The 57,671-nt window shown below is 34.9% G+C and carries 50 protein-coding genes and 3 pseudogenes (2 of these 53 cut by a window edge); 36 read left to right on the top strand and 17 right to left on the bottom strand.

The annotated features are described in order from the left end of the window. The 6 genes from BAU28_RS01785 to BAU28_RS01810 all read left to right on the top strand — a co-directional run. Positions 1-1,451: the 3' portion of a glycerophosphoryl diester phosphodiesterase membrane domain-containing protein gene (locus BAU28_RS01785; RefSeq protein ID WP_071717537.1), read on the top strand. It extends 421 nt beyond the left edge of the window; the window shows 1,451 of its 1,872 coding nt (coding positions 422-1,872); its start codon lies off the left edge, out of view; the stop codon is at positions 1,449-1,451. 369 nt (positions 1,452-1,820) lie between these two features. Next, positions 1,821-2,954, top strand: a complete 1,134-nt coding sequence (ald, locus tag BAU28_RS01790; protein WP_048370673.1) for an alanine dehydrogenase — start codon at positions 1,821-1,823, stop codon at positions 2,952-2,954. Between the two features lie 103 nt (positions 2,955-3,057). After that, entirely contained in the window at positions 3,058-4,473 is a 1,416-nt protein-coding gene (locus BAU28_RS01795) for an amino acid permease (RefSeq protein WP_048370675.1), read from the top strand. A gap of 124 nt (positions 4,474-4,597) precedes the next feature. Continuing rightward, entirely contained in the window at positions 4,598-5,149 is a 552-nt protein-coding gene (locus BAU28_RS01800) for a class I SAM-dependent methyltransferase (RefSeq protein WP_048370677.1), read from the top strand. 408 nt (positions 5,150-5,557) lie between these two features. Further along, positions 5,558-5,935 (top strand): ArsR/SmtB family transcription factor, encoded by a 378-nt coding sequence (locus tag BAU28_RS01805; protein ID WP_002174816.1) that lies wholly within the window; start codon positions 5,558-5,560, stop codon positions 5,933-5,935. A gap of 20 nt (positions 5,936-5,955) precedes the next feature. Next, positions 5,956-8,316 carry a heavy metal translocating P-type ATPase gene (locus tag BAU28_RS01810; RefSeq protein WP_071717538.1) on the top strand — a complete coding sequence of 787 codons (2,361 nt, stop codon included), beginning with the start codon at positions 5,956-5,958 and terminating at the stop codon, positions 8,314-8,316. A 146-nt stretch (positions 8,317-8,462) separates the two neighbouring features. On the opposite strand, the gene BAU28_RS01815 is transcribed toward BAU28_RS01810, so the two are convergent. Then, complete coding sequence (locus tag BAU28_RS01815) at positions 8,463-9,926, bottom strand: nicotinate phosphoribosyltransferase (protein WP_071717539.1); 1,464 nt, start codon at positions 9,924-9,926, stop codon at positions 8,463-8,465. Between the two features lie 199 nt (positions 9,927-10,125). Between BAU28_RS01815 and BAU28_RS01820 the strand changes: the two genes are divergently transcribed. From BAU28_RS01820 to BAU28_RS01825, 3 genes are all read left to right on the top strand, one after another. Next, positions 10,126-11,385, top strand: coding sequence for a tetratricopeptide repeat protein (locus BAU28_RS01820; protein WP_071717540.1), 1,260 nt, complete (start codon positions 10,126-10,128; stop codon positions 11,383-11,385). Between the two features lie 14 nt (positions 11,386-11,399). After that, positions 11,400-11,528 (top strand): NprX family peptide pheromone, encoded by a 129-nt coding sequence (locus tag BAU28_RS30200; RefSeq protein WP_131801197.1) that lies wholly within the window; start codon positions 11,400-11,402, stop codon positions 11,526-11,528. A 168-nt stretch (positions 11,529-11,696) separates the two neighbouring features. After that, the gene (locus BAU28_RS01825) at positions 11,697-13,397 is read left to right on the top strand and encodes a M4 family metallopeptidase (protein ID WP_071717541.1); all 1,701 of its coding nucleotides are present in this window, start codon (positions 11,697-11,699) and stop codon (positions 13,395-13,397) included. Positions 13,398-13,472: 75 nt separating this feature from the next. On the opposite strand, the gene BAU28_RS01830 is transcribed toward BAU28_RS01825, so the two are convergent. Next, a complete protein-coding gene (locus BAU28_RS01830) occupies positions 13,473-14,021 on the bottom strand; it encodes a TVP38/TMEM64 family protein (protein WP_025149772.1) in 549 nt (182 codons plus the stop codon). Between the two features lie 462 nt (positions 14,022-14,483). On the opposite strand from BAU28_RS01830, the gene BAU28_RS01835 reads away from it, so the two are divergent. Together BAU28_RS01835 and BAU28_RS01840 are read left to right on the top strand one after the other, a co-directional pair. After that, positions 14,484-15,002 carry an RNase A-like domain-containing lipoprotein gene (locus tag BAU28_RS01835; RefSeq protein WP_048370687.1) on the top strand — a complete coding sequence of 173 codons (519 nt, stop codon included), beginning with the start codon at positions 14,484-14,486 and terminating at the stop codon, positions 15,000-15,002. Between the two features lie 16 nt (positions 15,003-15,018). Continuing rightward, on the top strand, positions 15,019-15,291 hold the full coding sequence (locus BAU28_RS01840; RefSeq protein WP_025149774.1) for a hypothetical protein: 273 nt from the start codon (positions 15,019-15,021) through the stop codon (positions 15,289-15,291). A 4-nt stretch (positions 15,292-15,295) separates the two neighbouring features. Here BAU28_RS01840 and BAU28_RS01845 read toward each other — a convergent pair whose 3' ends face one another. The 3 genes from BAU28_RS01845 to BAU28_RS01855 form a co-directional block, all read right to left on the bottom strand. Continuing rightward, positions 15,296-16,549 carry a VanW family protein gene (locus BAU28_RS01845; protein ID WP_071717542.1) on the bottom strand — a complete coding sequence of 418 codons (1,254 nt, stop codon included), beginning with the start codon at positions 16,547-16,549 and terminating at the stop codon, positions 15,296-15,298. Positions 16,550-16,783: 234 nt separating this feature from the next. Beyond that, on the bottom strand, positions 16,784-17,800 hold the full coding sequence (locus BAU28_RS01850; protein ID WP_071717543.1) for an LCP family glycopolymer transferase: 1,017 nt from the start codon (positions 17,798-17,800) through the stop codon (positions 16,784-16,786). A gap of 187 nt (positions 17,801-17,987) precedes the next feature. Continuing rightward, entirely contained in the window at positions 17,988-19,166 is a 1,179-nt protein-coding gene (locus BAU28_RS01855) for a NupC/NupG family nucleoside CNT transporter (RefSeq protein WP_048370693.1), read from the bottom strand. Between the two features lie 91 nt (positions 19,167-19,257). On the opposite strand from BAU28_RS01855, the gene gloA2 reads away from it, so the two are divergent. The 3 genes from gloA2 (at position 19,258) to aspA (ending at position 22,669) form a co-directional block, all read left to right on the top strand. Beyond that, positions 19,258-19,644 carry an SMU1112c/YaeR family gloxylase I-like metalloprotein gene (gloA2, locus tag BAU28_RS01860; RefSeq protein ID WP_025149778.1) on the top strand — a complete coding sequence of 129 codons (387 nt, stop codon included), beginning with the start codon at positions 19,258-19,260 and terminating at the stop codon, positions 19,642-19,644. A 108-nt stretch (positions 19,645-19,752) separates the two neighbouring features. Then, positions 19,753-21,051, top strand: coding sequence for a hemolysin family protein (locus BAU28_RS01865; RefSeq protein WP_048370695.1), 1,299 nt, complete (start codon positions 19,753-19,755; stop codon positions 21,049-21,051). A gap of 181 nt (positions 21,052-21,232) precedes the next feature. After that, on the top strand, positions 21,233-22,669 hold the full coding sequence (gene aspA / locus BAU28_RS01870; RefSeq protein ID WP_071717544.1) for an aspartate ammonia-lyase: 1,437 nt from the start codon (positions 21,233-21,235) through the stop codon (positions 22,667-22,669). A gap of 188 nt (positions 22,670-22,857) precedes the next feature. Here the strand turns inward: aspA and BAU28_RS01875 are convergent, their stop codons facing one another. After that, positions 22,858-24,477: a lactate permease LctP family transporter gene (locus BAU28_RS01875; RefSeq protein ID WP_071717545.1), complete on the bottom strand. Its 1,620-nt coding sequence runs from the start codon at positions 24,475-24,477 to the stop codon at positions 22,858-22,860. A gap of 203 nt (positions 24,478-24,680) precedes the next feature. Further along, positions 24,681-25,220, bottom strand: coding sequence for a TlpA disulfide reductase family protein (locus BAU28_RS01880; RefSeq protein WP_331457078.1), 540 nt, complete (start codon positions 25,218-25,220; stop codon positions 24,681-24,683). 386 nt (positions 25,221-25,606) lie between these two features. Here BAU28_RS01880 and BAU28_RS01890 point away from each other — a divergent pair, with 386 nt between their 5' ends. Then, positions 25,607-25,894 (top strand): ArsR/SmtB family transcription factor, encoded by a 288-nt coding sequence (locus BAU28_RS01890; RefSeq protein ID WP_001075217.1) that lies wholly within the window; start codon positions 25,607-25,609, stop codon positions 25,892-25,894. A gap of 202 nt (positions 25,895-26,096) precedes the next feature. Next, positions 26,097-26,276, top strand: coding sequence for an acid-soluble spore protein H (locus BAU28_RS01895; protein WP_071717547.1), 180 nt, complete (start codon positions 26,097-26,099; stop codon positions 26,274-26,276). Between the two features lie 40 nt (positions 26,277-26,316). Here the strand turns inward: BAU28_RS01895 and BAU28_RS01900 are convergent, their stop codons facing one another. Next, the gene (locus BAU28_RS01900; RefSeq protein WP_071717548.1) at positions 26,317-27,702 is read right to left on the bottom strand and encodes a peptide MFS transporter; all 1,386 of its coding nucleotides are present in this window, start codon (positions 27,700-27,702) and stop codon (positions 26,317-26,319) included. Positions 27,703-28,528: 826 nt separating this feature from the next. Between BAU28_RS01900 and BAU28_RS01905 the strand changes: the two genes are divergently transcribed. Then, positions 28,529-29,350, top strand: a complete 822-nt coding sequence (locus BAU28_RS01905) for an ABC transporter ATP-binding protein (protein ID WP_071717549.1) — start codon at positions 28,529-28,531, stop codon at positions 29,348-29,350. 20 nt (positions 29,351-29,370) lie between these two features. Here the strand turns inward: BAU28_RS01905 and BAU28_RS01910 are convergent, their stop codons facing one another. Further along, positions 29,371-30,114, bottom strand: a complete 744-nt coding sequence (locus tag BAU28_RS01910) for a class I SAM-dependent methyltransferase (RefSeq protein ID WP_071717550.1) — start codon at positions 30,112-30,114, stop codon at positions 29,371-29,373. A gap of 213 nt (positions 30,115-30,327) precedes the next feature. Here BAU28_RS01910 and BAU28_RS01915 point away from each other — a divergent pair, with 213 nt between their 5' ends. The 3 genes from BAU28_RS01915 to BAU28_RS01925 all read left to right on the top strand — a co-directional run bounded on the left by BAU28_RS01915 (position 30,328) and on the right by BAU28_RS01925 (position 33,014). After that, on the top strand, positions 30,328-31,518 hold the full coding sequence (locus tag BAU28_RS01915) for a glycine C-acetyltransferase (RefSeq protein ID WP_002174837.1): 1,191 nt from the start codon (positions 30,328-30,330) through the stop codon (positions 31,516-31,518). Between the two features lie 44 nt (positions 31,519-31,562). Next, entirely contained in the window at positions 31,563-32,528 is a 966-nt protein-coding gene (locus BAU28_RS01920; RefSeq protein ID WP_071717551.1) for an L-threonine 3-dehydrogenase, read from the top strand. Positions 32,529-32,591: 63 nt separating this feature from the next. Continuing rightward, positions 32,592-33,014, top strand: a complete 423-nt coding sequence (locus BAU28_RS01925) for an NUDIX hydrolase (RefSeq protein WP_071717552.1) — start codon at positions 32,592-32,594, stop codon at positions 33,012-33,014. A 38-nt stretch (positions 33,015-33,052) separates the two neighbouring features. Here BAU28_RS01925 and BAU28_RS01930 read toward each other — a convergent pair whose 3' ends face one another. The 3 genes from BAU28_RS01930 to BAU28_RS01940 form a co-directional block, all read right to left on the bottom strand. Further along, positions 33,053-34,936 (bottom strand): vWA domain-containing protein, encoded by a 1,884-nt coding sequence (locus tag BAU28_RS01930; RefSeq protein ID WP_071717553.1) that lies wholly within the window; start codon positions 34,934-34,936, stop codon positions 33,053-33,055. Positions 34,937-34,939: 3 nt separating this feature from the next. Further along, positions 34,940-35,833, bottom strand: coding sequence for an ATP-binding protein (locus tag BAU28_RS01935; protein WP_071717554.1), 894 nt, complete (start codon positions 35,831-35,833; stop codon positions 34,940-34,942). Positions 35,834-35,960: 127 nt separating this feature from the next. Beyond that, complete coding sequence (locus BAU28_RS01940; RefSeq protein ID WP_025149793.1) at positions 35,961-37,490, bottom strand: cardiolipin synthase; 1,530 nt, start codon at positions 37,488-37,490, stop codon at positions 35,961-35,963. A 63-nt stretch (positions 37,491-37,553) separates the two neighbouring features. Here BAU28_RS01940 and BAU28_RS31510 point away from each other — a divergent pair. The 3 genes and pseudogenes from BAU28_RS31510 to BAU28_RS01950 all read left to right on the top strand — a co-directional run bounded on the left by BAU28_RS31510 (position 37,554) and on the right by BAU28_RS01950 (position 40,375). Continuing rightward, positions 37,554-37,793, top strand: a pseudogene (locus BAU28_RS31510) (hypothetical protein). A 31-nt stretch (positions 37,794-37,824) separates the two neighbouring features. After that, positions 37,825-38,160, top strand: a complete 336-nt coding sequence (locus tag BAU28_RS01945; protein ID WP_071717555.1) for a hypothetical protein — start codon at positions 37,825-37,827, stop codon at positions 38,158-38,160. Positions 38,161-38,671: 511 nt separating this feature from the next. Next, on the top strand, positions 38,672-40,375 hold the full coding sequence (locus BAU28_RS01950; protein WP_048370718.1) for a putative bifunctional diguanylate cyclase/phosphodiesterase: 1,704 nt from the start codon (positions 38,672-38,674) through the stop codon (positions 40,373-40,375). Positions 40,376-40,409: 34 nt separating this feature from the next. On the opposite strand, the gene BAU28_RS01955 is transcribed toward BAU28_RS01950, so the two are convergent. Next, a complete protein-coding gene (locus tag BAU28_RS01955; protein WP_071717556.1) occupies positions 40,410-41,804 on the bottom strand; it encodes an amino acid permease in 1,395 nt (464 codons plus the stop codon). Positions 41,805-42,252: 448 nt separating this feature from the next. On the opposite strand from BAU28_RS01955, the gene treR reads away from it, so the two are divergent. From treR to treC, 3 genes are all read left to right on the top strand, one after another. Then, a complete protein-coding gene (gene treR, locus BAU28_RS01960; RefSeq protein ID WP_071717557.1) occupies positions 42,253-42,963 on the top strand; it encodes a trehalose operon repressor in 711 nt (236 codons plus the stop codon). 139 nt (positions 42,964-43,102) lie between these two features. Beyond that, positions 43,103-44,530, top strand: a complete 1,428-nt coding sequence (gene treP, locus BAU28_RS01965; protein ID WP_071717558.1) for a PTS system trehalose-specific EIIBC component — start codon at positions 43,103-43,105, stop codon at positions 44,528-44,530. 13 nt (positions 44,531-44,543) lie between these two features. Continuing rightward, on the top strand, positions 44,544-46,205 hold the full coding sequence (treC, locus tag BAU28_RS01970) for an alpha,alpha-phosphotrehalase (protein WP_071717559.1): 1,662 nt from the start codon (positions 44,544-44,546) through the stop codon (positions 46,203-46,205). Positions 46,206-46,470: 265 nt separating this feature from the next. Here treC and BAU28_RS01975 read toward each other — a convergent pair. Next, positions 46,471-46,743, bottom strand: a pseudogene (locus tag BAU28_RS01975) (GerAB/ArcD/ProY family transporter); the annotation flags it as partial. After that, positions 46,740-46,997, bottom strand: a pseudogene (locus BAU28_RS01980) (spore germination protein); the annotation flags it as partial. The pseudogenes BAU28_RS01980 and BAU28_RS01975, both read right to left, overlap by 4 nt. 149 nt (positions 46,998-47,146) lie before the next feature. On the opposite strand from BAU28_RS01980, the gene BAU28_RS01985 reads away from it, so the two are divergent. From BAU28_RS01985 to BAU28_RS02025, 9 genes are all read left to right on the top strand, one after another. Next, positions 47,147-47,833, top strand: coding sequence for a CPBP family intramembrane glutamic endopeptidase (locus tag BAU28_RS01985; protein WP_071717560.1), 687 nt, complete (start codon positions 47,147-47,149; stop codon positions 47,831-47,833). Positions 47,834-47,856: 23 nt separating this feature from the next. Beyond that, on the top strand, positions 47,857-48,828 hold the full coding sequence (locus tag BAU28_RS01990; protein WP_071717561.1) for a phosphotransferase enzyme family protein: 972 nt from the start codon (positions 47,857-47,859) through the stop codon (positions 48,826-48,828). 157 nt (positions 48,829-48,985) lie between these two features. Next, positions 48,986-50,446 carry an alanine/glycine:cation symporter family protein gene (locus BAU28_RS01995; RefSeq protein ID WP_071717562.1) on the top strand — a complete coding sequence of 487 codons (1,461 nt, stop codon included), beginning with the start codon at positions 48,986-48,988 and terminating at the stop codon, positions 50,444-50,446. Then, a complete protein-coding gene (locus BAU28_RS02000; RefSeq protein WP_116500268.1) occupies positions 50,391-51,311 on the top strand; it encodes an amino acid ABC transporter ATP-binding protein in 921 nt (306 codons plus the stop codon). The genes BAU28_RS01995 and BAU28_RS02000 overlap by 56 nt, the downstream gene beginning before the upstream one ends. A 12-nt stretch (positions 51,312-51,323) precedes the next feature. Then, positions 51,324-52,154: a glutamine ABC transporter substrate-binding protein GlnH gene (gene glnH, locus BAU28_RS02005; protein ID WP_048370736.1), complete on the top strand. Its 831-nt coding sequence runs from the start codon at positions 51,324-51,326 to the stop codon at positions 52,152-52,154. 131 nt (positions 52,155-52,285) lie between these two features. Beyond that, on the top strand, positions 52,286-52,942 hold the full coding sequence (locus BAU28_RS02010) for an amino acid ABC transporter permease (RefSeq protein WP_071717564.1): 657 nt from the start codon (positions 52,286-52,288) through the stop codon (positions 52,940-52,942). Further along, a complete protein-coding gene (locus BAU28_RS02015; RefSeq protein ID WP_025149806.1) occupies positions 52,943-53,587 on the top strand; it encodes an amino acid ABC transporter permease in 645 nt (214 codons plus the stop codon). 202 nt (positions 53,588-53,789) lie between these two features. Beyond that, positions 53,790-55,214, top strand: coding sequence for an amino acid permease (locus BAU28_RS02020; RefSeq protein ID WP_071717565.1), 1,425 nt, complete (start codon positions 53,790-53,792; stop codon positions 55,212-55,214). Beyond that, entirely contained in the window at positions 55,192-55,569 is a 378-nt protein-coding gene (locus BAU28_RS02025) for an OsmC family protein (protein WP_071717566.1), read from the top strand. The genes BAU28_RS02020 and BAU28_RS02025 overlap by 23 nt, the downstream gene beginning before the upstream one ends. A gap of 217 nt (positions 55,570-55,786) precedes the next feature. Here BAU28_RS02025 and BAU28_RS02030 read toward each other — a convergent pair whose 3' ends face one another. Further along, a complete protein-coding gene (locus BAU28_RS02030; protein ID WP_071717567.1) occupies positions 55,787-56,728 on the bottom strand; it encodes a helix-turn-helix transcriptional regulator in 942 nt (313 codons plus the stop codon). A gap of 107 nt (positions 56,729-56,835) precedes the next feature. Here BAU28_RS02030 and BAU28_RS02035 point away from each other — a divergent pair, with 107 nt between their 5' ends. Next, positions 56,836-57,360 carry a dihydrofolate reductase family protein gene (locus BAU28_RS02035; protein WP_071717568.1) on the top strand — a complete coding sequence of 175 codons (525 nt, stop codon included), beginning with the start codon at positions 56,836-56,838 and terminating at the stop codon, positions 57,358-57,360. Positions 57,361-57,401: 41 nt separating this feature from the next. Here BAU28_RS02035 and BAU28_RS02040 read toward each other — a convergent pair whose 3' ends face one another. Then, positions 57,402-57,671, bottom strand: the end of a protein-coding gene (locus tag BAU28_RS02040; RefSeq protein WP_116500270.1) for a sensor histidine kinase. Its footprint extends 1,101 nt past the window's final position; the window shows 270 of its 1,371 coding nt (coding positions 1,102-1,371); the start codon falls outside the window, past its right edge — the gene reads right to left on this strand; it ends in the stop codon at positions 57,402-57,404.

Here is a 57,671-nt window from a genome sequence, read left to right on the forward strand (position 1 = left end):
TATTGTTACCTCTTTTAAATATGGGATATGAAACGGCATTAATCCCTCAAATTCAAATTCCTAACTTCATTACAGGAGAACTGTTTAAGACAACGATGGGACAAGTTGGTTATTACACGTTCTTTGCTGTAGTTGCGTATTTGAACCTTCGCTGGATTTTTGTTTTACCTATTGTTGTTTTAGAGCAAAAGCCATTTCGCGTGGCAGCACGTAAAAGTGCAACGTTAGTAAAAGAAAGCTTTTTTAAAGTACTATTCTTTTTAGTAGGTTTTTTCATTTCAATAGGAATTGTGTATGTTGTATTTTTAGGAATATATTTATTGTGTCTATGGGGTGTTTATGAATTTACAAATCCGAAAGGAACATTTGCATTATTAGCTGAATCAACAATGTCTGTATTTTTAACGAGTACATTGTATTTATTTAGTTTTATCGTGACGCCATTTTATATTATGGCGATTACGCGATTGTATTTGCAAAAGGTTCCGGTTGAAGATGTTTTACTAGAAGAAGGATTAGATTATTCAAAAACGAAAGCAGATAAATGTTTCTTCCAAAAACATCGTTGGAAATTTATTGGCGTATATATTGTGGGGATTATTACTGCTGGAATGGTCGTTGCCTTCATTGTAACGTTTATTTCAAATTCGTATAAAGAACCTATTATTATGGCGCACCGTGGATATATATCAAAAGGTGTAGAAAATACGAAAGAAGCTGTGCAGGGTGCAATTGATGCAAAAGCAGACTACGCTGAAATAGATGTATTACAAACAAAAGACGGTGAACTAGCGGTTATACATGATTTGAAGTTAAAACGTCTTGCCAATGCGAATGTGCATGTGTCAGATTTAACGATGGATGAGTTAAGGCAGCTTACTCTTAGTCAAGACGGATTTTCAGGGCAAATAAGTACACTTGATGAGATCATTAAGCTGGCAAAGGGAAAAATTAAACTCAATATTGAAGTGAAGCTTCATGGGGGCGAGAAAGATTTTGTAAACAAAGTATTAAAAACGATTAAAGATAATGACTTTGAGAAGCAGTGTGTAATTCAAACGTTACATTACCCGCTTATTAAAGAGTTTAAGCGTGCAAATCCAGATATAAAAGTAGGATATATACTTTATGCAAGTAGAGCTAACTTAAAGAATGTGAAGGCTGATTTTTATGTAGCAGAAGAATATATGTTAAATAAGAAATTAGTAAAAGAAGCAAGGAAGTTAAATAAGCCAATTTACGTATGGACAGTGAACGATATGGAAAGTTTAAAGACATATTATAAGTTAAACGTAGATGGCATCATTACCGATTATCCTAAAGACGCACGTGAAACAATTAAGATGTTAAAAGAACAAGAAGCGGAAGAAAGTGATTTGTTTGATAAAATTACAGAAACGACAGAAGATTTATTTTCAAAGTTATTTATAAGTTATCCAGCTGCTGGCTAAATGCTAGTAGCTGTTTTTTTGTGAAAAGAATATATTTCTAAAGTATTGTACAAAGTAATAAGTGTATATGTATACGTCATTGCTTAGTTTTTTTACATCGTTAAATTATTGTCAAATAATAAATAATTACTATGCATTTTAAGTAGGTATAATAAAAATAGAGTGATAGATAATGAAATGGTACGAAAGACCCAATAGAATCAATGTTTTATATATTTACACTATTCTAAATATATAAACTTTAAAAAAATGATATGTTAGCGTTTTCATAACTTTTAAGTTATGCTAGAATAAGGACATAAGTTATTAATTATTAAAAAAAGAAAAAAGAATTCCTTTTTTCTGTTAATTATAAGGGGGCATTTCATTATGCGTATTGGGGTACCAGCAGAAATTAAAAACAACGAAAACCGTGTGGCAATGACACCAGCAGGTGTTGTACATTTAATTCGTAACAATCACGAAGTATTCATTCAAAAGGGTGCAGGTTTAGGATCTGGTTTCACAGATGCAGAGTATGTTGAAGCGGGAGCAAAAATTGTTGATACAGCTGAAGAAGCTTGGAACATGGATATGGTTATGAAAGTTAAGGAACCAATTGAAAGCGAATACAAACACTTCAGCGAAGGTTTAATCTTATTCACATACTTACACTTAGCTCCAGAACCAGAATTAACAAAAGCGTTAATCGAAAAGAAAGTCGTTGCTATCGCATACGAAACAGTACAATTAGAAAACCGTTCTCTACCATTACTTGCACCAATGAGTGAAGTAGCTGGTCGTATGGCTGCACAAATCGGTGCGCAATTCCTTGAGAAGAACAAAGGCGGTAAAGGTATCTTACTTGCAGGTGTTCCAGGGGTTAAACGTGGTAAAGTAACAATTATCGGTGGTGGACAAGCTGGTACAAATGCTGCTAAAATTGCAGTTGGACTAGGTGCGGATGTAACAATCATCGACTTAAGTGCAGAACGTCTTCGTCAATTAGATGACATTTTCGGAAACCAAGTAAAAACTTTAATGTCTAATCCTTACAATATTGCAGAAGCTGTAAAAGAGTCTGATCTTGTAATCGGTGCAGTATTAATCCCAGGTGCAAAAGCGCCAAAACTTGTAACAGAAGAAATGATTAAATCAATGGAACCAGGTTCTGTTGTTGTAGATATCGCGATTGACCAAGGTGGTATTTTCGAAACAACTGACCGTATTACAACTCATGATAACCCAACTTACGAAAAACACGGCGTTGTTCATTATGCAGTTGCAAACATGCCAGGTGCGGTTCCACGTACATCAACTCTTGCATTAACAAACGTAACAGTACCATATGCAGTACAAATTGCTAACAAAGGCTACAAAGAAGCTTGCCTGGGCAACTCTGCATTACTAAAAGGTATTAATACATTAGATGGCTTTGTAACATTCGAAGCAGTTGCAGAAGCTCATGGTGTAGAGTACAAAGGTGCTAAAGAATTATTAGAAGCAGAAACAGTATCTTGCTAATAGAAGCATTATACAAAACAAAATCGAACAATATATAATACAACATGATAAGAGCTAAGAGATAATACCTCTTAGCTCTTCTTAGTAAAAGGGGGCATACATCGTGGCCAACCTATTTAAAAAGAAATCCGTTACGCAATTGTTAGGGGAAAGTAAAAGTAAAACTTTAACGAAAACGCTAGGGGCATTTGACCTAACAATGCTAGGGATTGGTGCGATAATCGGTACAGGAGTTCTAGTATTAACGGGATTAGTAGCAGCAAGAGATGCTGGTCCGGCGGTTATTTTTTCATTCATGATTGCAGCAATTGTTTGTGGATTTGCAGCTTTATGTTATGCAGAGGTTGCATCTACACTTCCTGTTTCAGGTAGTGTGTACACATATTCCTATGCGACAATTGGCGAGTTTGTAGCTCATTTAATGGGATGGACATTATTGTCAGTATACGTTGTAACGACTGCCGCAGTAGCTGGTGGATGGACAGGTTACTTCCATAACTTAATAAGTGGATTGGGACTTGAAATTCCAAAAGCATTGTTAACGATTCCGGCGCAAGGTGGTATAGTGAACTTACCCGCAGTTATCGTTACATTGGTTATAACTTGGTTATTATCACGAGGTACAAAAGAAAGTAAGCGTGTGAATAATATAATGGTATTAATTAAAATTGGTATTGTTGTTTTATTCATTGCAGTTGGTGTATTCTACGTGAAACCAGAAAACTGGATACCATTTGCACCGTACGGCTTAAGTGGAGTCTTTGCCGGAGGAGCAGCAGTATTCTTCGCTTTCTTAGGATTTGATGCATTAGCAACTTCTGCTGAAGAAGTAAAAAATCCGCAACGTGATTTACCGATTGGGATTATTGCTTCATTAGTCATTTGTACAATCATTTATGTTGTAGTTTGTCTCGTTATGACAGGTATGGTTTCTTACAAGGAATTAGATGTACCTGAAGCTATGGCTTATGTACTAGAAGTTGTAGGACAAGATAAAGTGGCTGGTGTAATTGCTATTGGAGCTGTAATTGGTATTATGGCTGTAATTTTCGCATACATCTACGCTACGACACGCGTATTCTTCGCTATGAGTCGTGACGGTTTATTACCAAAATCTTTCGCGAAAATTAACAAGAAGACAGAAGCGCCAACATTTTCAGTTTGGTTAACGGGAATTGGTAGTGCTTTAATTGCTGGATTTATCGATTTAAAAGAATTGTCGAATTTAGCGAATATTGGAGCATTATTAACATTCGCGATGGTTGGTGTAACTGTTATCATTCTTCGCAAAACGCATCCGAAATTACAACGTGGATTTATGGTACCGTTTGTACCGATCTTACCGATTATTTCAGTTGCATGTTGTCTATTCTTAATGGTAAATTTACCGTTAACGACATGGATATACTTCGGTGTTTGGTTAGCACTTGGAGTAGTTGTATACTTTGTATATTCGAAAAAACACAGTCATCTAAAAGAAGATGGAAGTTCGCAAGATAGTTTAGAAAAAGCTAATTAAAGGGATATAAGATAGTAAGCCTTGTGCGTCTAGGGAGCGCGCAAGGCTTTTTCTTTTGGGGAAATAAAGGAGACCAATGTTACTTTGTCGAATTTTTATGTCGGAATATAGAAGGGGTGGAAAGATGGAAACGAAAGTTGTCGTTGGAGCAGAGGGATATAATAATAACCCAGGGTGGTTACATACGAATGAAGAAGAATTAAATTTATTAAAAAGAGAGATGTGGATTAATAAATTTCAGCCGAATTCTTTATTAGCAATTTTAGCTGAACATGTATGGGAACATTTATCGTATGAGGAAGGCATAGAAGCAGCTAAAATATGCTATGAGTTTTTACAAGATGATGGTTATATTCGTTGTGCGGTTCCAGATGCGTTTTTTCCTGATGAAGAATATCAGCGAGGTGTACAAGTAGGGGGACCGGGCCCAGTAGATCATCCGGCTGCAAGCCATAAAATTGTACATAATTATAAAACAATCACATCCATGTTTGAATCGGCAGGTTTTCAAGTGAAGCTTTTAGAGTACTGTGCTGAGAATGGGGAATTGCATTACAGTGATTGGAATGAGCAAGATGGTTTTATTTATCGCTCGAAACGCTTTGACCATAGGAATCAGGATGGCAAGTTAGGATTTGCTTCGTTAATTGTAGATGCAGTGAAAGTTAAGAAGTGAATAAAAGAAGACTGTCCAAAAAGATATTTTGGCCAGTCTTCTTTTTTATATAGGTTGCTACTATTATCAATCTTTGTCGGTAAATCGATATTCCTTGTCGAATCGTGGATATATTTTGATTTACGATAGATATATCTGAAAAATCGTTGATATCATATCTTTTGTTATGGTATTGCTGTAAATAGAGAGGGATGTACTCTGGCTGAAAGCTCGGCTTATGGGATATCTCTGTTTGTATGAAGAATACAGCAAATGCGGAGAATATTTATATGCCTATTTTGAAATGTGAACGAAATGTTCAAAAAAATATAGCAGATTTTATTGACACATATGAATAGGCGCTCATATAATGAAAGTATAAGATATATGAATGATTGTTCATATGTTCAATTGAAGAGGTGAGCTATGATGGCTGGAAATAAAGTGGAAGCACAACAAGAAATTTGTTCTCAAACGGTAATTCATGAAGAGGTTATTGATCAAGTAAAAGAAACAATTCCGACGGATGAAAGTTTAAGTAAAGTAGCAGAATTGTTTAAAGTATTAGGTGACCGTACACGTACGAGAATATTACATGCGCTATTTGAAGCTGAAATGTGCGTTTGTGATTTAGCTTATTTATTAGGAATGACACAATCCTCAATTTCGCATCAACTTCGTGTATTAAAACAAGCGAAGCTTGTGAAGAACCGTAAAGAGGGAAAGGTTGTTTATTATTCATTAGCTGACCAGCACGTAATTCATATCTTCGAGCAAGCGTTTGAACACGTAAACGAGGAAGAATAAAAACGTGAGGGGGGAGAACGATGGCAGAAGCATTAGTGAAAAAGAAACTTATGCTAGAAGGTTTAGATTGTGCAAATTGTGCAATGAAAATTGAAAAGGGTGTTGGGAATATAGAAGGAGTAACGTCTTGTTCTGTAAACTTCGTAACAAAGACGATGCTTTTAGAAACACCGCAAAATAAAGAAAATCAAGTTGTTACGGAAGCGAAGCAACTTGTTACAAAATTAGAGCCGCACATTAAAGTGCAAGAAGAGCAAAAAACAAAAGCGGCAAAAGAAGTATTTATATTAGAAGGTTTAGACTGTGCGAATTGTGCAATGAAGATTGAAACGAAGGTAAAAGAAATGCCAACAGTTTCAGAAGCAACTGTTGATTTCGTGTCAAAGAAATTAAGAGTAGAAGTTGCAAATAAACGAGAGCTTGAATCGACTGTACAGGATATAAAAAATGTCGTTCAAAAGTTAGAACCAGATGTAAAAGTTGTTCGTGAAGAGGAAAAAGGACACGATCACGGTCATGATCATGGTGATGGAAATGTGAAAAAGATGATAGGACGATTAGTAGTCGGTGGAATTTTGACAGGGATTGCTGCGTTAGCCGGATTACCGCAAATGATAACAATTCCATTATTCGTCCTTGCGTATTTATTAATTGGCGGAGATATTGTTTGGAGAGCGGTAAGAAACATAACGCGCGGCCAATTGTTTGATGAAAACTTTTTAATGGCAATTGCAACTTTAGGAGCCTTTGCAATTCAGCAATATCCAGAAGCAGTTGCGGTAATGTTATTCTATCAAGTAGGGGAATTGTTCCAAAGTATTGCAGTAAATCGCTCTCGAAAATCAATTACTTCATTAATGGATATTCGTCCTGATTATGCAAATGTGAAAGTTGGAAATGAAACGAAACAAGTATCACCAGAAGATGTACAAATCGGCGATTATATTATCGTGAAACCAGGTGAAAAAGTACCGTTAGATGGAAAAGTAGTCGAGGGAACATCAATGATGGATACTTCAGCGTTAACAGGTGAATCTGTACCGCGTGAAGTAGAAGTTGGTAATGATGTATTAAGTGGTTTTGTAAACCAAAATGGTGTATTAACAATTGAAGTTACAAAAGAGTTCGGTGAATCTACCGTATCGAAAATTTTAGACTTAGTACAAAATGCAAGTAGCAAAAAGGCACCAACAGAAAACTTTATTACGAAGTTTGCACGTTATTACACTCCGGTTGTAGTTATAACAGCGGCGATTATGGCATTTATTCCACCGCTTATTTTAGAAGGTGCTACGTTCTCAGATTGGATTTATAGAGCGCTAGTATTCTTAGTTATCTCGTGTCCATGTGCGCTAGTTGTATCCATTCCTCTTGGCTTCTTTGGAGGTATTGGTGGGGCATCTAAAAGTGGTATTTTAGTAAAAGGAAGTAACTATTTAGAGGCATTGAATGATGTGAAATATATCGTTTTTGATAAAACAGGAACATTAACAAAAGGTGTCTTTAAAGTTACAAAAATGGAGCCGAGTGAAGGTACTACAAGTGAAGAACTTTTAGAGTATGCAGCGTTTGCTGAAGTGTATTCAAATCATCCGATTGCACAATCTATTCGAACTGCATATGGAAAATCAATCGATGAAAATAGCATTGAAGACTATAGTGAAATTTCTGGTCATGGTACGGTTGTAAAAGTAAAAGGAAAAGAAATTTTCGCAGGTAATGCCAAATTAATGAGAAAAGAAAACATTACATTTAAGCAACCAGATACAGTAGGTACACTAGTTCATGTTGCTGTAAATGGTAAATATGCAGGTTATATTGTTATCTCTGATGAGGTAAAAGAGGATTCAAAACAAGCCATTCAAAAGTTAAAAGAATTAGGTATTAAGAAGACAGTCATGTTAACTGGTGATGCAAAACCAGTTGGTGAAGCTGTTGGTAAGGAATTAGGATTAGACGAAGTTCATGCAGAATTATTACCACAACAAAAAGTAGAAGAAATCGAAAAAATTGATGCAGCAAAACACGGGAAAGAAAAGGTTGCTTTCGTTGGTGATGGTATTAACGATACACCAGTATTAGCACGAGCGGACGTTGGTATTGCGATGGGTGGTTTAGGATCAGATGCGGCGATTGAAGCTGCTGATATCGTTATTATGACTGATGAACCTTCAAAAATCGCAACAGCTGTAAAAATTGCAAAACGTACACGTAGTATTGTATGGCAAAATATTATATTTGCATTAGGGATAAAAGGGGTAGTGTTATTACTTGGCGCATTTGGTATTGCAACAATGTGGGAAGCGGTCTTCTCAGATGTTGGTGTGACATTACTTGCAGTTTTAAATGCAATGCGTGTACTGAGAGTGAAAGATTTATAAAAATAAGAGAGGGCGCGATTACGCCCTCTCTTATTTTTAGTCTTAGCTATTTTGTTGAAAATGAATCTTGATAAAATAATAACAAGTATTATTTTAATATATTTTATATGGTGTTAAGAAAACAGAGAAGGGGGAAACTTCTCTGTTTATTTTTGTATATTTTTCGCAACCTTTTCTCGAACAGTTTGAATGTAATCCATTTTATGATCCCAACATTCTTGGCTTAAATCTACAGGGTACTCTTCGGGATTTAAAGTTCGCATATATTCTTCCCAAAATAGTGCGAGACTGTTTTCATTATATCTTTGAATATCTAATATGTTTGGTAGTTCATACGCTCTTTTACCGTTAACGAAAATGTCTTTATGCAATTCGCGTGCTTCAAAGTTGGTTACGAATTTACTTATATATGTATGAACAGGATGAAACATTTTTAAACGTTCTTCTTTTCCGGGTTCTTCAGAATCTAAAGCAATATAATCGCCCTCTGCATGATCGTTAACTCGATTGATAATACGATAAATTCGTTTAAGTCCTGGAGTTGTAATTTTTTCAGGATTAGATGAAATCTTAATCGTATCATTTAATTTTCCGTCAGCATCTTCAATGGCAACTAGTTTGTAGACAGCGCCTAATGCTGGCTGTTCAAAGGAGGTGATTAGTTTTGTACCAACACCCCATACATCAATTTTTGCCCCTTGAGATTTCAAGTGCATAATCGTATATTCATCTAAATCACTAGAAGCGATAATTTTTGTGTTTGTAAATCCAGCTGCATCAAGTAGTTTTCTTGCTTCTTTTGATAAATAAGCCATATCACCACTATCAAGGCGAATACCATAAAAATCGATACGATCCCCGAACTCTTTTGCAACACGAATCGCATTTGGGACACCGGATTTCAATGTGTCGTATGTATCGACAAGAAATACACATTTTTTATGTGTTTCAGCATATTTTTTAAACGCAACATATTCATCGCGATATGCTTGAACGAAAGAGTGGGCATGTGTGCCAGCTACAGGAATGCCGAAGCGTTTTCCAGCCCGAACGTTACTTGTAGAAGAAAACCCGCCAATAAAGGCAGCGCGTGTCCCCCAAAGAGCAGCATCGAACTCATGAGCGCGCCTTGTACCAAACTCTAAAAGTTCATCATTATTTGCAGCGTGCTTCATACGTGCGGCTTTTGTAGCAATCAATGTTTGGTAATTTACAATGTTTAAGAGGGCGGTTTCAATGATTTGTGCCTCGCCGAGCGGTGCATCAACACGTAATAAAGGTTCGTTATTAAAAACAACTTCACCTTCTTGCATACTACGAACCGTTCCAGTGAATTTCATATTTTGTAAATAATGAAGGAAGTCTTCTTCAAATTGTAGCTCTGCTAAATAAGCGAGATCGCTTTCGGTAAAGCTGAAGTTTTCTATGTACGCTACAATTTTCTCAAGACCAGCAAAAACAGCATAGCCGTTTTCAAATGGAAGCTTTCGAAAGTATAAATCAAAAACAGAACGGCGATTATGAATACCATCTTTCCAATATGTATAAGCCATGTTGATTTGATATAAATCTGTATGTAAGGCGTAACTATCGTCTTTATAATGATTCATTGCGAAAACACCTCCGTAATTTGGTTATAGTATACCAATTTTCCCCCTTTCGTAGCAAAGAAGTAGTATGGGTTTGAAGTCAAGAGAGAAAAAAATGAAATAATGCATATTTTTTAGAAAATTTACATTTATCAATTTATATTTCTCTAGATTTTATGTATTATTAGAGTAATGGGGGTAATGAGAATGGAGGAGGACAATGCAACAAACATTAGAAAAAATAGGCAAGCAAGTTTTTTATAAACGGCTACAGCAAAAAATGACACAAGAAGAATTATGTCAGGGCATTTGTTCTGTCTCATACTTAAGTAAGATCGAAAATGGAAAGATAGAAGCATCAGAAGAGATTCTACAATTGCTCTGCACGAGACTAGAAATTGCCGTGACGGATTTGAGAGATGTAGAAGAAGATGTGAAAGTGAAGTTGGATGAGTGGTTGAATGCACTAATTCATTTGGACAAGCAGCAGGTAGAACGCATATATGAAGAGTTACAAGGTGAAATGCAGCATGTTTTAGATTTTGAAATTATAAATTATTATAAACTGCTTTATACACGTTATTTAATTATGAAAAGGGACCTATCAGCTCTGGAAGAGGAATTGGATAGATTGAAAAAGGTGTATAAGAAATATTCACCATTTCAAAAAATGCTTTATACGTATAGTAGGGCTTTGTTATATTCTTTGCAGTATAAATATACACAGGCCTTGGAGTACTTGCTGAAAACGGAAACTATGGCGAAAGAACTAGGTTATTATGAAACGGGAATATATTATAATTTAGCACTCACATATAGTCAGATGGAAATAGACCACATGACTTTATACTTTGCAAATGTTGCATTAGAAGGTTTTAAGAGTGAATATAAGTTTAGAAATATAATTAATTGTCAATTTCTAATTGCATTTAGTTATACTAGAAAAAAACAATATAATGAGGCAATGGAAATCTATAATCATATTTTAAGGGAAGCGAATTCTTTTGCGGATAAAGATAATATTATGTCAATTGCTTTAAATAATATTGGCTATTTGTATTACCGACAAAAGAATTATGCGAAGGCGAAAGAGTATTATATAGAGTGCCTGAAATATAAAAAAGAAGAAGATATGAATTATATTGATGCTATGTATGAGCTTTCCTTACAATGTATTCAATTAGGAGAGTTTGAAGAAGCGAAAAAATGGATTGAAACAGGTATTTTGGCTGCAAGGAAAGATGAAAGATACAAGGGAATGCTATATTTACTATTAAGTTTACAATATAAGTATTTTGAAAAAAGGGATGCCTATAAGAGATTTTTAGAAACAGAGGTAGTTCCTTTCTTTAAAGCTGAAAACAATATAAAAGATTTAAAAACTATATACTTAGAGCTAGCGGAATACTTAGAAGAATTTGGGGATTTTAAAGAAAGTAATTATTATTATAAGTTAGCAATAAAATTATTAGAAGAATAAGAAGGAGTGAGATTATGAAGAAGTTTATCGCAGGGACATTTGTGATTATGGCAATTGCAGCAATAGTATTAGATATTCAGTATGCTTGGAAACCAGACGTTCTTGGTCAAGAAGCTAAAACAGTTCAACAAATTAATTCATAATAAAGAAACCCCTTTCCAAACGGAAAGGGGTTTCTCAATATTTGCTCCCTAAAATTCTACAAAACTTGAGAAAATAATTAATTGAATTTTTAGTATATTAATAGTGAAAACATAATGCTAATATAAAATTACTCTTTTTCAAAAATTTTTTATTAGGGGGAAGGTTATATGAAAAAGAAGAGTTTAGCATTAGTTTTAGCGGCAGGAATGGCAGTTACAACGTTTGGAGGGACAGGCTCTGCGTTTGCAGATTCTAAAAATGTGCTCTCTACGAAGAAGTACAACGAGACAGTGCAGTCACCTGAGTTTATTTCTGGTGATCTAACTGGAGCAACTGGAAATAAAGCGGAATCTGTCGTGTTTGATTACTTAAATGCGGCAAAAGGTGATTATAAGCTAGGGGAAAAGAGTGCTCAAGATTCTTTCAAAGTGAAACAAGTGAAAAAAGACTCTGTAACTGATTCAACAGTAGTACGTATGCAACAAGTTTATGAGGGAGTACCTGTATGGGGGTCTACTCAAGTAGCTCACGTAAGTAAGGATGGTTCTTTAAAAGTATTGTCTGGAACAGTTGCGCCTGATTTGGACAAGAAGGACAAGTTAAAAAATAAGAATAAGATTGAAGGCGCAAAAGCAATTGAAATCGCGCAACAAGATTTAGGAGTAACACCGAAGTATGAAGTGGAGCCAAAAGCGGACTTATATGTATATCAAAATGGTGAAGAAACAACGTATGCATACGTTGTAAACTTGAACTTCTTAGATCCAAGTCCAGGAAACTACTACTATTTCATTGAAGCAGAAAGCGGAAAAGTGTTAAATAAATACAATACAATTGATCATGTGACCAATGATGATAAGTCACCAGTTAAACAAGATGCTCCTAAACAGGATGCGAAAGCGGTTGTAAAGCCTGTTACAGGAACGAATAAAGTGGGAACAGGTATTGGAGTGTTAGGTGATACGAAGTCGCTTAATACAACGTTATCTGGGTCATCTTACTACTTACAAGATAATACGCGCGGAGCAACGATTTTCACATATGATGCGAAAAACCGTTCAACATTACCAGGAACGTTATGGGCAGATGCAGATAATGTTTTCAATGCAAAATATGATACAGCGGCAGTAGATGCACATTACTATGCGGGTATCACGTATGATTATTATAAAAATACGTTTAATCGTAACTCTATTAATGATGCCGGTGCACCATTGAAATCAACGGTTCATTATGGAAGTAACTACAATAACGCCTTCTGGAACGGTTCGCAAATGGTGTATGGTGATGGAGATGGTGTAACATTTACTTCATTATCTGGTGGAATTGATGTTATTGGTCATGAATTAACACATGCTGTTACGGAAAATAGCTCAAATTTAATTTATCAAAATGAATCAGGAGCGTTAAATGAAGCAGTTTCTGATATTTTTGGTACATTAGTAGAGTTTTATGATAACCGTAACCCAGATTGGGAGATTGGTGAAGATATTTACACGCCTGGTAAAGCAGGAGATGCACTTCGCTCTATGAGCGATCCAACGAAATATGGTGATCCAGATCATTATTCTAAGCGTTATACTGGCACTAGTGATAACGGTGGAGTTCATACAAACAGCGGTATTATTAATAAAGAAGCTTATTTATTAGCAAATGGTGGTACACATTACGGTGTAACTGTAAATGGTATCGGAAAAGATAAATTAGGTGCAATTTACTACCGTGCAAATACACAGTATTTCACGCAATCTACTACATTTAGTCAAGCTCGTGCTGGCTTAGTACAAGCTGCAGCTGATTTATATGGTGCGAATTCTGCTGAAGTAACAGCAGTTAAGCAATCATTTAGTGCTGTTGGTGTAAACTAAGATACTTCTATTCGTAAGAGATATGTATTAATAGAATATACTTCAAAAAATAAAGAAGGAGCCTATGCTCCTTCTTTATTTTTTTCTCCATTTTTTCCACAAATAAAATAATCCGATACAACCTGCGATTGTTACAATCCACTTCGCTTCATTTGTTCCATTCATAACTTGGTATGCCGAATATACTTCGATCAATAAGGCCGGTATTTTCCCTATTGTACTGGCGATACTGAAGGAGAGTAATGACATATTCCCTAGAGCTGCAAATAAAGTGACGATGCTTGATGGAATGAAAGGTATCAACCGAAACGATAGAACGAGTAGGAAGGCTTCTTTACCTTCTACATAAAGGAGGCGTTCTACTTGTGGGTACTTATTTACTTTATTGTGAGTGAATTTTTGAAGGCCTAAGCGATAAATATAAAACGAGATAATAGCTCCTAACGCTTCGCCAACGATTGAAATAATAGTTCCGTTAGTTAAACCGAAAAGCTGTATGTTAATAGCGGTCAAAAAGATGCTTGGAATAACCCCTAATAAGCTAATAACAACATTGATTAAGAGACTAAGTGGTATTGCAATTGAGTAATATTCCATTAAGAAGTTTTGAATCGTTTCTGCCATAGTTATAAGATCCTTTATCTTTTTTTGCATTACACCATATTTCTATAGTATAGGCAAGTGGAAATTTACATAATATAGATATTTGTTGATAGAACACCACTAGTATACCTTATAAGGGTATTGGGTATATGAAATGAGGGGTATATTTATTGGTTTTATAAAGTTTGAATAAATCCTTTGAATAAAGGAATTATCGAGTGTATATAGGGTAGATTTTTTTGGGAAATAATTTGAAATTTAGTGGGGTATATTTTAAAAAAAGTGCAAAAACGTTGGATTTGATGAAATTAGGCCAGTGAGTTTAGAAAATGAATGAGAAATTGTAAAAAAGTACAATTGTGTAGTAAAGATGTGGTTTAGTATGTATAGAAATAAGTGTAGATATTTAAAATTTGCATGTTTTTTCTATGCGAAATTGACTTTTAATGAAGTTACGATAATAATCATGGAAGAGGTGATATGATGAAACGAATAAGCAGTCTTTTCTTGAGTAGTTTATTGGCATTCATGCTGATCTTAAGTGGATGTGCAGGAAAAGAACAAAAAACAGAGAAACAAACAGGGAATCAAGCTACGTCAGTAGAGAAAATTAGTGATAATATTTTAGATGAAATGGAAGGGCCACCTAAAAATGGTCATACGATTGAAAGGCATGTAGGCAAATCAGAAGAGGATTTGAAGAATCGTTTGAAGACAGATAAAGTATCAGCAGCAAGTACATACTACGATAAAGAAACAGCGACGAAAGCTGTAAAAGATAGTTTGAAGCAACACGATAAAGAAATTCAGGACTGGTTAAAAAACTCTAAAGAAGCTCGTCTTGTATTGAATACAACTCATTCATTCCCGGTTGGAAAAACGGTAATAAAGAAAAATATGAGTGTAAAAGACAAACTAGTAAAGACTGTAACTGTTTTAGCGAGAGATAAGTCAGGGGAATTAGGATTTAAGATTGTTACTTCTTATCCATCTGACAAATAAGAAGGGGGGAGTAAACATGTATACGACATTACAATACTTTCTCAAATCGTATTGTACGTTAAGCATCCATGAGAATGAAATAGTAAGTGTGATGGAAGAGTTTTTAGAACAAGAAGAAGAAGAAATTGTTTCGAAATTACGAGACGAATTATTATATATGAAGAAAAAGAACGCGTGGGAAGAAGCCTGCGTACTAGCTGCGAAGCAAGGAAATCGTATGTGGTCTTTAGAAGAAACGAAAGATCATCTTGAAAGTTTTATACTATTATTGCAAAAGAAAAAGGCGTGAGTAATCACGTCTTTTTATATACGCTTTTTGAAATTTGTCCATTTGAGATTACTTCACCGTTTTGTGTTACTTTTTTATATGTCACAGCCGTAATTTTATCGCCAGTCTCACTAATCACTTTAGAAGAAACGTCCACATCTTTCCCAGTAGCTGTACCGAAAATGCGTGCAGTAATACTACCTCCATTTGAAAAGGCTTGAATGTAAATATAATTCCCAGTATTGTTTTTAAATTTTAAATCAGGTCCATAATCTGCCACTGCTGCATCTTGGCCAAGTGGTAAGTAATGTACAGGCATAGAATGGTTGCTTCGAGCTACAATTCCTAAGTCAGCTCTTAAAGCTGCGCTATATAATGTGCTACTTACTTGGCAAACTCCCCCGCCAGCACTTTGTATAACTTTACCTTGCAAGTATACAGCTGCGGATTTATACCCATGTGCAGCATCAGTTACGCCAACGCGTCCGTTAAAACTAAATGTTTCATCAGGTGCTACAATAGCTCCACTTAAAGTATTAGCTGACTTATTTACGTTAAAAGATTGACTTCCATTACGGCCAGCCATTGGAGTAGAATATTCAGCAATGACTTCTTTAATCCCCATTTTCTGTATATCTTCTGTAGACCGTTCTGGTTTTATTAGTGTAACCGGTAATAAAACATCTGATTTACCAGTAGTAATAGCTTGCTTCGTTAAATCAGTTAATTTTCCTTTATCAATTTTTTCCCCATTTTGACTTTGACTAATATTTACTGTTGAACCTTCCACACTTAATTCTGCATTAACAGGATTTTTTAATGTTTCATTATATTTATCTTTTATAAAGGCTTCATAAGCTGTTGTATTTAATTGTGGTGTTAATTTATAGTCGCGTTTTATTTCTCCATTTTCAGCTTGCTTGCGCATTTTGTAACGATTCATTACGGTTCCTTCTTGTTCTTTAAAGATTTTGTCGACAATATCTTTCTCTTTATAATCGATCCCTAAATCTTTCCATGTGTAAGTTTGTTTATCGTTTTGGAATGAGTAGTTAAGAGATTTTTGATTTAATTCATTCACCTTTTGATTAACAATTTCTTGTATATCTGCTTTATTTTTTCCATCAAGAGAAATACCTTCAAATGTAGTGTTTGGTAGTGCAGTTGTATCTAATTGATTATTTAGTTTGGATACATATTGATATCCACCAACGCCACCTACACAAAGTAATATGCCACCAGCAATAGCGGAGCCGATTAGTATTTTGCTTAGCTTCATTTATTTCCCCCCAGAAATTTATGTATAAATATATGTATTACATTTTTTGTATAAAAATGATGAAAATAACATTATGTATGTACTAGTATACTATTATTTTTACTGTGTGTGTAATGTTTTCATAAAAAACGTTACACTGTTGTAATAATTGTCTCTTTTTGTCACAATATGCATGCGAAATATGTTGAAAGTTATAATAAAAAGGCTGCTTAGAAAAATCTAGCAGCCTTTTTATTATAATTTTTTATGCTCATTTTTATTCGTAACACCAAGATGTTCTTGTAGTGTTGTCGATATATCCTGAACGCTTTTTTCGTTCGGAACGTAATAATAAATACCACCTATATATTTATCAGTACCTTCTACTTGTAGCTTATCCATTTTTAATTTTGAATCCATTGAATTTTTGGCAATAGCCATCATATCATCAAAAGCTAAATTTGTTTTTAAGTCGTTATCGACAGCATCTAATAAGCTTCCGATTTTATTAATGGAATTGAGCGATAGTGCTTTTTCGGCAATAGCTTCCAAAACAAGTTGTTGTCGTTGACCACGCATATAATCACTATCAATATGACGAGTTCTAGCTAGTGCAAGTGCTTCTTCTCCATTTAAATGTTGGCGTCCTTTTTTGAGGTGAATAGCATTTGCTTCGTCGCTACTATTTTGTTCTGTGAACTCAACTGGAACGTCGACAGTAATACCTCCAAGGGAATCAACAATATTGATAAAGGATTTGAAATTAAATTTTACATAGTAATCCACTGGAACATCTAAAAAATTTTCCACTGTATCAATTGTACTGTCTACACCACCAAATACGTGTGCATGTGTAATTTTATCATATTTATCACGTGATTTAATGTAAACACGTGAGTCACGTGGAATGCTGACAAGTTTAACGGATTTATCATTTTTATTAATTGTTGCAAGTAATAAAGCGTCCGTACGAGTTGCTTTTCCGTAATCTTTTTCCCTGATATCACTTTCATCTACACCCATGATAAGAACAGAAATATTGTCAGTCATAGGTTTAACAGCTTTTTCACGTTTGCTGGATTTATCTCCTCGGCCCAATTCAGAATAGGCGTTGCTTAAGACGGATTTTGCTTTACTATATATGTGGAAGGAGTAACCTCCTGCTCCCATCGCTACAATAAGTAATGGAATAAGAATGAACCAAAGTAGGCGTTTTTTCTTTGAACGCCCTTTTGTGGCTCGAGTTTCTTTGTTCATGTCGGATTTCATCATTTTTTCTCCTTTAAAACAATCAAAGTGTATACATCTAGAAGCGTATTAAAACACATAAAAAAATATTGTACGCTAAATAAAAGGGATTGTACATGTATAAAAAATAGATGTCTTGATTATTTATAAGACACCTATTCGTTATTGTATACAAAAGATAAGAATAAGAAAATGATAAAATTTTACCTAATTACAGCATAATACTTACAATAATCGCAGATAAAATACTAACAAGAGTAGCTCCGTATAATAATTTTAGACCAAATCGGGCAACGACATTTCCTTGTTCTTCGTTTAACCCTTTTACCGCACCTGAGATAATTCCAATGGAAGAGAAGTTGGCAAAAGAAACGAGGAAGACAGAAATAATACCAACTGTACGGATAGAGAGAGTACTGGAAATTTTGCTAAGATCCATCATTGCTACGAATTCATTTGTTACAAGTTTAGTTGCCATAATGCTACCAGCTGTGACAATTTCAGAACTTGGTACGCCGATAAGGAATGCGATTGGAGCGAATACATAACCTATTAGTTGTTGGAAAGTAATGCCGAATATAACGAGGAATAGGTCATTAATGCAACTCATTAATGCGACGAATCCAATAAGCATAGCGCCGACGACAATTGCTACGCGAAAACCATCGAGGATGTATTCTCCAAGCATTTCAAAAAAGCTTTGCTTTTCACCTTTTATTTCCAAAATATCTTCATCATCGTTAACGTCATAGGGGTTAATAATGAGTACGATAATAAAACCGCTAAATAAATTGAGAACGAGTGCGGTTACTACATATTTTGGTTCAATCATCGTCATATAGGCACCGACAATGGACATAGATACTGTGGACATAGCAGAGGCGCAAAGTGTATAAAGTCGATGTTTTGGGATTTGAGCTAATTGTTTTTTTACCGTAATAAAAACTTCTGATTGACCGACAATAGCAGAAGCGATGGCATTGTAAGATTCTAATTTCCCAAGACCATTTATTTTACTGAGAAAGAAACCAATCCAATGAATAAAGAATGGCAGTATTTTGAAATGTTGTAATATACCAATTAAGACGGAAATAAAGACAATTGGTAATAACACGTTAAGGAAAAATGGCATTTCTCCTTTGTTTGCAAGACCGCCAAATACAAAGTTTATACCGGATGCAGCGTAGTCGAGTAACTTTGTAAATAAATTAGAAATTATCGTAATAAGTACGAGGCCGATTTCTGTATTTAATAATAAATAGGTTAAAATTAACTGTATAATAAGCATGATGAAAATTGGTTTGAATTTAATATGTTTTTTATTGTTACTAGCAATATAGGCAAGGAAAAAAATAACGATAAGTCCGACGAAAAAAGTGATAAATTTCATAATAAGCCCCCTAAAAGAGATATTCTGATATATATGTTTTTCAATTAAAGGGAGAATATGCATGTTTAGTAAAGAGAGGAATAAAAGAATCATGAACATATGTAGAGTACATCACGTTGCAATTATTTGTTCGAATTATGAAGTGTCAAAGGATTTTTATACGAGAATATTAGGTTTTAAAGCGATAAATGAAGTATACAGAAAGGAACGAAATTCTTATAAGTTAGATTTATGTGTAGGAGAAGAGTATCAAATTGAATTATTTTCATTCCAAAGTCCACCGAAGCGTCAAAGCTTTCCAGAGGCCGCTGGACTTAGACATTTAGCCTTTGCTGTTACTGATATAGAAGAAGCTGTTAAACATTTAAATCAATGCGGGGTTGAGACAGAATTGATACGTGTTGATGAAATAACGGGAAAAAAATTCGTCTTTTTCCAAGACCCCGACAGTTTACCATTAGAACTGTATGAAAGCTGAAAATTGGTGAATTTTATATGGGGTTGCTTTCAAGTAAATGAAGAAACTAAAGTGAAACTTCTTTTTTAAAGGAGGTGTAACTTTAGCTAAGAAAGCTAAAGGACATACGTGGATATTTTAAAATTATTGATGGTAGCTATTCTTATAGCATTAACAGGTTTCTTTGTTGCTATAGAATTTGCAATTATAAAGGTACGTAGCAGTCGTATCGATCAACTTGTTATTGAAAAAAGACGAGGAGCATTAGCAGCTAAAAAAGTAACTTCAAATTTAGATGAATATTTATCGGCATGTCAGCTAGGTATTACGATTACTGCTTTAGGGCTTGGGTGGTTAGGAGAGCCGACGATTAAACATTTACTCGAACCACTGTTTTTTAAAATGCATCTATCTTCCGCAATTGCAAGTACGATTTCATTTATTATTGCATTTGCAGTTATTACATTTTTACATGTTGTCATTGGTGAACTTGCTCCAAAGACGTTCGCTATCCAAAAAGCAGAGCAAGTTAGTTTATTATTAGCACAACCGCTTATTTATTTTTACCGGGTTATGTATCCATTTATATGGACTTTAAATGGCTCTGCCCGACTTGTGACAGGCTTATTTGGCTTACATCCTGCTTCTGAACATGAAGTAGCGCATTCAGAAGAGGAACTAAGATTAATCTTATCTGAAAGTTATGAGAGTGGTGAGATTAATCAAACAGAATTTAAATATGTAAATAACATCTTTGAATTCGATAATAGAGTAGCAAAGGAAATTATGGTACCTCGTACTGAAGTTGTTGGTCTATATGAGGATGAGCCATTTGAGACACATATTAAAGTAATCGCACAAGAAAAGTACACGAGATATCCTGTACTTGGTGAAGATAAAGATGAAATTATTGGGATGGTTAATGTAAAGGACTTATTTATTCGTTATATGGATGGGAATCGAGATGAAGAGTGCTCAATTACACCGTATACACGGCCGGTTATTGAAGTGTTAGAAAATATCCCGATTCATGATTTATTATTACAAATGCAAAGAAGGCGAATACCACTAGCTGTATTATATGATGAATATGGTGGTACAGCAGGGATTGTCACACTAGAAGATATCTTAGAGGAAATTGTTGGAGAAATCCGAGATGAATACGATGAAGATGAGGCTCCACCTATAGAACATATAAGTGAAGTATGTAAAATCGTAGAGGGGAAAGTACTTATTAGCGAAGTAAATGATTTATTTGGTATACATCTAGTCGCGGATGATGTTGATACAATTGGTGGTTGGATTATGATGCAAAAGCAAATCGTTGCTGAGGGGGACATTATTGAGAAACATGGCATTCAGTTCAAAGTTCTTGAAAAGGATATGCATCAAATTAAGCGAGTGGAAATAAAGAAAATAGAGGAATGAATGGGCTTTCTATCATGTAGCCTTTAATAAAAGGGATATATAGAAAATTAAATGTTTGCGCTTTCAAAAAAGGTGCTATATAGTGAAGGTGGATGATGAAGAATTCTTCTTATAATACTCGTATTTTTATAGGGGGAATTTTCAAATAAGGATTTAGAATGAAAAGTATAGGTGATGAAAAATGATAGCAACGAAGGATATACGTATCGAAAAAGATTTTTTAGGTGAAAAGGAAGTACCGAATGTAGCTTATTACGGCGTACAAACGTTACGTGCTGTAGAGAACTTTCCGATTACAGGGTATCGCATTCATCCGTCACTCATTACAGCGATGGCAATTGTGAAAAAAGCGGCGGCACTCGCAAATATGGACACAGGATATTTAGCTAAAGATGTCGGACAAGAGATTGCAGAAGCTGCACAAGAGATTGTTGATGGAAAGTTCCATGATCAGTTTATCGTAGATCCGATTCAGGGCGGGGCAGGGACTTCAATTAATATGAATACAAATGAAGTCATTGCTAACAGAGCGCTAGAGCGCATGGGATATGAAAAAGGTGGGTATACGAAAATTAGCCCAAATACTCATGTGAACATGGCACAATCGACAAATGATGCGTTCCCAACGGGGATTCATATTGCAACTCTTATGATGCTAAAAGAACTACTTGTTACAATGGAAGAACTTCATTCTGCTTTTCGTGATAAGGCAAAAGAGTTTGATCACGTAATTAAAATGGGACGTACACATTTGCAAGATGCAGTTCCAATTCGTCTGGGACAAGAATTTGAAGCGTATAGCCGAGTGCTTGAGCGTGATATAAAAAGAATTAAACAGTCTCGTCAACATTTATATGAAGTGAATATGGGAGCGACAGCTGTTGGCACAGGATTAAATGCAAATCCTACTTACATTGAACAAGTGGTAAAACATTTACGAACATTTAGTGGATTCCCACTTGTTGGTGCAGAGCACTTGGTTGATGCAACGCAAAATACAGATGCATACACAGAAGTATCTGCAGCGCTAAAAGTATGTATGATGAATATGTCTAAAATTGCAAACGATCTTCGCATTATGGCATCTGGTCCACGTGTTGGATTGGCTGAGATTCAATTACCAGCTCGTCAGCCGGGTTCATCTATTATGCCAGGTAAAGTAAATCCAGTTATGGCAGAAGTAATTAACCAAGTCGCTTTCCAAGTAATCGGAAATGATCATACAATTTGCTTAGCGTCAGAAGCAGGACAATTAGAGTTAAACGTAATGGAGCCTGTACTTGTATTTAATTTAATTCAATCTATCAGTATTATGAATAACGGATTCCGTGTATTCCGTGAATATTGTATTAAAGGAATTACAGCGAATGAAGAGTTGCTGAAGCAATATGTTGAGAAAAGTGTTGGGATTATTACAGCGGTTAATCCTCATATTGGCTATGAAGCAGCATCTCGTATTGCACGTGAAGCAATTGAAACAGGAAAATCTGTTAGGGAGTTATGTTTAGAACATGGTGTACTGACAGCTGAAGAATTGGATATTATTTTGGATCCATATGAAATGACGCATCCTGAAATTGCTGGAGCTTCTTTATTAAAGAATAAAGTGAAACTTTAATCAGTGGGGGGGTTGTTCATCCCCCCACTGATTATTAGTTGAACCAATCGGGCGTTTACGGGCAGTTGATCTCCCGCCTAACTTCTTTGCTCCATCCGACCTTTGGGTGGGAGTCTTACTGCCCGTTAATGCGGGATAAAAAAATGTAATGTAAAAAACACCGATCCAAACGGATCGGTGTTTTATTTTTAAAAGATATTAAATACAGAATTTAATTGAAGTAAGCTAATAATAGCTAAGAAGATTAAACTATATTTCATCACTATTTTAAATAGAGCAGATTCTTTACCAACTAGTCCAACTGCCGCACAAGCAACTGCTACAGATTGTGGTGAAACCATTTTTGCTATTGTACCACCAACTACGTTTAATGAAACGAGAGTAGATGGAACGATGTTTAATTGGTCTGCAGTTACTGCTTGAAGTGGTGCGAATAGTGAACCACTAGATACTACTGAACCTGTAATGAATACGCCAATCCATCCTAAGATTGGAGAAAGAATAGGGAATGCATTTCCAGTAGAAGAGAATGCAAGTCCAAGTGTAGATGACATACCAGAGTAGTTCTCTACATAAGCTAAAGCGATAACGCTACAAATTGTATATACTGGAACTTTTAATTCTTTTATTGTTTCAATCATTAATTCTTTGATCATTTTGCCGTTTACACGGTAGACGATAAGTGAAACGATAATTGCTAATACAATCGCAGTAGTTGTAGAAGAGAATACATCTAGTTTGAAAATAGCTGCGAAAGGTGTATCAGCTTTTGTGATTGGTGCAGTTTTTATAACTTGATTATGAAGACCAGGGAATTGAATGTTAAATACTAAGTTTGCCAATGGACCATTCGGAGCAAATAAAGCTTTAATTGGTTTTAAATTAAAGATTGTTACAAATGCAGTTAAGAATACGAATGGAGACCAAGCATATAAAATTTGATTGAATGTATGAGATTCTTTTTCTTCTCGTTTTTCTTCTTTAGCAGAAGATTTTGGTTGCCAAACACGTAAGAATAATGCAAGAGCGACCATACTTACGACTGCTGCGAAAATATTAGTAAGTTCAGCGCCTAAGAAGTAAGTTACAAGGAACTGAGTAATTGCGAAAGAAACACCACTTACAAGAATACCTTGCCAAGTTTCTTTAATACCTTTAATTCCATCGACCATTGAAACAAGTAAGAACGGTAAAATAACGCTAATGAATGGCAAAATGTAAACTGCTTGACGACCGACAGTTAATGCATCTAGCCCAGTTAATTGTGCAGGTACTGTAACTGGAATACCCATAGCACCCATAGCACCACCAGCGATATTAGCTACTAAGCAAATACCTGCTGCTTTTAATGGATTAAAGCCCATACCTACAAGTAATGCAGCTGTAATAGCAACTGGAACACCGAAACCAGCTGCGCCTTCTAAGAAAGCACCGAAAGAATAAGCGATTAATAATACTTGTAAACGTTGATCATTTGTAATACTTGAAATGCTATCACGAATGACATTGAATTGTTCTGTTTTAACAGTTAATTTGTAAAGGAAGATAGCTGCGATAACGATAGTACAAATTGGATAAAATCCAGATAAAACCCCGAATCCGGCAGATGCTACTGCTGCAGTTGCAGGCATTTTATAAACAAATATTGCAAGGATAATAGCAATAATTACACTGTAAAGACCAGCGATGTAACCTTTCATTTTGAATCCCACTAAACAAATGATGAAGCAGAAAATTGGAAGTGCTGCGATTAGTGCAGATAACCAAATATTGTTTAATGGGTCATAAATTTGTGTCCAAGTACTCATAATAATGACAACTCCTATCTATTATATGTGAAGAAATTCACATTATTTGTGAAACTATTCACAATCAACTTACATGCTTAGTATATTCTCCTTCAACACTATTGTCAACGTAAAAAAGTATAATTATTCCATAATAGTGTTAAAAGTAAAATTTTGTTCATAAAGTAGACAAAAAGCGTACTCAAATCGATTTGAGTACGCTTTTATAAATTATTTGCATATTCTTTCATTTTTTCATATGTCATTGGTCCTACATGCTTATATTGAATGACACCTTTTGTATCAATAATAAAAGATGTTGGAATGCTGATGATTTGATATGCGGCACCTGCTTGTCCTTTCTGATCTAATAGGACGGGGAAAGTGTATTTGTTTTCTTTAAGAAATTGTTTTACATTACTCGGATCTTTTTCAGTAGCTGTGGCATTTACAGCGACAATTTCAATCCCTTTATCCTTTGTATCATGATAAAACTTTTCCATATCAGGCATTTCTATTTTGCACGGACCACACCAACTTGCCCAAAAGTTTAATATTACTTTTTTTCCTCTATAGTCTGTAAGATGAACTTCTTGACCATTTGTTGTTTCTAGTAGGAAATTAGGGGCGATATTACCAATTTCAGTTCCAATGGGAATGTTTGATTCTGAATTTATATCTTCTTTTTTGTCTAATAGGAAGTTATGGATAATAGTCCAGCCAATTGCAATACTAATGAAAATAACAATAAACCACTTTTTAATATTACATCCCCCTCCTTACTTAAATTTCCTTTTTATCGTAACAAAGAGGTTAAATATGGTCAAATTACTTTACGATAGGTTATCAATTATGGACGGTATTTTACAATATCATTACTGTACATTTCAGTAAGGTGAAAATATAACAAAAAGGCTGATAAATCAACATTTGCAAGCAAAGTACTACTATCCCTTTGTTTTGCTTTTTCTTTATATCATATAGTATAATATTCAAAATCAGCAGGGATTTTTTCCAGAACTGTGTGCTGATAAAAGGAGGAAAAATTTTTCAGCATTATAGGTTGATAAAGTTATGTCGTAACAGGAAATATAAGAACAGATATATAAATAAATAATAAGAAAATAAAAACGAAAATGAGGGGAACTTTATGAACCAAAATCAATTTGACTGTCGTATTTCAGAAGAAGACGTACAGATGTTAAGAGCATTAGCTCATCCACTTCGTCTACGTCTAGTAATGGAACTAATGCAACGTGGAACATGTAATGTAACACAATTACAAGAGGTATTAGAAATTCCACAATCAACTGTTTCACAGCATTTAACGAAACTAAAGCAAAATAAAGTAGTGCGCTTTGAGAGACGCGGGTTAGAAGTGTATTATCAAATTCATAACGATAAAGTAAGTGAAGTAGTAAAAACATTATTTTCTTAATTTTTGAATATTATGGAAAAAAAGACGTGTGAAATATACGTCTTTTTTTATTTGAAGTAAATAATAATGGTAACGCTTGAGAGAGTAAATATTAGTACGTGGGGGAAAAGGCTACCGATCAAAGTGTTACTTTACGGAATATATTCCAAAGGGAAATGAAAAGATAGAAAGGAGTGCAATAAGTAAAAGGAGGAATAACAGTATGGATGTAAAACGTGTGAAACAGATATTATCTTCTTCAAGTAGAATTGATGTTACATATGAGGGAGTACCAGTATGGATTGAGAGCTGTGACGAGCAGAATGGAATTGCTCAAGTGTATGATGTATCTAATCCTGAAGAAAGTGTTCACGTGGATGTGACGGCTTTAGAAGAGAAGTAATAGAAAAGACGCTTCTAATTTTAGAAGCGTCTTTTTTGTGTTATTCCATCATACTCGCAACTTTTTTAGAGAAGAGAAGGAGTACAAGTCCTAAGACGATAACGATAATACCGATACTTGCAAATACTTCAAGGTATCCTAATGATTGTGTAAAGGAAGCAAGTTTACCAGCTAACCAGTTAGCCATACCCGTACCAGCTAACCATACTCCCATTAGTAATGATGCTAATTTTACAGGAGCGATGGCACTTACCATTGATAGACCGATTGGTGATAAGAATAACTCACCAATTGTATGGAAGAGATAAGTGATAACGATGAATAATAAGTTTGCTTTTACAGTTATATCTGCCTCATTACTTCCAGTTTTTAGAACTGCTAATGTTAAAACAAGATAACCTATACCTAGTAAAATCATACCAAATGCCATTTTTGTTGGCACTTTTAAATCACCGCGTTTTGTTTTAGAAAGTTTTAACCATAGCATAGATACAAATGGTGCAAGTAGTACGATGAATGCTGGGTTAACTGATTGGAACCAAGATGTTGGAACTTCCCAACCGAAAATTGTACGATCAACAAATTTATTTGTATAAAGTGTTAGAGAACTACCAGCTTGTTCAAATCCTGCCCAGAAGAATACTACGAAACAAGTTAAAATTACAATTGCCCAAGTGCGATTTTTCTCTTGTTTTGTTAAAGGTTTCTTTTCGATTACAGGTTGATTTTTTGATTTTTTACCGACAACTGTTGTTCCTGCTTTACCAAGGTAACGAGGAGCTAATAAGTTGAAAACAATTTGTCCAATAATCATACCGATACAAGCTGCTAAGAATCCGTATTTATATCCCATAACAATGACGCCATTAGCGCTTGTTTTAAAGAAATCTTCTGCTAAAAATCCACAAATAAGTGGAGCGAAGAAAGCACCTACGTTAATACCCATATAGAAGATAGTAAATGCACTGTCACGACGTGAATCATTTTCACCATACAATTCACCTAACAGTGTAGAAATATTTGGTTTGAAGAATCCATTACCAATAACTAATAGTATTAATCCAAGGAATAGTCCTGTTTTTGTATTCATTGAGAATAGTACAAAGTTACCAATTGCCATAATAATTCCGCCGAGAGTAATGGCATGACGTCTTGTAATATAATGATCAGTTAGCCATCCGCCTATAATTGGCATGAAATATACTGCAGCGGTAAAAGTACCATATAATTGCACTGCGACTGCCTTATCAAATCCTAACCCGCCACTAATGGCAGCAGTTGTTAAATAAAGAACTAAAAGGCCGCGCATTCCATAATAACTAAATCTTTCCCACATTTCTGTTAAGAACAACAAATACAACCCTGGTGGATGTTTCTTTGGTGATTGTTGCTCTCCAGCTTTGTCTAATTTTAAAGCTGCATCCATTTTTGTTTCCCCCTAATCCTGTATAACGGATATTTATGTAATCATTTTAATTTACAAAATATTTAGAAGTCAATAGAATTATATGGAAATAGAAAGAAAATTTCTGAAATAATTCATTTTTTCTTCAACCGTTATTGTATTTTTCCCTGAAAACTATATAATAAGCGTTTTCAAATGTAGTATTTGAATTCTAAAAGAAAACAAAATAGTGATTAATCAGAAAATTTAGATTAAAACATCTATTCTGATATAAAGAAAATATATTTTATTTACTTTTATAATATAACATATTGGGAATAAAAATACAAAATGAAATAATATGACATTTCAGTGAAATAAAAATAACTAGCTCAAAGAAGAGGGAGCTAGTTAGAAAATGTTATTTAATAAAGCGTTGTTTAATGTAACCGAGTAGTAAGTTCGCAGCGATTAATTATTAATAGAAGAAAATGAAAATAATTCTCATTATCATTGACAACGAGAATTAAGTTGAAATACACTAAAAACGTATCATTATATTGAAGGAAAAGCACTGCATATTATAAAAAGTGAAGCAAAATGGATTGGTTTATTTTTTGAATCATTGCAGTTTGTATTTGTATTTTTGTAAGTATTATTTTAATGGTGCTAAGGAACAGATTATTATTCAAAATGTGCGTCTGCCAAGGCGTTTAATTGTGGCTATAGATTGAATACTTGTCGTGGATTTAATTGGACATACATTCTTTACGTTACTACAAATTCCAGCAGGTGTATTTACATCAGCGATTGGTACGCAGTATTTTATTTATTTTATAAAAATGGGAATTCATAAAGGGAGATGAATATGCAAAAAGCATTGGAGACGAAACGCTTGATGCTGTCTTATGGTGAAACAATTATTATTGATGAGTTGAATTTAGAAATTCCAAAAGGGGAAATTACAATCTTTATCGGTTCTAACGGTTGTGGAAAATCAACTTTATTACGTTCACTAGCTAGATTATTAAAGCCAACATCCGGTGACATTTTATTAGATAATCAAACGATTCAAAGTATACAAACGAAGCAAATTGCTCGTCAAATGGCAATTTTACCGCAAGGACCACAAGCGCCGGAAGGACTTACAGTATTGCAACTTGTAAAGCAAGGGCGTTATCCATATCAAACTTGGTTAAAGCATTGGTCAGAAAAAGATGAGGAAATGGTACAAAAAGCGCTTGCTGCAACGGGTATGACAGAATTTGCTGAGCGTGATGTTCATGCCCTTTCAGGTGGACAGCGTCAACGTGCTTGGATTGCAATGACTCTTGCACAAGATACCGATATTATTTTACTGGATGAGCCGACTACATATTTAGATATGACTCACCAAATTGAAGTGTTAGATTTATTATTTGAATTAAACGAAACAGAGCAAAGAACGATTGTTATGGTATTGCACGATTTAAATTTAGCATGCCGCTATGCAGATAACATTGTAGCCATTCAAGATAAACAAATATATGCACAAGGTAAGCCTGAGGAAGTGGTAGACGAAAAGCTAGTACGTGATGTATTCCGTATGGAGTGTCAAATAAGTACTGATCCGTTATTTGGGACACCACTCTGTATCCCGCATGGAAGAGGGAGACGTGTACTTAAAGAGGCTGCTCAGGCAATGAGATAACGAAAAAAGACGATGAATCCTCATCGTCTTTTTATTTTTTTGCAAGAAAATAATAGAAAGAGGGGAATACGTAAGCGGCGTTCGTATTCTTCTTCACTCTGAAAACAATTTCGATTTGGTGAAGCTTCTTTTAAGTTTGTAATTGTAAATCCTGCTTTTTGTAATAACGTGAAATATTGTTCAGTTGTACGATGATATTTAATAACTTCTTGATCAATCCACGGTTCAACTCGTTTGCCTGTTTTAAAATAATCATCGACGAGCCAGCTAGTTCTTTTACCATCCGTTCGCAAGCTTTCAAATGAAGATGTAATAACAGGGTGTTGAACGCTAAAAATAAAAGTTCCGTTTGTTTTTAAAGTTTTGTACACATTTTGAAAAATAATATCAAGATGTTCAATATAATGTAAGGCGAGTCTAGATGTCACTAAATCGAAAGTAGAAGGAGGGTATGTGTAGTCTTTGAGGTTTAAAAAATGAATGGTGCCATTTTTATTTTCTAGTTGTTTTATTGCCTTTTCATACATAAGGTGAGAACCTTCAATGCCAGTGTAAGAGTGGCAACCATTTTCTAATAACTCGATACCAAACTGAGCGTCACCACAGCCTAAATCGAGAGTTTGTTTTCCTTGTACATTACCAATGAGCTGAAAGAATACTGGTTTTTCAATAGATTCATTGGGGCTATTGTCTCGGTATCTTCGTTTCATATATTGCTCAAAAAATGCTTCATTATTATATACATCAGATTCTGTAAATGCCATGTTTGAAACCCTCCTAAATATTTTTTTTATTCTATCAAATATGAAAAGTAAATGATAGATTTCTTGTAACGAATCATATATAATCTAAAATTGTAAGCGGTTTCTTTAAACTATTTTTCTATAATAAATTCTGAAAACGTGTTAAGCTAGTAGAGGGATTATTAGAACTATTAAGACAATAATTCGCTTACATGAACGATGGGAGGCTTCACGATGTCTAGTAAAACACTTGCGAAATTTTTAGAAGAAAATTTAGAGGATTTAAAATCAAAGGGGCTTTATAACGTAATTGATCCGCTTGAAAGTCCAAATGGACCAATCATTACAATTGGCGGAAAAGAATATATTAACTTATCTTCAAACAACTATCTTGGATTAGCGACTGATAATCGCTTACAAGAAGCAGCAATTGGTGCAATTCATAAGTACGGTGTTGGGGCAGGAGCTGTTCGTACAATTAACGGTACTTTAGATTTGCATATTAAATTAGAAGAAACAATTGCGAAGTTTAAACATACAGAAGCAGCAATTGCTTATCAATCAGGATTTAACTGTAATATGGCAGCGATTTCAGCTGTTATGGATAAAAATGATGCGATTCTTTCAGATGAATTAAACCATGCATCTATTATTGATGGTAGTCGTCTATCAAGAGCGAAAATCATCGTTTATAAGCATTCTGATATGGAAGATTTACGCAAAAAAGCAATCGAGGCAAAAGAATCAGGTCTTTACAATAAATTAATGGTTATTACAGATGGTGTTTTCTCAATGGATGGAGATATTGCGAAATTACCAGAAATTGTTGAAATTGCAGAAGAGCTGGATTTAATGACATATGTAGATGATGCACACGGTTCAGGTGTACTTGGTAAAGGTGCAGGCACTGTAAAACATTTCGGCCTTTCTGATAAAGTTGATTTCCAAATTGGTACATTGTCAAAAGCAATTGGGGTAATTGGTGGATATGTAGCAGGGAAACAAAACTTAATTGACTGGTTAAAAGTACGTTCACGTCCATTCTTATTCTCGACAGCTTTAACACCAGCTGATGCAGCTGCTTGTATGAGATCAATTGAAATCTTAATGGAAAGCACAGAGTTGCACGATCGTTTATGGGAAAATGGTCGCTATTTAAAACAAGGGTTAAAAGAACTTGGCTTTAACATTGGAGAAAGCGAAACACCAATTACACCTTGTATTATTGGTGACGAAGTATTAACACAAGAATTTAGTAAACGTCTAAATGAAGAAGGCGTATACGCAAAATCTATCGTGTTCCCAACTGTAGCAAAAGGAACAGGACGCGTTCGTAATATGCCTACAGCAGCTCATACGAAAGAAATGTTAGATGAAGCAATTCGTAAGTATGAAAAAGTAGGGAAAGAAATGGGAATCATTTAAGTAACGGCATCTTTTGAATAGCTTGCAAATGAGGAGTGGGGAAAATGAAAAAAATTCTAGTAACCGGTTCTTTAGGGCAAATTGGTTCTGAACTTGTAATGAAACTTCGTGATGTATACGGTGCATCAAATGTTATTGCAACAGATATTCGTGAAACGGATAGCGATGTAGTAAAGTCAGGTCCATTTGAAACGTTAGATGTAACAGATGGACAAAAATTACATGATATTGCAAAGCGTAATGAAGTGGATACAGTTATTCATTTAGCGGCTTTACTTTCAGCAACAGCAGAAAAAAATCCGTTATTTGCTTGGAATTTAAATATGGGCGGACTTGTAAATGCATTAGAAGCAGCACGTGAATTAAACTGTAAGTTTTTCACGCCAAGTTCTATCGGTGCATTCGGTCCATCAACGCCAAAAGATAATACACCACAAGATACAATTCAGCGTCCTACTACGATGTATGGGGTAAACAAAGTAGCAGGAGAATTACTATGTGATTATTATCATCAAAAGTTTGGCGTTGATACGCGCGGCGTACGTTTCCCAGGTTTAATTTCTTATGTAGCTCCTCCAGGTGGCGGAACGACTGATTATGCAGTTGAAATTTATTATGAGGCGATTAAAAAAGGTGCATACACCTCATACATTGCTGAAGGAACGTACATGGATATGATGTATATGCCGGATGCTTTGCAAGCGATCATTTCATTAATGGAAGCTGATCCAAGTAAACTAGTGCATAGAAATGCGTTCAACATTACAGCAATGAGCTTTGAGCCAGAGCAAATCGCGGCATCAATTCGTAAACACATTCCGAGCTTTACAATGGAATACGCTGTAGATCCAGCTCGTCAAACAATCGCTGATAGCTGGCCAAACTCTATTGATGCAACAGCAGCAATGAAAGAGTGGGGCTTTAAAGCAGAATACGATTTAGACAAAATGACAACTGATATGTTGGCGAAGTTAAAAAAAAAGCTCACAGCTGAGTTAGTGATGAATTAATAGGAAGAGCCGATTCTTAGGAATTGGCTCTTCGTTCTTTTTGAGAGGGGAGAAAAGAGCAACATGCAAAGAGTTGATGTCGTATATGCACTAATACATGACGAAAAAAGAGATACAATATTAATGGTACATAATGTAGAACAAAACGTTTGGTCACTACCAGGCGGGGCTGTTGAAAAAGGCGAAACATTAGAGCAAGCACTAGTAAGAGAAGTGAAAGAAGAGACAGGGTTAACAGCTGAGCCAGGAGGACTTGTTGCGATCAATGAAAAATTCTTTGAAGAATCAGGGAATCATGCGCTATTTTTTACATTCCAAGTAAATGTAGTAACAGGTGAACTTTGTGCAGAAGATGAAGGAGAAATCTCCGCAATCGAGTGGGTGGATAGAAAAATCGCGAACGAGCGATTCCCATACTACGATGGAGAGTTCGAATTATTATTAGAAGTAGCCATTCCATACAAGTTTCAACCAGAAACAAAGTAAGTAAATAAAGAAAAAGGAGCCAAATGAGCTCCTTTTTTCTATTCAATCGTTTTCAGTAATAGCTTCTTCAATAGTGGTTTGATCTTCAGGCGTAAATCTTCAGCATGATTTGCAACTAAGAAGTGATGGTTATAAATGTTTTTCATCAATTGATACGTTGCTTCTTTCGCTTCGCCTTCTTCGATGAATATGCCGATTACTTCCATTCCACTTTTACGAGCAAGTTTGACAGCTTCATGTGTATCTAAAATGCCGTCTTGTTGATAGTCTAGTGCAGAAGGTTCACCATCTGTAAAGACAAGTAAGAATTTATGCTTTTCTGGTCTCTTCGCAAGCTTTTCAGAAACGATACGAATAATATACCCGTCACGGTTATCTTCTTCTTCACGAAGCTGCATAATTTCTGGACCGACGTTTGGTAACGTTGAGTTTTTATACGTCACAACCTCATGGATAACGTTCGGTTTATCTTCAGGTTTAGCACTAGAAGCATCTTCCCAGAATCCGCTAATAGCGTGCGGGATTTTTAAAGATTTTAAAGCTTCATGGAATAGTACAACACTCTTTTTTGTTTCTTCCATTTTGTTATACATAGAGCCAGAGCAGTCAACTAATAGTTGGAATGCAACGTCAAGTTCTTGAGATTCTTGTCCCTTTTTATAAAACATGCGCGGCTGTTTTTCTGTATAAATACGAAGGAATTTTTTACGAAGTCTTCCGTAATATTTATCACTATTTGCATTCGTTTTATTTTCAATTGTTTTTTCAATAATTTTCTTTAATTCTTTTACATCTTTATTAACAACTGATTTGATGGCTTGATAATCTTTTTTCTCGTCAGGGTTTGGTTTACGTGCTTCTTTAAATGTATGAGAAGCTCCCACATTATATTTGCCGTATATGCCTTCGTTCTGACTAGAAGCGTGAGATGCTCTTGCTTCTTCTGTATCAGCACCATCGAAGTTAGATTGCGTACTTTTTTGAGAAGTACCTTGTACAGAACCAAGTGCTTGATCACCATCTTCTGATTCGCGAGCCGTATCACCCATCATGTTTGTTTTTGTGCCGCTTTCTAATTCGAAGCGTAAAAAGTTCTCGTTTTCGTTATTTTTATTTTCACGATGCCATGTGGAGAAGCTTTCATCCATTTTGTTTTTATTATCGTCATCATCTATGAGCTGCGTATCATCATTTGCTAATTCTTCGACGCGGCAGTTCTTTTCATCTGCAATAACAGATAAATAAAGCGGAGCATGTCCGAAATAGTTGTTAATCATATCAGTTTCAAGAAGACTTTCTAGGCGATAACGAATTTTTTCAACAATATACATAATATCTTCCGTATTACGAGTTTGGAATGTTTCATGTAAAATCGTTTCAATTTGCTCAAAATATTCATTATTAAACATTTCATATTTATCGCTCGTTAATGAAAGATAGCATAGACAAAATAGACGATCACCGTGATAGTTACGAACGCGATTTATTTCATTTTGTGAGCCAAAGTAATTGCGGTACATTTCTTTTCGGCGCTTAAAAATATGCTTTGTGCCAGGACGTAAACTTTTGACGATTTCCTCGACACGTAAATCTTCTAATAGAACAAATAATTGTGTTAAAAACTTTTTTAGAGGAGATTCTTGTAATTCGATTGCGTAAGAGCGAATTAAAGTCATGTCCGAGTAATGTTTATTGCCAAGTGCTTTTAAAAACACTTCGCTTTTTAATCCGATTACTGTATCCTCTTCTTTTCGATCATCCCAAAAGTGACTAATGACAACCTTTTTTTCAATTTCGTCGTAGTATGCTTTGTAACCATACTCAAGATAGGCATCGTCTTCTTTTAGAAGGGCATACATTAAGTTTTCCATTTGCAAAAACAGCGACGCATCAATTTTTTTGTCACTAAAAATTTGTCTCATGAATTATCCCTCAAAGAAATAACTTTCTGCTAATTCACGGACAGTCATTTGTTCTGTTTCATCATTTAATTTTGCGATAATACTACGTTCAATTGCACGCATAACAGGAATATATACACCTAAATCACATGCGTCGATAATACCACGAATACTCGCTGCTTCTTCACTTACGCGTCCATCACGCGCTAAAGGCATAAGGTCGCTTGCAAATGCAACGAATTTTTCAATTGTTGCAGTATCTTTTAATTTTGATTCTGCTAATAATAGTTCTTTTAATGTATCACCTTGAATGTAAGGAACTTCAATAATAACGAAACGGTTTTTTAATGCTTCGTTTAGTTCACTTGTCCCAACATAACCTTCGTTAATCGCAGCAATTACGCGATATTCGTTATCACCGTATACAACTTCTTGTGTAAATGGGTTTGTAATCATTTTACGGTAATCTAACGCACCGTGAAGAAGTGGTAATGTTTCAGGTTTTGCCATATTGATTTCATCAATATATAGGAAATGACCGCTCTTCATTGCCTTCATAAGAGGACCGTTAACGAATGTAACTTCAGATGCGCTGTCTTTTGTTTGTAATGTGTTGTATCCTAAAATACCTTCTACATCTAAGTCGACAGAACAGTTAATGCTATGCATTGGTTTTTGGAATAAAGAAGAAAGAGTTTCCGCTAGTACTGTTTTACCACTACCAGTCGGTCCTTTTAATAGAATATTTTTACCAAGTAAAAGTGCTGTAATTGCATCCTCAATAATGCTGTTATCAGATGCTTTATATATTTTACTTCCAATTAAATGTGCATTTTCGCCAGCTTCTTGTTTATTCTTTTCGTGAATTGCTGAAAGCTGTTGTTTTAAATCAGCATGTATATGAAATTGTTCTAACATGTATTTCCCACCTAACATTATTTTCATAAAGTAATACATCTTATGATAACTTGTTTTAATATGGTATGCAAAGAAAAGGAGAGAGGGGAAATGTAAAAGAAAAAGCAATCAATATTATATTGATTGCTTATAGTAAAGGAGAAATGAGTCGCATGAAAGACTCTAATATTCGTTTTTTTATACTTCTTTTTTGGAAAGAGTTCCATTTAATTTCAGTGGAATGCTTAAAGTCTTCTTCAAAATCGTGCTTAATATCATGAACGGTTTCTGATTCATAAAGTACACTAATAATTTCATAATTTAATTCAAAGCTACGCACATCCATATTTGCTGTTCCAATTGTTGCGATCTTATCATCAACGAGTACAATTTTCGCATGCATAAAACCATCTTTATAACTGTAAATGGAAGCACCAGCTTTTAAAAGTGGAGTGAAATAGGATTGAGATGCTTGATCACTAATAATGCTATCACTTTTACCTGGATATAAAATGCGTACATCTATGCCGGATATTGCACTTAAGCGTAATAATGTTAAAGTTTCTTGATCTGGAATAAAGTATGGTGTAGCGATCCAAATAGATTTTTTGGCAGAGCCCATAACAGCTAGTAATGTATTACGAATACTTTTATCATCGGAGCTTGGTCCACTTGCTACAATTTGAACAGCACCTTCTGCATTCGAAATTTCTTTACCAGGGAAGTATTGTCTATTCATAAATTGATCCCAAGAATACGTATTCAAACCACTAGAGGCATAAAGCCAATCTTCTAGAAAGATTGCTTGTAATTTATATAATGCTTTTCCTTCTATTTTTAAATGACTATCACGCCAAACGGGAAATTTCTTTGAACGGCCGAGATATTCGTCACCGACGTTGAGTCCTCCAGTAAACCCAATTTCTCCATCTACAATAACAATTTTACGATGGTTACGATAATTGACCGTTTCAAGTAACCAAGCTGAAAAAATAGGGTCAAATTCTACAATTTCAATTCCAGCTTCTTTCATAGGCTGTAAAAATCGTCTTCTTAACGTGTTACTTCCGAGTCCATCATAAAGGAAGCGTACAATAACACCGTCTTTTGCTTTTTTTATTAAAGCATCTCGAACTTTTGTACCGATCTCATCAGATTTATAAATATAGTATTGAATATGTATATGATGTTTTGCATGCTCGATGGCTTGTAGAATTTCTGAAAATGTTTGATCTCCGTTTGTTAAAAGTTTTGTAGTCGTTCTATCTGCGGCAGGACCGCCTCCGAATTTTTGTACGACTTCTGTTAAATGTGTAGAACGCTCACTTAATGGAACTGTGAGTGATAATTCTAGTCGTCTTCCTTCTAAAATTTCACGGAATAATTTTCTTTGTTCTTCTGAACGATGGAGATGTTTTTTTCTTCTCCAACGGCTACGCCCGAAAACGGAGTATAAAAGCACACCTACAAAAGGGAGAAGTACTAATACTAAAAACCATGCTAAGGTGCTTTGAGGAGACCTGTTTTCGATAAAAATAACGAATGAAATTCCTATGATTGTGATGGACCACAGAGCACCGACAAATGTATATACCGAAATATACGATGTATTTATCAAGAAAAGAACGATAGATACGACTGTAAATATTAATAATAATTGAACGATAGGTTTCTTCATTTCTATAAAATTCCTCTAATCTTTCTGAAATATAGACTTCTTATATAAAAGGTGTAATCCGACATTCTTATTATAAAGTGTTTTGTTTTTTTTACAAAATATAGACATTTTCCCCATGCTTTCCGCATTTGTCCTACATACAGTATATTGTTACGTTTTTATATAGAAAAGGGGATGAATAAAGTTTACAGCCGTCCAGTTGGAGGCTTCGGACATGGCGGATATGGCCATCCATATTATTCAGATACTCCATATTATACGGATTATCAACAGTATCCTTACTATTCATACAGCACATATTAAAGTAGGGAAATTGAAAAGGAGAGGAAGCAAAATGAACTATATAGGAAATGATGGCGGATATTATCGTAATCACCATGGGGGTGGAGGGCATCATCATCATGGCGGACATAATTATCACGGAGGACACAACCATTATGATCACCACCATCATCACGGTGGTGGATGGGGCTGGGGTGGCGGCTCGTGGGGAGGAGGAGGATTTTTTCCAGGAAGTTTTGCAGGTGGAGTATTAGGAGGGCTTACGGCTGGAGCATTAACAAGTACAGCTAGTGGTGGATATTATCCAGCGCCATATCCGGTAACTTATCCTGCACCGTACCCAACACCATATCCAGTTTATCAGCAAACATCGTACCCGCATTATTAGACTAAAAAAGAGGATATCCTCTTTTTTAGTCTAATAATGTATTTATTTAAAAAAACTTCCAAAAATAAGGTGGAAATATGTTAATATTTTATTATTGTAATTCAAAAATAAATACCGATATAAATCCACACACATAATATTTATAAATGAATATATTTTTATGTTTTAATATTAATTCTGCTATTTGTAGGTAGTTAGATTTATACCTCAATGATTCATGAAAGCATAGGGTTAGGTGATAGGGGTTAAATTTTCACTTTATAAATGAATAGAATGTAAGAAGAATATTATATAATAAGGTCAGATAATCAGAGAGGAAATAATTCCCTAATATAATTAAAATAGCACTATATTGCTTTTTCTTATAAATAATATTATGTTATTTTAATCGGCCTATTTTAAAAAATTGTGATTAATGTAAAGGCACATTAGTTAGAAAATGAAATATCTCTATTTCTATGAAGAGAAACAAGTTGTGTTTTAGCCAGATAGGAAGCAAGGAGAGGTGCGCATGCTAGAACAAAGAGGTCATGCATTATATGACTCTTCATTGCGAGATTTAAAATTAGCATTAGATGAGTCTTCAATTGTTGCTATTACAGATCGAAATGGTCTTATTACATATGTAAATGATAAATTTTGTAAAATCTCAAAATATAAAAGAGAAGAGTTAATTGGAAAAGATCATCGTATTTTAAATTCGGGATACCATCCGAAAGCATTTTTTAAAAATTTATGGAAACGTATTTTGAGTGGAAAAGTCTGGACAGGTGAAATTCGAAATCAAGCAAAAGATGGTACATATTATTGGGTTAAAACAACAATTGTTCCATTTTTAAATGAAACAGGAGAACCTTATCAATTTATTGCAATTCGAAATGATATTAGTAGTAGGAAAGCGACGGAACAACGTTTAAGATTAAGTGAAAGCCGTTATAGGGAACTTGCTTATCATGATGCTTTAACGAGTTTACCAAATCGTTTGCAGTTAATAACGACTGTAAATGAGATGATTGCAGAGAAGCAAGAGTTTGGCATGATTTACTTTGATTTAGATCGTTTTAAATTAGTAAATGATACGTTAGGTCATATGATAGGAGATTTACTTTTAAGTGAGGTGGCCTCACGGTTACATTATGTGCTAGGAGAGAAAGATGTTCTAGCTAGGCTTGGTGGAGACGAATTTGTTCTACTAACAAAAAATCATACACAAGATGAGATGAGGCAATTAGCGACATCCGTATTGTCGTGCTTCCAAGCACCATTTATGCTTGAAGGTCATGAAGTATATATTTCTGCTAGCTTAGGACTATGCTCATATCCACAAGATGGAAAAGATGTTGAAGCTTTATTGAAAAATTCGGATTTAGCCATGTATAGTGCAAAGGAGCAAGGAAGAAATGCAGCGTGCTTCTTTACAGATGAATTACGTGCGAAAATAAACCGTAGAATGAAAATAGAGTTTGCTTTGCAAAAAGCAATTCGTGACGAAGAATTAAAAGTGGTATTACAGCCGATTATTGATTTGAAAACAAAGAAATGTACTGGTGTTGAGGCTTTAGTACGTTGTACGACAGAAGAAGGTCCTATTTCACCAAGTGAATTTATCCCTGTAGCTGAAGAGTGTGGGCTTATTATAAAACTAGGAGACTGGGTATTAGAAAAGTCATGTCGATTGTTTAAAACATTACCAGAGTATCAAGAAGGGCTGAGATTATCTGTTAATTTATCAATACAGCAATTGATGCAAAAGCGTTTTATTTTATCTGTTCGTAGTATATTAAAGCGAACTGGATTTCCACCGAATCGTTTAATATTAGAAATAACAGAAAGTATAGCTGTACGCCATTTTGATTATATTATCGCTACATTACAAGAATTAAGAAGTATGGGAGTTTTAATCGCCTTAGACGATTTCGGAACAGGCTATTCTTCATTATATTATTTAAAACAACTCCCACTTGATATTGTAAAAATCGATCGTAATTTTATTCGGGAGTTTCATTATGATCACGCACAACCAGAGAGAACGATTGTGAAATCCGTTACTGAAATTGCTCATAGTTTAAATTTGGCAGTAGTTGCTGAAGGGGTAGAAACGGTAGAACAAGAAAGTTTATTGAAATCAATGGGTTGTGATTATGTACAGGGGTTTTATTATGCAAAACCTTTAACGGTAGGAGAGTTAAAAGAAAAGTTAATAAACGATTTTTAATAAAAAAAGAGAAGCGGAAAGCTTCTCTTTTTTACTAGTTTTTTTGTGGATTTTTCATTAAAACTGGATAAAGAATAAGACCTACTACAAACAAACCAATTCCTAAGAAGAACGTTTTTAAATCAGCAGTTCCTGTTTTAATCACCCAAATGGAATATAAAAATGCTAATGCAGTAATGATTCCATCTTTTACTCGGGATCCAGGCATTATGTCATACGTTTCTCCCGTAATAACTAATTTTAATTGGTACAAGGTAGAAACAAGGTACGGAATTAAATATGCTAATGTTGCTACAACAATAACGAAATTATATGCTTCCGAAACAGTACCAGAAATCGTCGAAAATAAGAAAATTTGCGTCATCACATTTGTAATAAATAATGATTTTGAAGGACTTCCTTTTTTATTCGTTTTTCCGAAAATCTTAGGGAAAAGTCCATTTTTTGCTGCTTGGTAAGGCACTTCTGAGCTAACAACGATCCAGCCTACAGTGGATCCAAATAAAGATACGAGCGCAAGTAGTGCCATTATATAAGCACCTTTAGTACCAATCGCTAAATTTAATGCATCTACTAATGGCTTTTGAGACTCTTTTAATGCATCTTGTGGAAGAGCACCCATTGTCAGTAAAGTAATTGCCATGTAAATAAGAAGAGCGATAATTAATCCGAAAATCGTAGCTTTCTTAACATCGCGCTGAGATTTTGCTCGGTTAGAAAGCATAACGGCTGATTCAATGCCGATAAAGGCCCAAAGTGTTTTAATAGCAGCTGAATTGATTTGTCCACCTAACGAAATGGATTGCCCTGCTTCATTCATAAATGTTTGACCGTCTCCGAAATTAGAGGCATTAAAAATGAATAATGTGATCACAATAAACATTGTAAATCCGATAATTTTTGCAATGGTAGCAAGAAGGTTCATATTTCCAGCTCGATCAATATTTTGAGAAAGAATATATTGAATTCCCCATAACATAAGGCTACATACTAGGAAAGTTAACCCTTTTCCTAGTTCTAGTGAAAATCCATTTATTGAAAAGAGAATTTGCTTACTTTGTAAAACGGGAAAGAATGTTGATAAATATCCTGCGAAGGAAATAATTACAGATGCTGTAGCAGCCCAGTTAGCAGCCCAGTATCCCCAAGCCATACTATATCCTGCAACTTTACCTGCCTTTTGAGAAGGAAACATTGCTTGAGCATAACTTTGTGGCCCGGCTTTTAATTCTGGCTTGCGAATTGCTAAATTTCCGAATACGAGTGCAATCATAAATACACCAAGTCCTGTAATACTCCAAGCAAGTGTAGAGCCCATTGGACCTGATACTTGTGCTAAGTTTGCTGGAAGCATAAATACACCGCCCCCAACCATATTTCCGATAACAAAAGCTGTTAAAATCCATAATCCCCATTTTTTCGTTTCCATTTTTGTTAACTCCTTTGTAGTAAGTTTTGCTTAAACATCATTTTTTACTAGCTTTTTATGCAATAAAAAAAGAGCCATGTAGATAAAAAATACCTACATGGCTCTTTGCCAAAGCGTAGGTACAATGGGAATAACCCTTGTACCTACGCGTAATTTTTCCGCTAGGTTTCAAGGGTTAAGTATGATGATGATGTTTTTGTGCAAATGTAACTACAGTTGTATAAGTAAGCATAGTTCTTTGCTCCCTTTCTCCTCTGATTTTGAAGTTAGTATACTACATGTTTTTTTGAATGAAAAGAAAAATATAAAAAAAATTATAAAAATACGTTTTAGAGACTAAATATTTATCTATATTTTTCTTGTACTGGAAAATAAGTGAGAGATTGGCAGAAGAGTGTAGCATGGTATAATACATATAGAATTAGAAGGTGACAAGGGGTTATTGTAGATGATGAGTAAGTATGAACAAATTTATACAGAAATCAGCAAGTCTATTGATAATAAACAATTAAAAGAAGGATGCAAAATTCCATCAGAAACAGAATTAATGAAGCAGTATGAGGCAAGTCGAGGTACTGTAAGAAAAGCTGTAGATTTATTGCAAGAGCGTGGATATGTTCAAAAAATACATGGAAAAGGTGTTTTTGTTTTAAAGCGAAAAAATATTGAATTTAACTTTGGAGGCATTATAAGTTTTCAAGAAGAAAACGAGCGTTTAGGCCGTCATTGTATTACAGATGTCGTGGAAATAGAGAAAATGAAAGCGACGAAAGATGTAGCAAAGTTATTAAACGTGAAAGAAAACACAGAAATAGATCATATTAAACGCGTGCGAAATATTGACGGAGAAAAAGTAATTTTAGATATAAACCATTTTGTATCTGAATATATTCCAGGATTAACGAGAGAAATTGCAACTGAATCGATTTATAAATACATTGAGAAAGAATTAGGACTACATATTAGTTATTCACAGAGGGTAATTGAAGTACAGCCATGTACAGATAATGACCGAAAGTATTTAGATTTAAATGGAACAGACTATGTTGTCGTTGTAAAAAACTTTACGCATTTGTACGATGGGAGTCAATTCGAATATACGGAATCACGTCACCGTTTAGATATCTTTCACTTTTCGGATGTGGCGCGAAGAAAATAAAGAGATGGAACGAATAACGTTTCATCTCTTTTTTTATAAAAAAATAACCAACTCGTATATACAAGTGTTGACTAACTTATATATACGAGTTAATATGTAATTGTAAACGGTATCAAAAAAAGAAAAGAGGGACGGGAATATGGGGAAAGACTATCGTAAAACAGCAGAAGAAGTGCTGCAGTATATTGGAGGGAAAGACAATATTGAACAAGCTGCGCACTGTGTAACGAGGCTCCGTATAGCTTTAAAGGATGAAAGTAAAATAGATAATGATAAATTGCAGTCTGTTTCATTAGTGAAGGGAGCGTTTCATAACGCTGGGGTATTTCAAATTGTAATTGGCCCAGGAGACGTAGATCGTGTTTACGCTGAATTGATAACGCTTGCAGGTATGAAAGAATCGACAGTAGCTGATGTAAAAGATTCAGGGGATAAAAAATTAAATCCAGTTCAAAAGTTTGTAAAAGTATTTTCAGATGTATTTATGCCGATTTTACCAGCGATTATTACGGCAGGTTTACTAATGGGGATTAATAACCTGTTAGGAGCGAAGGACTTATTCTTTGATGGGAAAAATTTATTAGATGTTTATCCGAACTTAAGTGGACTTTGGGATTTAATTAATATGATGGCTAATACAGCATTTGTATTTTTGCCAGCACTTGTCGGTTGGTCAGCGACGAAGCGTTTTGGTGGTAGTCCGATACTTGGGATTGTTATGGGACTAATGCTTGTGCATCCTGATTTATTAAATGCTTGGAATTATGGAAAAGCAGCAGCTGGTTTAGATGGACAAAAGATTGAGTACTTCGATATTTTAGGTCTATTCCAAATTGAAAAAGTAGGATATCAAGGTCAAATTTTACCGATTTTAGTAGCAGCATTCGTATTAAGTAAAGTAGAAATCTTTTTAAAGAAACATGTACCAAACGCAATTCAATTATTAGTTGTACCAATTACAACAATCGTTGTAACAGGTGTATTAGCATTAGGAATTATTGGTCCAGTTACACGTCATATTGGAGATTTATTAACAGCTGGATTAGTAGGGGTATATGAAACAGTACCAGTACTTGGAGCTGTATTATTTGGAGCATTATATGCACCGTTAGTAATTACAGGTATGCATCATATGTTTATTGCAATTGATTTACAATTAATCGCACAGCATGGTGGTACGTTTATTTGGCCGATGATTGCTCTTTCTAACATTGCACAAGGTAGTGCGGCACTTGCGATGTTCTGGATTTCTAAAAATCAAAATGATAAAAGCATGGCATCGACATCAGCAATTTCAGCGTACTTCGGTATTACAGAGCCAGCGATGTTCGGTGTGAATTTACGAAATAAATTCCCGTTCTATGCAGCGATTATTGGTTCTGCTATAGCGGCGATATTCATTACATTAAATGGCGTATTAGCACCGGCTATCGGAATTGGCGGATTGCCAGCATTTATTTCTATCATTCCGAAATCGATTCCAATGTTTATTTTAGGAATGATTATAGCAGTGGTAATTCCATTTACGCTAACATGGCTATTTGCGAAACGAGTAAAACAGAAGTAGGAGGAAGTTAAGCATGAAGGATTGGCATAAAAGTGTAGTCTATCAAATTTATCCGAAGAGCTTTAATAGTTACTACAATAAAGGAACGGGCGATATAAAAGGAGTTACAGAGAAACTAGATTATTTGAAAGAACTCGGAGTAGATTATATTTGGTTAACACCGATATACCAGTCGCCACAAAACGATAATGGTTATGATGTCAGTGATTATTATCGTATAGACCCGTCTTACGGAACGATGGAAGAGTTTGAAGCGCTTTTAGAAGAAGCGAAAGCACGTAATATGGAGATTATGCTCGATATTGTTGTAAACCATAGTTCGACAGAGCATAAGTGGTTTAAAGAAGCGAAGGAAGATAAAAATAGTCCGTATCGTAATTATTATATTTGGCGTGATGAAAAGAATAATTGGCAGTCTAAATTTGGCGGATCTGCTTGGAAATATGATGAAAAGACAGAGCAATACTTTTTACATCTATTTGATGAAACGCAAGCGGATTTAAATTGGGAAAATGAAAGGCTTCGTGAAGAAGTGTACGATATGATGCGCTTTTGGCTAGATAAAGGTGTAAAAGGATTCCGCCTTGATGTTATTAATTTAATTTCAAAGGATCAAAGGTTTTTAAGTGATGAAGGAAGTACGGCTACAAGTGATGGGCGTAAATATTATACGGATGGCCCACGCGTTCATGAATATTTACAAGAGATGAACCGAAATGTGTTTGAAGGAAAAGATGTTATTACAGTTGGGGAAATGTCATCTACGACAATTGATAATTGCATTAAATATTCAAACCCTGGTCGTAATGAACTAAGCATGACGTTTAGTTTCCACCATTTAAAAGTAGATTATCCGAATGGTGATAAGTGGACGAAAGCTGATTTTGATTTTATTAAATTAAAAGAAATTATGTCTAATTGGCAAATTGAAATGCAAAAGGGCGGAGGATGGAATGCATTATTCTGGTGTAATCATGATCAGCCGCGCATTGTGTCACGCTTTGGGGATGATGGGAAGTACCGAAATGAATCAGCTAAAATGTTAGCGACATCTATGCACCTGCTGCAAGGAACGCCTTATATTTATCAAGGGGAAGAAATTGGTATGACGAACCCTAACTTCCGTTCTATTGAGCAATATCGTGATGTAGAATCGTTAAATATATATGATATAAAACAGGAAGAAGGCTTATTAAAAGAAGAGATTATAGAGATTTTAAAACAAAAATCTCGTGATAACTCACGTACTCCGATGCAGTGGAATGAAGAGGTGAATAGCGGTTTCACAACGAATACACCGTGGATTTCCGTAGCTGAAAATTATAAAGAAATTAATGTGGAAAACGCATTAAATGATAAAGAATCTGTATTTTATCATTATAAAAAGTTAATTGAACTTCGAAAAACATATGATGTAATTACAGAAGGGAAATATGATGTTTTAGATAAGAATCACCCTAAGATTTGGGCATATACACGCACTATGAATAATGAATTATTACTTGTTATAAATAACTTCTATGGAGAAGAAATAACATATTCTGCGCCAGTGAATGTTCAATTGGATGGAATGAAACAAGAAGTATTATTATCCAATTATGGAGACTCAAGCAAGAAGATAAATAATCTCGTGCTGAGACCGTATGAGTCAATTGTATATCGATATACGAAATAAAAGGTTGTATGCCCGCGCGGCATACAACCTTTTACTTTAAGACACCACTATACAAAATAGTCACTTCTACTTCGGGTTTAAACTTCACTTTTGCATAATCCTTGTTCCCATTTTTCCGGTTAATAACACGAATAAAACAGCTTGTTTCAGGGGTAAATGTCCAGTTAATTTGTCTTTATTAAATAAAGCTAATCTTGCCTCTCTTAATGGTTCTTGATCTCAACAGCCAGAAAGGAGTGAACTAACACATAAGATTGCACTTAATTTAATTATTTTTTTGTGCATATTGTGCTTCTTTCTTATTTCTGAGTAAGGAATAAAGAAGAAATAAAAAAGGTAAGATTACTATAAAAATATAGGTGAATTTATCAGTAAATTGTGTAAGTACTTTTAATTCTTCAGGTGTATCTATAAATAAGGCAGTACTAAATGAAATGAGTCCAACAATGGGAACAGCCTTTTTATGATTAGCGAGATTGAATATATGTCTAATTCCTATAGAAGCAGCGTAGTAATAACTAGCAATAGAAGCTACAACGTAGAAAAAGCTTTATCTAGTGACAGCTCAGATCGAGTTAATAGTGGCTCAAGAGCTAATTGGTGAATTAAATTTGGATCTGCTAAAGATTCGATATATAAGATCGTTCCTTTTCCATTTTGAAAAGGAACATTTAATTTTTTTATATCATCAGAATGGCAGAGTTTGTTTTCGATGTAATTAATGTTTTCCGAAAGTGATGGAAACATATGCTTTTGATTCTTGCTCTTTTGCTGTTCTTCTTGTTGTGTCATAATTTCCACCTCTTTTAGAATAAAATTCCTTCTGTTAATTTTTGCTTTTTGTGAGAAATTTATGCTTGGAGTATTTGAAAAAAGTAGCTTGAAAGTTACGTTACGTCATCTTTTGTATTAAAGAAAATAGAATATAGGGGATGGTATAGATGACTTTGAAGCATATGTGGGGATGGAAAGAAATTTTATATTTATTTGTTTTCGTATTTCTGATTGTTCCAGTAACAGTTGAATCTCTTTTTTATGATTATGCTTTAAAAATAATAGGGAACTCATTATATGCTGGAGTATTAATGGGACTTATAATGGCAGTGATATTTACTTTTGTAGTTTATCTTTTTTGCATAAAAAGATATAAACTGTCGTGGAAAGATATTGGAATTCGGAAGCTTTCATGGAAAGATTTATTGTGGACATTTGTAGCGGTTATTTCTTTGATTGTAGTTAGTATTGGTGTATTAATGATAATGGAGAAACTGGGGATTTCTTTTGAAAATAGTAAAACGGAGACGGTCCAAAATGATAAATCAATATATTCGTTCTGCATCGCGGTAATTGGAGCGGCGGTTATATCACCAATCTATGAAGAGATTTTATATCGAGGTGTTTTTTATACGTTTTTTCGTGATAGATATGGCATATGGGGCGGTATGCTTATAAGTTCAATAATATTTACTGTTGTTCATATCCCAACATACAACACATTACCGGTGAATTTTTTAAGCGGAGTAGCATTCGCATGGTTATATGAGAAAACAAATTCTATTTTATCAGCTATGGTTGCCCACGCACTATTTAATTTCATAGCAGTACTTCTCACATTTATGTCGAATTAAGAAGATATATAGGAGGGATACATATGGAAATAGCTGTAGAACGTGTTTTTACGAACGAGATTTTAGTAAGAGCGGCAAAGTCATTTCATGTGACAGTGGAAAAAAAACCACTTGGTGATTTCGAGAACTATATTTTTAAAGCGAAGGATAGAGATGGTGAAGATCACGTATTACGTTTAACACATTCTTCTCATCGTTCAAAAAAAGAGGTAGAGGCTGAACTAGATTTTTTACGATATGTTGTGGAGAACGGGGCAAAGGTAGCGGGACCTCTTTACTCAACATCTCAAAATCTTGTAGAAGAAATCGTAGCAGAGGATGGGACTTTCTTTTTTGTTTCCTTATTTACATATGCGAAAGGTGAGCAAGTGAAAGGAGACGAATCGCCTTATTGGGGAGATACTTTCTTTGAAGCATGGGGAAAAGCAATTGGACAACTGCATCGTCTGACAATGAATTATCCTAAAACAGATGACCGTGATACGTGGGAAGAGGATGAGAGTGCAATTGTTAACGAATTAGAAGATAAGAAAGTGAAAGAGATTGCAACTGTATTAATGAATGAGATAAAAGCTCTTCCAATTGAAAAGGAGACGTTCGGTCTTATGCATGGTGATATTCATCCAGGCAACTTTCATTATGATGGCAAAGAGTTAACAATCTTTGATTTTGATGATGCGGCTTATAATTACTTTATACATGATTTAGCAATGGTTCTTTATTACTCTGTACTTTTTACACCGTGGACTGTAGAAGAGAAGACGGAATTTGCTCGTAAACAGTTACAAGTGTTAAGAAAGGGCTATGAATATGAGCACAGGCTAGCGGATAGTTGGTATGAATCGTTACCGTTATTTTTACGTTTGCGTGATATAGGCCTATACGGTACGATTCAAAAGAAGTTTAAAGGGAAAGATATGTCTGATAATTTCAGAGAATTATCAGAACAACTTTATGAAAGAATTATAAAGAAAGAAGCGATTTTGAATATATAATACATTCATATCACAACAAAGTATGTAAAATAAATATATACTTTGTTTTTTTATACAAAAATATGTTTGTTTTATTAAAATAATATTGTCATAGATTCAGTATACATTTATAATTTTTATATATTCTGAAAATTCTTTATAAAGAGGAGGGGGAATATTGGAAGCTATCGTAAGTTGGATAAATAATATTGTTTGGAGTCCCGCACTTGTCTATTTATGTTTAGGAGTAGGTCTATATTTTTCCATTCGAACGAGGTTTTTACAAGTAAGACATGTAGGAGAAATGGTGAAGCTTACATTTCAAGGGGAAAAATCGGATGCGGGTGTTTCTTCGTTCCAAGCGTTAGCACTTTCATTATCAGGGCGCGTTGGAACAGGAAATATTGCGGGTGTTGCAACGGCTGTTGCATTTGGTGGTCCAGGAGCTGTCTTTTGGATGTGGGCGGTAGCTTTTCTAGGAGCAGGTTCGGCTTATGTAGAATCGACACTTGCACAAATATATAAGACGAAGCATCAAGGACAATTCCGCGGTGGTCCGGCTTATTACATTGAAAAGGGACTAGGGGTTAAATGGTACGCATTAGTGTTCGTCGCAGCAACAATTCTTGCGACGGGGATGCTGTTACCGGGTGTTCAGGCGAATAGTATTGCTATAAGTTTGGAAACAGCTTTTGGCATTAATACTTCGGTATCCGGAGCGGTATTAGTAGCGGCATTAGCACTTATTATTTTTGGTGGAGTTAAGCGAATTGCTAACGTAGCGCAAGTTGTAGTGCCATTTATGGCGCTTGGTTACATTTTAGTAGCTTGTGTAATTGTAGCTATGAATATTGAAAAATTACCAGACGCTTTCATGTTAATTTTAAAAAGTGCATTTGCATTAGAAGCAGCTTTTGGTGGAATCATTGGTTTAGCAATTTCTTGGGGTGTAAAACGTGGTATTTATTCAAATGAAGCAGGGCAAGGAACTGGGGCTCATGCGGCGGCAGCTGCTGAAGTATCACATCCAGCTAAACAAGGGTTAGTACAAGCATTTTCCGTTTACATTGATACATTATTTGTTTGTTCAGCAACAGCATTTATGATGATTATTACAGGCATGTATAACGTATTTGATGCAAGCGGAAAAAACTTTATCGTCAATAAATTAAATGGTGCACAGCCAGGTCCTGGTTATACACAGGCAGCAGTAGAATCTGTTTTTCCTGGATTCGGAAACGCTTTCGTAGCAATTTCTCTATTATTCTTCGCATTTACAACTATTATGGCTTATTACTACATTGCAGAAACGAATATTGCTTACTTAAACCGCGATAAAGACCGTCCTTGGATGTCTATCGTACTAAAGTTTGTATTCTTAGGAGTTGTATTCTACGGTTGTGTAAAAACAGCCGCAACAGCATGGGCTTTAGGTGATATTGGTGTAGGAATTATGGCATGGGTTAATATTATTGCGATTCTATTATTACAAAAACCAGCATTGATCGCATTAAAGGATTATGAAAAGCAGAAAAAAGAAGGAAAAGATCCAGTATTCGATCCACAGCCGTTAGGAATTAAAAATGCAGATTTCTGGGAGCATGAATACGGGAAAGATAAAAAAGAAGAAGTATCTTAATAGAATAGGAATAGAGGAGCAAAGGGAAAGCCCTTTGCTCTTTTTTATGTGCAAAATGAGACTGAAAGTTATTTTTTTGTCCATTTTTGAATATAAAAAGAATGTACATGCTTTGTTAGGGGAAGGGGGGAGTTTGTTGATTGAGTTTCGTAATGTAAATAAATATTATGGTAACTTTCAAGTTTTGAAAAATATTAATGTGCAAGTGCAAAAGGGTGAAGTGGTAGTAGTTATTGGGCCTTCAGGGTCAGGGAAAAGTACGTTACTTCGGTGTATAAATCAATTGGAGTCAATTACTGATGGAGAATTGATTGTACAAAATACGGAAGTACACAATGCGAAAACAAATATGAATGAATTGCGCCGAAATATTGGGATGGTCTTTCAACACTTTTATTTATATCCACATAAAACAGTACTTCAAAATATTACACTGGCGCCAATTAAAGTAAATAAAGCATCAAAAGAGGAAGCTGAGAAAACAGCGATGTTTTATTTAGAAAAGGTAGGAATCCCGGAGAAGGCCGGTGTATATCCACATCAACTATCGGGAGGACAACAGCAAAGGGTAGCAATTGCAAGAGGGCTTGCGATGCAGCCGAAAACTATGTTGTTTGATGAGCCAACGTCTGCTCTTGATCCAGAGATGATTGGTGAAGTGCTTGATGTTATGAAAGCGCTGGCTAAAGAAGGGATGACGATGGTTGTTGTCACACATGAGATGGGATTTGCACGTGAGGTAGCAGATAGGATTTTATTTATGGATGACGGCCAAATTATTGAAGATACAACACCAGCACAATTTTTTGCAAATCCTGAACAAGAAAGAGCTCGTTTGTTTTTAAGTCGGGTGTTAAATCATTAAAGGAGGAATTTCATGCTTAAAATGAAAAAGTTGTTTACTTTAATTGTATTTTCATGCCTATTCGTGCTCGTTGTCGCTGGATGTGGAAATAAAAAAGATGAGGCGAAAGAAACAAATACGAAGCAAGGTGGAGTTGTTGAGCAAATTAAGAAGCGCGGGAAATTAGTAGTCGGGGTGAAAAATGATACGAATTTATTTGGATTGAAAAATCCTTCAACCGGGAAGGTAGAAGGATTTGATATTGATGTAGCAAAGGCGCTTGCGAAAAAGATTCTTGGAGATGAAAATAAATTAGAGCTGAAAGAAGTAACTTCTAAAACACGTATTCCTATGCTGAAAAATGGTGATATTGACGTGATTATCGCAACAATGACGATTACGGAAGAACGTAAAAAAGAAGTTGATTTTTCAGATGTATATTTTAAAGCGGGGCAATCGTTACTTGTGAAAAAAGGAAGCAATATTAAAAGTATTGATGATGTGAAAAAAGATGTAAAAGTATTGGCTGTGAAAGGCTCAACGTCTACAAATAACATTCGTCAAAAGGCACCGGAAGCGACTGTATTGGAGTTTGAAAATTATAGTGAGGCATTTACAGCGTTAAAGGCAGGCAAAGGAGATGTTTTAACGACAGATAATGCGATATTGTACGGAATGGCAAAGCAAGATGCAAATTATGAAGTTGTTGGGAAAATCTTTACGGATGAACCGTACGGAATTGCAGTTCAAAAAGGTGCGGACGATTTAACGAAAGAGATTAATAGTTTACTAAAAGATATGAAGGCTAATGGGGAATACGATAAATTGTATGAAAAATGGATCGGTCAAAAACAAGAAAAATAAAGTGAAACTTTAATCAGTGGGGGAGGGGTTTACTCCTACTAATTATTAGCCTACACCAATCGGGATAAATAGTAAGAATGAGAGGATGAGGGATGCTCATCCTCTTCTTATAAAGAAAGAGGTGATTGTACTTGCCTGATTTTTCTATTTTGACAACTAACATTGATATGTATTTAGAAGGATTTAAATATACGGTAATGTCTAGTGTAATTGCGCTAATAGGAAGTTTTGTTTTAGGGGTTATTATGGCGGTGATGCGTATTGCACCTATCCGTATTTTGAATTGGATCGGATCTGCCTATGTAGAATTTGTTAGAAATATTCCACTCGTATTAATTGCATTCATTTTCTATTTTGCTTTGCCTGTAATAGGAATTACTTTTAATGGTTTTGTAGCAGGGACAGTTGCGCTTACAGTTTATACAGCTGCTTTTATTGCGGAAGTAATTCGTGCGGGTATTTTATCAGTCGCGAAAGGACAAATGGAAGCGGCGCGCTCTTCAGGCCTAACATACGTACAAGCGATGTATTATATTGTTTTACCTCAAGCGATGAAAATCGTAATCCCTCCTTTAGGAAATCAATTTCTCAATTTAGTGAAGAACTCTTCTATACTCGGAATTATTGCTGGGGTGGATTTAATGTATCAAGGAGATTTAATTTCAACGAAGACGTTCGTTACGTTTGATGTATATATATTTGTCGGGATGTTTTATTTAGTATTAACAATTCCGCTAAGTATGCTAGTGCGTTATTTGGAAAGACGCTTGGCAAAGGAGGCGGTGTAAATGGATTTTCAAGGTGCTATTACGGGAGATCATATACTCTTTTTATTAAAAGGATTGCTTATAACGCTAGAAGTCGCTCTTGTAGCGATTGTACTTAGTTTTATTATCGGTAGTGTAATCGGAACTTTGCGCTATACAAAAATACCCGTCGTCTCACAAATACTAGGCTTTATCGTTGAAGTCATTCGAAATTTACCCCTTCTTCTAATTATATTTTTTACGTATTTTGCACTTCCAGAGGCAGGTTTGAAATTAGAAATTATAACAGCCGCAATTGTTGCTTTAACGATATTTGAAGCGGCGATGATATCTGAAATTGTTCGAAGTGGTCTATTATCTATCGAAAAAGGACAAATTGAAGCGGCGCGCTCGTCAGGATTAACATATGTCCAAACGGTTTGGAACATTATTTTACCGCAAGCGTTGAGAAGAATGGTACCGCCGCTTGTCAGCCAATTTATTTCATTATTAAAGGATACGTCACTGGCAGTTGTTATATCATTGCCGGAGCTTATGCATAATGCTCAAATTATTAGCGGACAGAACGTAAATTATATGATTCCAACATTTATATTAGCAGCTTGTATGTATTTCATCGTAAATTACAGTTTATCAATTTTATCGAGAAGATTAGAACTTCGTTAACTCTTACAATAATACGTAAGAGTTTTTCCTTATAAATCCTTAATTACCTTAAAATAGAATCCGAATCTCTTAATAATTAAATTTTTATAATATTTTATCAGAAAAGTTTTAATTTTATATAGAAATTGTAACCGCTTTCGTGTATATTTTTATTATCAGAAAATTTTAAAAAGAGATAGAGGGTTTATAGGGGAGGATTACAATGCAGCAAACAACGAATGATAAATTACATCGTACGATGAAGAGTAGACATTTATTTATGATAGCACTAGGTGGTGTAATCGGGACAGGGTTTTTCCTGGGTTCAGGATACACTATTAATCAAGCTGGACCAGGGGGAGCAATTCTTTCTTATTTAGTGGGCGGATTTATTATGTATTTAACAATGCTTTGTCTTGGAGAGCTAACGGTAGCGATGCCAGTTTCAGGTTCTTTCCAAAAGTATGCGACGAAGTTTATCGGGCCTGGAACTGGATTTATGATCGGCTGGCTATACTGGCTTGGATGGGCAGTAACAGTAGGATTAGAATTAACGTCGATCGGTTTAATGATGAAAAGATGGTTTCCAAATGTTGATGTTTGGGTATGGTGTCTCGTATTCGGGGTTATTTTATATGCTTCAAACGCTATCTCAGCGAAAAGTTATGCTGAATTAGAGTTTTGGTTCTCTAGTATTAAGGTAGTTACAATTATTGCATTTGTTGTTCTTGGTGGTAGTGCATTACTAGGATTTTTACCATACGACGGAAAAGAAGCAGCACCTCTTTTCTCTAACTTTGTAAGTGACGGCGGACTATTCCCAAATGGACTAGCTGCAGTACTTCTTACGATGATTACAGTTAACTTTTCATTCCAAGGAACAGAGTTAATCGGGATTGCAGCAGGAGAGAGTCAGGAGCCTGAAAAAACAATTCCACGCGCAATTCGTAATACAGTATGGCGCATTATGTTATTCTTCATTTTAACAATGACAATTTTAGTAGGATTAATTTCTTGGAAAGAAGCAGGAGTAATTGAAAGTCCATTCGTAGTTGTATTTGATAAAATTGGTATTCCATATGCAGCGGATATTATGAACTTCGTTATTATTACTGCTTTATTATCTGTAGCGAACTCAGGATTATATGCAGCAACGCGTATACTATGGTCACTTGCAAATGAAGGAATGGCACCAACTTCTTTCAAGAAAGTAAATAAGCGTGGTATTCCGATTACAGCGTTAGTCGTAACAATTGCTGTTGCGGCGTTATCTTTATTAACAAGCTTCCTTGCAGAAGATACAGTATATATGTATTTATTATCTATAGCTGGTTTATCCGCTGTTTCAAGTTGGATCATTATTGCTTTATCACAACTTCGCTTTAGAAGTCAGTATATAAAAGGCGGAGGAAAGTTAGAGGACTTAAAGTATAGAACACCACTATATCCGATTGTCCCAATTTTAGCTTTAATTACAAATAGTATCGTTGTTATTAGTTTAGCGTTTATTCCTGAACAACGAATGGCGTTATATTGTGGTGTTCCATTTATCATTTTCTGCTACATATATTATTATATGAGTAAGAAACGGCAGAAACCGATGAAAGTGGAGATGGAAGCGAAGTATGAAAATAAAAATCAAGCATGATAATATTCGAGCAGATTTATCGTATGACAAATTAGCAATCGGAAAAGAAGATGGGTATTCACCGTTAGAATTACTCGTTTCTTCTATTGCGGGATGCAGTGCAATTGTTTTTCGAACGATTTTAGAAAAGAAACGTATTACATACGATACGTTTACAATTGAAACTGAAATTGGGAGAAGTGAAGCTTTATCAAAACCAGTTGAAAGTATTCATTTGCACTACAAAATAAAAGCACAAGGTATTACTGAAGAACAATTAGACAAGGCACTGCAACTTGCGGTAAAGAACTGTACGATCGTTCAATCTGTAAAGGATAGTATAAAGGTTACAGAAACAATCGAATTAATAAAGTGAAACTTTAATCAGTGGGTGTTTATCCCCACTGATTATTAGTTGAACCAATCGGGCTTTTACGGGCAGTTGATCTCCTATCTAACTCCTTTGCTTTACAGCAGAATTTTGAGATAGGAGTCTTACTGCCCGTTAATGCGGGATAAAGTAAGATGTAAAAACGTGAGAATAGGGCGCTCACGTTTTTATGTTTTTGAAAGAGGAATTCTCTTACGTCTTTTTAGTCTCCATACATATTTAAAACTTCTTTCGCACGTATGCGTAAACCATCTATTAATTCTTTCGGTTCTAAAACTTTTGCATCTTTTCCAAGCCGATAAAATAAAGGGGTAATAAAATTAATTTCTCCTTTATCAATTGTTGAATTTATATACCCTGTCCCATCTTCGTTTACTTCAACGAACTCTTCAAGGTAAGGAACGCTTTTACATTGGCGCACGCCTTCTGTCGTTAATAAAACATGTAACTGAGTAGGAATGATTATTACGTTAGAGTTAGAGGCAAACCATTCTTCTAAATTCATGAATGTATCTTCGTTTTCTTCCATTGATAATATGGAAAGAATACGATCGACACGATACAGTAATACTTTTTTTCTACTAAAGTCATAGGATGGCAAATACCATAAACCATCGTGAGCATATACACCGATAGGATGAACATGTTTTGTTTTTATTCCAGATTTAGATTCGTATTGAAAGTGTAAATTTTTATTTTCAATAGCTGCTGTTAACACTTCTTTTAAAAGTGGTGTATCAATTGTCCTCTTCGGATTCCAAAAAGCGATATAAGAACGTATTTTATCAACTTTAGCTTTCGCATCATTTTGTAGAGAGCCATATAGTTTATGTGTAACGGAATTGATTTCCGTATTAAAAGGCAAGTTACGATAGTAGCTTAAAGATTGAAAAGCAAAAAAGATGGAGACAGCTTCTTCTTCAGTGAATAAAATAGGTGGAATTACTCTATTCGTTAATACTTTATATCCTCCATTGCGACCTTGTTCAGCGTAAATGGGTAACCCCATATCACTCAAATCTAAAATGTATCTATGAACAGTACGAATAGATATATTGAACTCATCAGCTATTTCTTGAGCTGTAAATTTCCTTTTTGCAGAAGCGAATATAAGAATGTCTAATAAACGTTTTGCTTTTGACAAGGATATCACCTTTTTCTTTTTTTAACATGCCATTAATTGTCATGTTTTACGGTTAGTATAGTGCTTACATAATGATTTTATCAATATGAGAAGCAAGGAGGAAAAATATGTCACGTGAAATGGTTTTATTTATTGCAGCTAGCTTGGATGGATTTATCGCGAAAGAAGACGATGATTTACAATGGTTAATGGAAACTGAAGGAGAGGGCGATAACGGTTATACAGAAATGTATGAATCGATTGATACATTAATTATGGGGAAGAGAACGTATGATTACGTGGTAGAGCATACGGAAACATTCCCGTACCTAGATAAAAAATGTTATGTTTTTTCTAATTCAGAAAAAGGTTCGAATGAACATGTAGAGTTTGTAAATGAAGATGTAGTGGAGCTTACAAAAAGATTAAAAGAGCAAGAAGGCTCTAAAATATGGCTAGTCGGTGGAGGGAATCTACTGGGAGCCTTTCTAAAGAATAATCTAATTGATGAATATATTGTTACGATTACACCTCATATATTAGGTTCTGGTATTCCGTTATTTAAAGAAAAGAATCCGGAAATTAATTTAACTTTAACGGATACAAAACGTTTTGGTCAGTTTGTAAACTTATATTATAAAAGAAAAGCCTAAATGATAATAGAACACGACTATGAATGTATAGTCGTGTTTTATTATAAAGATGGTAATGAAATCATAAAGCAAGAACCGTGACCAACTTCACTCGTTACAGTAATATTCCCGCCGTGTAGTTCTACAATTTCTTTCACGATAGAGAGTCCTAAGCCAGTTCCTCCTGTTGCACGTGATCTTGCTTTGTCAACGCGATAAAAGCGGTCGAAGATGTGAGGGAGGTCTTCTTGCGGAATACCTTCGCCCTCGTCCTCAATTTTGATGGAAATACGTTTATGTTCTTCTGTAACAGAAATATTGATAGGAGAATG

The sequence above is a fragment of the Bacillus paramycoides genome (genome assembly GCF_001884235.1).
Lineage (GTDB): Bacteria > Bacillota > Bacilli > Bacillales > Bacillaceae_G > Bacillus_A > Bacillus_A paramycoides.

Excerpts from the sequence above, each read along its gene's own strand:
- BAU28_RS01985 (WP_071717560.1), top strand. The coding sequence starts at position 47,147 with ATGACTTTGAAGCATATGTGGGGATGGAAAGAAATTTTATATTTATTT.
- BAU28_RS01920 (WP_071717551.1), top strand. The coding sequence starts at position 31,563 with ATGAAAAAAATTCTAGTAACCGGTTCTTTAGGGCAAATTGGTTCTGAA.
- BAU28_RS01850 (WP_071717543.1), bottom strand. The coding sequence starts at position 17,800 with ATGATGAAATCCGACATGAACAAAGAAACTCGAGCCACAAAAGGGCGT.
- BAU28_RS01835 (WP_048370687.1), top strand. The coding sequence starts at position 14,484 with ATGAAACGAATAAGCAGTCTTTTCTTGAGTAGTTTATTGGCATTCATG.
- BAU28_RS01820 (WP_071717540.1), top strand. The coding sequence starts at position 10,126 with ATGCAACAAACATTAGAAAAAATAGGCAAGCAAGTTTTTTATAAACGG.
- BAU28_RS02035 (WP_071717568.1), top strand. The coding sequence starts at position 56,836 with ATGTCACGTGAAATGGTTTTATTTATTGCAGCTAGCTTGGATGGATTT.
- glnH (WP_048370736.1), top strand. The coding sequence starts at position 51,324 with ATGCTTAAAATGAAAAAGTTGTTTACTTTAATTGTATTTTCATGCCTA.
- BAU28_RS01895 (WP_071717547.1), top strand. The coding sequence starts at position 26,097 with ATGGATGTAAAACGTGTGAAACAGATATTATCTTCTTCAAGTAGAATT.
- BAU28_RS01845 (WP_071717542.1), bottom strand. The coding sequence starts at position 16,549 with ATGAAGCTAAGCAAAATACTAATCGGCTCCGCTATTGCTGGTGGCATA.
- gloA2 (WP_025149778.1), top strand. The coding sequence starts at position 19,258 with ATGAACATATGTAGAGTACATCACGTTGCAATTATTTGTTCGAATTAT.
- BAU28_RS01940 (WP_025149793.1), bottom strand. The coding sequence starts at position 37,490 with ATGAAGAAACCTATCGTTCAATTATTATTAATATTTACAGTCGTATCT.
- ald (WP_048370673.1), top strand. The coding sequence starts at position 1,821 with ATGCGTATTGGGGTACCAGCAGAAATTAAAAACAACGAAAACCGTGTG.
- BAU28_RS01830 (WP_025149772.1), bottom strand. The coding sequence starts at position 14,021 with ATGGCAGAAACGATTCAAAACTTCTTAATGGAATATTACTCAATTGCA.
- BAU28_RS01840 (WP_025149774.1), top strand. The coding sequence starts at position 15,019 with ATGTATACGACATTACAATACTTTCTCAAATCGTATTGTACGTTAAGC.
- BAU28_RS01805 (WP_002174816.1), top strand. The coding sequence starts at position 5,558 with ATGGCTGGAAATAAAGTGGAAGCACAACAAGAAATTTGTTCTCAAACG.
- treP (WP_071717558.1), top strand. The coding sequence starts at position 43,103 with ATGGGGAAAGACTATCGTAAAACAGCAGAAGAAGTGCTGCAGTATATT.
- BAU28_RS02020 (WP_071717565.1), top strand. The coding sequence starts at position 53,790 with ATGCAGCAAACAACGAATGATAAATTACATCGTACGATGAAGAGTAGA.
- BAU28_RS01955 (WP_071717556.1), bottom strand. The coding sequence starts at position 41,804 with ATGGAAACGAAAAAATGGGGATTATGGATTTTAACAGCTTTTGTTATC.
- BAU28_RS01930 (WP_071717553.1), bottom strand. The coding sequence starts at position 34,936 with ATGAGACAAATTTTTAGTGACAAAAAAATTGATGCGTCGCTGTTTTTG.
- BAU28_RS30200 (WP_131801197.1), top strand. The coding sequence starts at position 11,400 with ATGAAGAAGTTTATCGCAGGGACATTTGTGATTATGGCAATTGCAGCA.
- BAU28_RS01990 (WP_071717561.1), top strand. The coding sequence starts at position 47,857 with ATGGAAATAGCTGTAGAACGTGTTTTTACGAACGAGATTTTAGTAAGA.
- BAU28_RS01890 (WP_001075217.1), top strand. The coding sequence starts at position 25,607 with ATGAACCAAAATCAATTTGACTGTCGTATTTCAGAAGAAGACGTACAG.
- BAU28_RS01910 (WP_071717550.1), bottom strand. The coding sequence starts at position 30,114 with ATGGCATTTACAGAATCTGATGTATATAATAATGAAGCATTTTTTGAG.
- BAU28_RS01800 (WP_048370677.1), top strand. The coding sequence starts at position 4,598 with ATGGAAACGAAAGTTGTCGTTGGAGCAGAGGGATATAATAATAACCCA.
- BAU28_RS01825 (WP_071717541.1), top strand. The coding sequence starts at position 11,697 with ATGAAAAAGAAGAGTTTAGCATTAGTTTTAGCGGCAGGAATGGCAGTT.
- BAU28_RS01875 (WP_071717545.1), bottom strand. The coding sequence starts at position 24,477 with ATGAGTACTTGGACACAAATTTATGACCCATTAAACAATATTTGGTTA.
- treC (WP_071717559.1), top strand. The coding sequence starts at position 44,544 with ATGAAGGATTGGCATAAAAGTGTAGTCTATCAAATTTATCCGAAGAGC.
- BAU28_RS01925 (WP_071717552.1), top strand. The coding sequence starts at position 32,592 with ATGCAAAGAGTTGATGTCGTATATGCACTAATACATGACGAAAAAAGA.
- BAU28_RS02000 (WP_116500268.1), top strand. The coding sequence starts at position 50,391 with ATGCAGATTTCTGGGAGCATGAATACGGGAAAGATAAAAAAGAAGAAG.
- BAU28_RS01945 (WP_071717555.1), top strand. The coding sequence starts at position 37,825 with ATGAACTATATAGGAAATGATGGCGGATATTATCGTAATCACCATGGG.
- BAU28_RS01905 (WP_071717549.1), top strand. The coding sequence starts at position 28,529 with ATGCAAAAAGCATTGGAGACGAAACGCTTGATGCTGTCTTATGGTGAA.
- BAU28_RS01950 (WP_048370718.1), top strand. The coding sequence starts at position 38,672 with ATGCTAGAACAAAGAGGTCATGCATTATATGACTCTTCATTGCGAGAT.
- BAU28_RS01900 (WP_071717548.1), bottom strand. The coding sequence starts at position 27,702 with ATGGATGCAGCTTTAAAATTAGACAAAGCTGGAGAGCAACAATCACCA.
- BAU28_RS01810 (WP_071717538.1), top strand. The coding sequence starts at position 5,956 with ATGGCAGAAGCATTAGTGAAAAAGAAACTTATGCTAGAAGGTTTAGAT.
- BAU28_RS01935 (WP_071717554.1), bottom strand. The coding sequence starts at position 35,833 with ATGTTAGAACAATTTCATATACATGCTGATTTAAAACAACAGCTTTCA.
- BAU28_RS02025 (WP_071717566.1), top strand. The coding sequence starts at position 55,192 with ATGAAAATAAAAATCAAGCATGATAATATTCGAGCAGATTTATCGTAT.
- treR (WP_071717557.1), top strand. The coding sequence starts at position 42,253 with ATGATGAGTAAGTATGAACAAATTTATACAGAAATCAGCAAGTCTATT.
- BAU28_RS01855 (WP_048370693.1), bottom strand. The coding sequence starts at position 19,166 with ATGAAATTTATCACTTTTTTCGTCGGACTTATCGTTATTTTTTTCCTT.
- BAU28_RS02015 (WP_025149806.1), top strand. The coding sequence starts at position 52,943 with ATGGATTTTCAAGGTGCTATTACGGGAGATCATATACTCTTTTTATTA.
- aspA (WP_071717544.1), top strand. The coding sequence starts at position 21,233 with ATGATAGCAACGAAGGATATACGTATCGAAAAAGATTTTTTAGGTGAA.
- BAU28_RS01815 (WP_071717539.1), bottom strand. The coding sequence starts at position 9,926 with ATGAATCATTATAAAGACGATAGTTACGCCTTACATACAGATTTATAT.
- BAU28_RS01915 (WP_002174837.1), top strand. The coding sequence starts at position 30,328 with ATGTCTAGTAAAACACTTGCGAAATTTTTAGAAGAAAATTTAGAGGAT.